This is a genomic window from Oxalicibacterium faecigallinarum (genome assembly GCF_014635705.1).
Classification (GTDB): domain Bacteria; phylum Pseudomonadota; class Gammaproteobacteria; order Burkholderiales; family Burkholderiaceae_D; genus Oxalicibacterium; species Oxalicibacterium faecigallinarum.
This window is the reverse complement of the sequence record NZ_BMDI01000001.1, coordinates 401,451-448,451: the sequence shown is the minus strand read 5'-3', so window position 1 is coordinate 448,451 and position 47,001 is coordinate 401,451. Positions and strand designations below refer to the sequence as shown.

At 54.3% G+C, this 47,001-nt stretch carries 49 protein-coding genes and 2 tRNA genes (1 of these 51 cut by a window edge); 6 read left to right on the top strand and 45 right to left on the bottom strand.

The features are described from left to right. The 7 genes from IEV29_RS02210 to yaaA all read right to left on the bottom strand — a co-directional run. The coding region (locus IEV29_RS02210) for a beta strand repeat-containing protein (protein WP_373868068.1) at nt 1-4,445 on the bottom strand (4,445 nt) is incomplete at its 3' end. A 63-nt stretch (nt 4,446-4,508) separates the two neighbouring features. Continuing rightward, entirely contained in the window at nt 4,509-6,275 is a 1,767-nt protein-coding gene (locus tag IEV29_RS02205) for a peptidase domain-containing ABC transporter (RefSeq protein WP_188379633.1), read from the bottom strand. A 9-nt stretch (nt 6,276-6,284) separates the two neighbouring features. Beyond that, on the bottom strand, nt 6,285-7,946 hold the full coding sequence (locus IEV29_RS02200) for a biopolymer transporter ExbB (RefSeq protein ID WP_188379632.1): 1,662 nt from the start codon (nt 7,944-7,946) through the stop codon (nt 6,285-6,287). Nucleotides 7,947-8,032: 86 nt separating this feature from the next. Continuing rightward, a complete protein-coding gene (locus tag IEV29_RS02195) occupies nt 8,033-9,403 on the bottom strand; it encodes an HlyD family type I secretion periplasmic adaptor subunit (protein ID WP_188379631.1) in 1,371 nt (456 codons plus the stop codon). Beyond that, complete coding sequence (locus IEV29_RS02190; RefSeq protein WP_188379630.1) at nt 9,400-10,170, bottom strand: OmpA family protein; 771 nt, start codon at nt 10,168-10,170, stop codon at nt 9,400-9,402. The genes IEV29_RS02195 and IEV29_RS02190 overlap by 4 nt, the downstream gene beginning before the upstream one ends. A gap of 13 nt (nt 10,171-10,183) precedes the next feature. Next, on the bottom strand, nt 10,184-11,809 hold the full coding sequence (locus IEV29_RS02185) for a TolC family protein (RefSeq protein WP_188379629.1): 1,626 nt from the start codon (nt 11,807-11,809) through the stop codon (nt 10,184-10,186). A gap of 433 nt (nt 11,810-12,242) precedes the next feature. Further along, nucleotides 12,243-13,019 carry a peroxide stress protein YaaA gene (yaaA, locus tag IEV29_RS02180; RefSeq protein ID WP_188379628.1) on the bottom strand — a complete coding sequence of 259 codons (777 nt, stop codon included), beginning with the start codon at nt 13,017-13,019 and terminating at the stop codon, nt 12,243-12,245. A 30-nt stretch (nt 13,020-13,049) separates the two neighbouring features. Here yaaA and IEV29_RS02175 point away from each other — a divergent pair, with 30 nt between their 5' ends. From IEV29_RS02175 to IEV29_RS02160, 4 genes are all read left to right on the top strand, one after another. Beyond that, a complete protein-coding gene (locus tag IEV29_RS02175; RefSeq protein WP_188379627.1) occupies nt 13,050-13,523 on the top strand; it encodes a putative toxin-antitoxin system toxin component, PIN family in 474 nt (157 codons plus the stop codon). A gap of 117 nt (nt 13,524-13,640) precedes the next feature. Continuing rightward, nucleotides 13,641-14,420, top strand: a complete 780-nt coding sequence (locus tag IEV29_RS02170) for an oxepin-CoA hydrolase, alternative type (RefSeq protein ID WP_188379626.1) — start codon at nt 13,641-13,643, stop codon at nt 14,418-14,420. Next, complete coding sequence (locus IEV29_RS02165) at nt 14,417-15,115, top strand: histidine phosphatase family protein (RefSeq protein ID WP_229726172.1); 699 nt, start codon at nt 14,417-14,419, stop codon at nt 15,113-15,115. The genes IEV29_RS02170 and IEV29_RS02165 overlap by 4 nt, the downstream gene beginning before the upstream one ends. Nucleotides 15,116-15,206: 91 nt before the next feature. Then, nucleotides 15,207-15,899, top strand: coding sequence for a glutathione binding-like protein (locus tag IEV29_RS02160; protein ID WP_188379625.1), 693 nt, complete (start codon nt 15,207-15,209; stop codon nt 15,897-15,899). An 82-nt stretch (nt 15,900-15,981) separates the two neighbouring features. On the opposite strand, the gene IEV29_RS02155 is transcribed toward IEV29_RS02160, so the two are convergent. The 6 genes from IEV29_RS02155 to IEV29_RS02130 all read right to left on the bottom strand — a co-directional run bounded on the left by IEV29_RS02155 (nt 15,982) and on the right by IEV29_RS02130 (nt 19,889). Beyond that, a complete protein-coding gene (locus IEV29_RS02155) occupies nt 15,982-16,416 on the bottom strand; it encodes a DUF1178 family protein (RefSeq protein WP_188379624.1) in 435 nt (144 codons plus the stop codon). Nucleotides 16,417-16,421: 5 nt separating this feature from the next. Beyond that, a tRNA-Leu gene (locus IEV29_RS02150) sits at nt 16,422-16,508 on the bottom strand. Nucleotides 16,509-16,562: 54 nt separating this feature from the next. Then, nucleotides 16,563-16,636: transfer RNA gene (locus tag IEV29_RS02145), tRNA-Cys, on the bottom strand. A gap of 747 nt (nt 16,637-17,383) precedes the next feature. Beyond that, nucleotides 17,384-18,121 (bottom strand): hypothetical protein, encoded by a 738-nt coding sequence (locus IEV29_RS02140; RefSeq protein ID WP_188379623.1) that lies wholly within the window; start codon nt 18,119-18,121, stop codon nt 17,384-17,386. 35 nt (nt 18,122-18,156) lie between these two features. Next, nucleotides 18,157-19,425, bottom strand: coding sequence for a Y-family DNA polymerase (locus IEV29_RS02135; RefSeq protein WP_188379622.1), 1,269 nt, complete (start codon nt 19,423-19,425; stop codon nt 18,157-18,159). 2 nt (nt 19,426-19,427) lie between these two features. Further along, nucleotides 19,428-19,889: a LexA family protein gene (locus tag IEV29_RS02130; protein ID WP_188379621.1), complete on the bottom strand. Its 462-nt coding sequence runs from the start codon at nt 19,887-19,889 to the stop codon at nt 19,428-19,430. A gap of 111 nt (nt 19,890-20,000) precedes the next feature. Between IEV29_RS02130 and IEV29_RS02125 the strand changes: the two genes are divergently transcribed. After that, a complete protein-coding gene (locus IEV29_RS02125) occupies nt 20,001-20,672 on the top strand; it encodes an SOS response-associated peptidase (protein WP_229726170.1) in 672 nt (223 codons plus the stop codon). A 589-nt stretch (nt 20,673-21,261) separates the two neighbouring features. Here IEV29_RS02125 and IEV29_RS02120 read toward each other — a convergent pair. The 27 genes from IEV29_RS02120 to IEV29_RS01990 form a co-directional block, all read right to left on the bottom strand. Then, on the bottom strand, nt 21,262-21,519 hold the full coding sequence (locus tag IEV29_RS02120) for a hypothetical protein (RefSeq protein WP_188379619.1): 258 nt from the start codon (nt 21,517-21,519) through the stop codon (nt 21,262-21,264). An 88-nt stretch (nt 21,520-21,607) separates the two neighbouring features. Beyond that, a complete protein-coding gene (locus IEV29_RS02115) occupies nt 21,608-22,117 on the bottom strand; it encodes a hypothetical protein (RefSeq protein ID WP_188379618.1) in 510 nt (169 codons plus the stop codon). Then, on the bottom strand, nt 22,114-22,554 hold the full coding sequence (locus IEV29_RS02110; RefSeq protein WP_188379617.1) for a D-Ala-D-Ala carboxypeptidase family metallohydrolase: 441 nt from the start codon (nt 22,552-22,554) through the stop codon (nt 22,114-22,116). The genes IEV29_RS02115 and IEV29_RS02110 overlap by 4 nt, the downstream gene beginning before the upstream one ends. Continuing rightward, complete coding sequence (locus IEV29_RS02105; RefSeq protein WP_229726168.1) at nt 22,551-22,823, bottom strand: hypothetical protein; 273 nt, start codon at nt 22,821-22,823, stop codon at nt 22,551-22,553. Before IEV29_RS02105 ends, IEV29_RS02110 begins: the two co-directional genes overlap by 4 nt. Continuing rightward, the gene (locus IEV29_RS02100) at nt 22,820-23,191 is read right to left on the bottom strand and encodes a hypothetical protein (protein ID WP_188379615.1); all 372 of its coding nucleotides are present in this window, start codon (nt 23,189-23,191) and stop codon (nt 22,820-22,822) included. Before IEV29_RS02100 ends, IEV29_RS02105 begins: the two co-directional genes overlap by 4 nt. Nucleotides 23,192-23,248: 57 nt before the next feature. Then, complete coding sequence (locus IEV29_RS02095; RefSeq protein WP_188379614.1) at nt 23,249-23,902, bottom strand: DUF4376 domain-containing protein; 654 nt, start codon at nt 23,900-23,902, stop codon at nt 23,249-23,251. A 9-nt stretch (nt 23,903-23,911) separates the two neighbouring features. Next, nucleotides 23,912-24,871: a phage tail protein gene (locus IEV29_RS02090; protein WP_229726166.1), complete on the bottom strand. Its 960-nt coding sequence runs from the start codon at nt 24,869-24,871 to the stop codon at nt 23,912-23,914. Nucleotides 24,872-24,873: 2 nt separating this feature from the next. After that, on the bottom strand, nt 24,874-27,906 hold the full coding sequence (locus IEV29_RS02085; RefSeq protein ID WP_188379613.1) for a phage tail protein: 3,033 nt from the start codon (nt 27,904-27,906) through the stop codon (nt 24,874-24,876). Then, nucleotides 27,882-28,247, bottom strand: coding sequence for a DUF6950 family protein (locus IEV29_RS02080; protein ID WP_188379612.1), 366 nt, complete (start codon nt 28,245-28,247; stop codon nt 27,882-27,884). The genes IEV29_RS02085 and IEV29_RS02080 overlap by 25 nt, the downstream gene beginning before the upstream one ends. Before the next feature lie 25 nt (nt 28,248-28,272). Next, on the bottom strand, nt 28,273-28,848 hold the full coding sequence (locus IEV29_RS02075) for a hypothetical protein (RefSeq protein ID WP_188379611.1): 576 nt from the start codon (nt 28,846-28,848) through the stop codon (nt 28,273-28,275). After that, on the bottom strand, nt 28,845-29,456 hold the full coding sequence (locus IEV29_RS02070) for a hypothetical protein (protein WP_188379610.1): 612 nt from the start codon (nt 29,454-29,456) through the stop codon (nt 28,845-28,847). The genes IEV29_RS02075 and IEV29_RS02070 overlap by 4 nt, the downstream gene beginning before the upstream one ends. Further along, entirely contained in the window at nt 29,453-31,720 is a 2,268-nt protein-coding gene (locus IEV29_RS02065; RefSeq protein ID WP_188379609.1) for a phage tail length tape measure family protein, read from the bottom strand. The genes IEV29_RS02070 and IEV29_RS02065 overlap by 4 nt, the downstream gene beginning before the upstream one ends. 2 nt (nt 31,721-31,722) lie before the next feature. After that, on the bottom strand, nt 31,723-31,977 hold the full coding sequence (locus IEV29_RS02060; RefSeq protein ID WP_188379608.1) for a phage tail assembly protein T: 255 nt from the start codon (nt 31,975-31,977) through the stop codon (nt 31,723-31,725). Nucleotides 31,978-32,021: 44 nt separating this feature from the next. Then, entirely contained in the window at nt 32,022-32,375 is a 354-nt protein-coding gene (locus IEV29_RS02055; protein ID WP_188379607.1) for a hypothetical protein, read from the bottom strand. 9 nt (nt 32,376-32,384) lie between these two features. Then, entirely contained in the window at nt 32,385-33,038 is a 654-nt protein-coding gene (locus IEV29_RS02050; RefSeq protein ID WP_188379606.1) for a phage tail tube protein, read from the bottom strand. A gap of 62 nt (nt 33,039-33,100) precedes the next feature. After that, nucleotides 33,101-33,493, bottom strand: a complete 393-nt coding sequence (gp17, locus tag IEV29_RS02045; RefSeq protein WP_188379605.1) for a tail completion protein gp17 — start codon at nt 33,491-33,493, stop codon at nt 33,101-33,103. Next, nucleotides 33,490-34,005: an HK97-gp10 family putative phage morphogenesis protein gene (locus tag IEV29_RS02040; RefSeq protein WP_188379604.1), complete on the bottom strand. Its 516-nt coding sequence runs from the start codon at nt 34,003-34,005 to the stop codon at nt 33,490-33,492. Before IEV29_RS02040 ends, gp17 begins: the two co-directional genes overlap by 4 nt. Continuing rightward, nucleotides 33,998-34,336, bottom strand: a complete 339-nt coding sequence (locus IEV29_RS02035; RefSeq protein ID WP_188379603.1) for a phage head closure protein — start codon at nt 34,334-34,336, stop codon at nt 33,998-34,000. The genes IEV29_RS02040 and IEV29_RS02035 overlap by 8 nt, the downstream gene beginning before the upstream one ends. Further along, entirely contained in the window at nt 34,336-34,680 is a 345-nt protein-coding gene (locus IEV29_RS02030) for a head-tail connector protein (protein ID WP_188379602.1), read from the bottom strand. The genes IEV29_RS02035 and IEV29_RS02030 overlap by 1 nt, the downstream gene beginning before the upstream one ends. Before the next feature lie 9 nt (nt 34,681-34,689). After that, complete coding sequence (locus IEV29_RS02025) at nt 34,690-35,121, bottom strand: hypothetical protein (protein WP_188379601.1); 432 nt, start codon at nt 35,119-35,121, stop codon at nt 34,690-34,692. A 42-nt stretch (nt 35,122-35,163) separates the two neighbouring features. Beyond that, complete coding sequence (locus tag IEV29_RS02020) at nt 35,164-36,504, bottom strand: phage major capsid protein (protein WP_188379600.1); 1,341 nt, start codon at nt 36,502-36,504, stop codon at nt 35,164-35,166. A gap of 65 nt (nt 36,505-36,569) precedes the next feature. Beyond that, complete coding sequence (locus tag IEV29_RS02015; RefSeq protein WP_188379599.1) at nt 36,570-37,241, bottom strand: HK97 family phage prohead protease; 672 nt, start codon at nt 37,239-37,241, stop codon at nt 36,570-36,572. 9 nt (nt 37,242-37,250) lie between these two features. Beyond that, the gene (locus tag IEV29_RS02010) at nt 37,251-38,486 is read right to left on the bottom strand and encodes a phage portal protein (RefSeq protein WP_188379598.1); all 1,236 of its coding nucleotides are present in this window, start codon (nt 38,484-38,486) and stop codon (nt 37,251-37,253) included. A gap of 2 nt (nt 38,487-38,488) precedes the next feature. Continuing rightward, a complete protein-coding gene (locus IEV29_RS02005; protein ID WP_188379597.1) occupies nt 38,489-40,189 on the bottom strand; it encodes a terminase large subunit in 1,701 nt (566 codons plus the stop codon). Then, nucleotides 40,190-40,729, bottom strand: a complete 540-nt coding sequence (locus IEV29_RS02000; protein WP_188379596.1) for a phage terminase small subunit P27 family — start codon at nt 40,727-40,729, stop codon at nt 40,190-40,192. It abuts the gene before it with no gap. Between the two features lie 63 nt (nt 40,730-40,792). Then, nucleotides 40,793-41,203, bottom strand: a complete 411-nt coding sequence (locus tag IEV29_RS01995) for an HNH endonuclease (RefSeq protein WP_229726165.1) — start codon at nt 41,201-41,203, stop codon at nt 40,793-40,795. Between the two features lie 9 nt (nt 41,204-41,212). Continuing rightward, nucleotides 41,213-41,431: a hypothetical protein gene (locus IEV29_RS01990; RefSeq protein ID WP_188379594.1), complete on the bottom strand. Its 219-nt coding sequence runs from the start codon at nt 41,429-41,431 to the stop codon at nt 41,213-41,215. Nucleotides 41,432-41,637: 206 nt separating this feature from the next. On the opposite strand from IEV29_RS01990, the gene IEV29_RS01985 reads away from it, so the two are divergent. Then, nucleotides 41,638-42,009 (top strand): hypothetical protein, encoded by a 372-nt coding sequence (locus tag IEV29_RS01985; RefSeq protein WP_188379593.1) that lies wholly within the window; start codon nt 41,638-41,640, stop codon nt 42,007-42,009. An 87-nt stretch (nt 42,010-42,096) separates the two neighbouring features. Here the strand turns inward: IEV29_RS01985 and IEV29_RS01980 are convergent, their stop codons facing one another. From IEV29_RS01980 to IEV29_RS01960, 5 genes are all read right to left on the bottom strand, one after another. Next, on the bottom strand, nt 42,097-42,894 hold the full coding sequence (locus tag IEV29_RS01980) for a hypothetical protein (protein ID WP_188379592.1): 798 nt from the start codon (nt 42,892-42,894) through the stop codon (nt 42,097-42,099). A 35-nt stretch (nt 42,895-42,929) separates the two neighbouring features. Continuing rightward, a complete protein-coding gene (locus IEV29_RS01975; RefSeq protein ID WP_188379591.1) occupies nt 42,930-43,259 on the bottom strand; it encodes a hypothetical protein in 330 nt (109 codons plus the stop codon). A 269-nt stretch (nt 43,260-43,528) separates the two neighbouring features. Continuing rightward, complete coding sequence (locus IEV29_RS01970) at nt 43,529-46,333, bottom strand: DUF5906 domain-containing protein (protein WP_188381150.1); 2,805 nt, start codon at nt 46,331-46,333, stop codon at nt 43,529-43,531. After that, nucleotides 46,333-46,806: a phage regulatory CII family protein gene (locus IEV29_RS01965; protein ID WP_188379590.1), complete on the bottom strand. Its 474-nt coding sequence runs from the start codon at nt 46,804-46,806 to the stop codon at nt 46,333-46,335. The genes IEV29_RS01970 and IEV29_RS01965 overlap by 1 nt, the downstream gene beginning before the upstream one ends. Nucleotides 46,807-46,992: 186 nt before the next feature. Next, nucleotides 46,993-47,001, bottom strand: the 3' end of a protein-coding gene (locus tag IEV29_RS01960; protein WP_229726164.1) for a hypothetical protein. Its footprint extends 279 nt past the window's final position; 9 of the gene's 288 nt are visible here — the last part of the coding sequence; the start codon falls outside the window, past its right edge; its stop codon occupies nt 46,993-46,995.

The following is a 47,001-nucleotide window of genomic DNA, read 5'->3' as shown; positions in this document are numbered from 1 at the left end:
GTGCCACCGCCACCATCAAACGCGTTGACTTGTGCATTGGCGATGAATACGTCGTTGTAATTACTACCGATGACGTTATTGATTGCGTTGTACTGATCGCCTTGCGCGTAACCACCGCTACCGCGTGATGCAGCCACACCTTCATAAGTACTATCTGCAAGGTTGACTATCACGCCCGTATCCGATGCTGCATAGCTGACCGTATCGCTGCCACCGCCGCCCGTGAAGATATTGGCGACAGAACCGGCAATGAAGGTGTCGTTATAGGACGTACCGATCACGTTCTGAATATCACTGTAGGTATCACCCACTGCCCAGCTGCCGGCAGTACCGCTACCTTGTTGCGTGTCCAGATTGACCGTCACACCGATACTGTTGTTGGCGGCTGCGTAGCTGACGGTGTTGTTGCCTGCGCCACCAACAAAATTGTTCTCGGCTGCGCTCGCGACAAACGTATCGTTACCCGTTCCACCCGTGGCATCCTGAATATTGATGTACGTATCGCCTGCCGCCGTACCACCCAAGCCAGTACCCGCCGCCAGGTTGATCGTCAGATCAGCCGTGTCTGTTGCATAACTAACGCGATTACGTCCAGCGCCACCATCAAAGTGGTTGGCATCATTACTGCCGACGAACGTGTCATTACCCGCACCACCGGTCGCATCCTGAATTCTGATGTAGGTATCACCTTCGGCATTGCCACCGAATCCGTTGCCATTCAACAGATCGATTGTCAGATCTGCCGTGTCATTCTGGTAGCTGACGCGATTACGGCCAGCGCCACCATCGAAATCATTTTCCTCCGCGCTCGCGATAAAGATATCGTCGCCCGAGCCACCCGTTACATCCTGAATACGAACATACGTGTCACCCTGCGCATTACCGCCCAGACCGGTGCCATCGGCAAGATTGATCGTCAGGTTTTGTGTATCGCTGGCATAGCTGACACGATTACGGCCTGCACCGCCATCCAGATCATTGATCTCTGCATTCGCAATAAACAAATCATCATGCGCGCTGCCGATCACGTTCTGGATTGCCGTGTACTGATCGCCTTGCGCGTAACCGCCAGCGCCCGAACCTGTGATCAGGTCAACCGTTACGCCTTCATCCGATGCCGCATAACTGACTGTATTGCGTCCCAATCCGCCATCAAACACGTTGACCAGATCGCTGGCGACAAAGGTATCGTCGTAAGCCGTGCCGATCACGTTCTGGATACCATCGTAGGTATCACCGTCGGCAAATCCGTTCGTGCCCTGTCCTGCATTCAAGTCAACCGTGACGCCGATTCCGTCATTGGCCCGTGCATAACTGACTGTGTCGATACCGCCATTTCCGGTAAAGGCATTTGCTTCATTATTTGCGATGAACAAATCATTCTGCGCACTGCCAATCACATTTTGAATATGAACGTAGGTATCGTTGGCAGCATAGCCACCCGAACCGGTACCCATTACCAAATCAACCGTCACTCCGGCAGTAGAGGCTGCGTAACTCACGGTGTTGCTACCTGCGCCACCGTCAAATCGATTCGACGCATTACTCGCGACAAAGGTGTCGTCACCCGAACCGCCGGTTGCGTCCTGGATGTTTACAAAGACATCACCCGCAGCAAGGCTTCCCGCACCAGAACCAAGACCATTCGCAAGATCAACCGTTACCCCAACCGTATCATTGGCATAGCTGACACGATTGCGTCCGCCTGAGCCACCGTCGAAACGATTGGCATCGGCACTCGCCACAAAGGTGTCGTCGAATGCCGTACCCGTTACGTTCTGGATGTTGATGAACTGATCGCCCTGCGCAAAACCGCCGCTTGTACCCACACCGTTGCCATGAAACAAATCCACGACAACGCCACCGGTGGTCGAATAACTATAGTCGACTGTATTTGATCCGCCGCTACCACCGTTGAAAACGTTGGCTACATCATTGGCGTAAAAAAGATCGTTACCGCTGCCGCCAATCACGTTCTCGATGTTGGCAAGGCGATCACCGTCCGCAAGGCTACCGGTGCCGGAACCTTCTCCTGTCACCAGGTTGACGACAACGCCGACCGTATCTGCGGCGTATGTAACCGTATCGACACCACCTAAACCGTCAAAGTTATCGGCACGATCGCTGGCGATGAACAAGTCCATGTACGCCGTGCCGTAGAACTTGTCGATGTTGGTATAGCTGTTGGAGTAAGTAGGCAAACCACCACTCGTTCCGGTCACCAGGCCACCCAGATTACGCTGCGCATCGATGGTGACAGACGTGAGGAAGCGGTCATAGCTGACACTATCGACGCCACCGCTACCGCCATGAAAGCTTCTGCTCGTCGTATCAGCGACAAAAGAATCATCGTGTGCGCTACCGATGACATTTTGAATATTGTGGTACGTATCGCCAACAGCATTACTGCCAATGCCAGAACCTGTACCTTGATAAAAATCTACCGTAACGCCAGCGGCAGAACCAGCGTAACTGACGGTGTCATTACCACCACCACCTTCAAAATGATTGGCTTCCGCGTTGCCTACAAATACATCGTCGTAGGCACTCCCGGTCACATTCTGGATATTGACGTACCGATCGCCAGCAGCGTCTCCGCCAAAACCTTCACCCGTCAACAAATTGACGGTGACGCCAGTCGTCCCCGTCCCCGGCGACGAGGCATAGGACACTGTATTCGTGCCACCACTGCCACCGTCAAAAAGATTGGCGACGCCACTCGCCAGGAAAGTATCGCTATGACTGGAGCCGACAACATTCTCGATATTTGAAAACGTCAGATTTTGTGCATAGCCGCCTGTACCTGACCCCGATTTCAGATTGATGGTGACGCCAGCTGTCGATGCCGAGAAATCGATGGTGTCACTCCCATTGCCACCATCAATTGATTTGGTCGTTGCACCGACGATGAATGTATCGTCATGCGCACTACCAATCGCACTATGCATGTTGACCAGCGTATCCTGGCCGCCAAAACCATCCAGCGCCGTACCCGCATTCAAGTCAACCAGCACGCCGGAAGTCGATGTCTTGTACCCGACCGTATTCACATTGGTCAATGCCGTGTTCAAACCGCCATGCAGCACATCATTACCTGCCCCACCTTCAAAATAGGTGTTGCCGAAACCGCCGTAGATCGTATCGTTGCCCGTTCCACCATAAAGAAAATCATTGGCGTTTGTACCGTACATGGTGACGCCAGCGTTATCACCCGCATGTACGATATGGGACAGACCTTGCGCAGGCAGCACGAAGACGCTTTCGCCAGTGACAGGGTTGGCATACGTCAGATCATTAGCGGTGGTCGCGTCCTTGAGCACAACCTGACGAACACTGGTGACCGTCTGCACACCTTCCGTCGTAATCACGTTGAGAGTGAACACCAGTGTGAAATTCTGATGAATCGGCGCGCCAGGATTTGGCTCCTTTGTGTTGTATTCCAACTCCAGCGGATACTGCTTCGTATTGGGCGATACGTTGATCTGGTAATTATTGTTCCCCAGCGCGGTCGCCCCAACAATTTTCATATCGTTCGGCACACCAGTCACGACCAGCGACTGCACATTGCCGTCACCGCTGATCTGGACATCCAGCACCTTGGAGAAAGTGCCACTCGGCGTTGTACTGCCCGGGGCGACCCCTTTGCCATTGGCATAAATCGTTGTGATTGCATTGCTCGCATTGATGATCTGCGGTGCAATCTGCGCAGCATTTGACGGATTGATCGACGAATTGAGTTCGCTGCTGCCGCCACTACCGAACAAGGTGGTACCGATGGTGGTTGTCACAGTCGTATTGACCAGGCGTACATCCATCGCGGGCTCATTCGGACCGATGACATATTCTTGCGGCGCCTTGCCTGGCCGCTCTGGCGGCAAGTCAGCGATGTAGCGAATCGGCGGTAGTTTCGGCGCCTCGCCCTGCAAATTCGAAGTGAAATCATTCACAGGTTGCGCATTGTTCTGTACCACGCTGGCCAATTGTGCCAATGCCTGACTGATTGCGGTCAGCGTTGCATTCGCAGCCTGCGCCTGACTGGCAAGATCATGCGCTGTTTCCAGATCGCGTGGCCCGCGCCGTTTTTCATCAGCCACATCGCGATTGGTGGATTCCGAGTTCAGTACTTGCGGGTGATCGAATTTTTGCAGTTCAATCTTGCCTACTTGCTCCAGCAGGCGTGCTGCCGTATCCGGGCCATTACTGAAGTTTACGCGTACGTCGCCATCGAGTGCACCGAGTGCACCACCGGCCAGTACCAATCGCGTTCCGTCCGCCAGAACCAGCACCATATCCACATCGATGATCTGAATCTTGGCAACATCGCCCTTGCTGATCTTCAGTTGGAAGTTGCCATCCTGATCGGGCGTGACCACTCTGATCGGCGTACCGTTTTTATCGGTAGCAATCTGGGTAGCGCTTACTTTGGAAACCGGAGCAGTGGCCATCGGAGATCCCTTCTTCCTTGCGGCGACCTAGGTCACCGATTAATTACGTCTTCAATTGCGGCGTTACTTCAGAACCTGTTCTCTTGGCCCATCCGTCACAATTTTTCCGTCTTCTATCACGATAATGCGATCCATCTTGCGCAAGAGAACCGGACTATGTGTCGCAACAACCAGCGTGCGCTTTTCTGCAAAGTTCATCAGGCGCTCAACGATGCGCGCCTCGGTAATCTGATCGATCCCGGTCGTTGGTTCATCCAGCAACATCACATTCGGCACGCACGCGACGGCACGTGCCAACGCAATCATCTGTCGTTGACCACCCGACAGATTGCCCGGGGCAGTCACAATCTGATCGAGACGCAGTTGACCACCAACAATCAGCTCATCCAGGCAAGACACTGCAAGTGCTGCCTGATAAACGTTGGTACTGATCATGTCCTGCGCAAAGATATTTGCAGCCAATGTCCCATCAAATAAAAAGGGCTCCTGCGGCTTGTAGGCGATGGCATGCATGCGTACGGCATCCGGATAAGCACCGAGCGCAATGCCGTCATACAAAACCTGTCCGGTATCCGCGCTATATACACCGGCAAGGCAGCGCAACAAGGTCGATTTTCCCGAACCCGAGCGTCCGACTATGCCCACTTTCTCGCCCGGATTGATGGCAAACGAGAGTTGCTTGAGCATCGGCGGCTCGCCTGGCCGCACGCTATATGCCAACTTGGCAACCTGAATACGCCCCTCGATTTGCTGACGCTCCACTTTGCCAAAGGCTTCGTCCTTGTGAATGCTTTCAAAAAACAGATCTTCAAAAGCGGCACGCGCCTGCTTGAACGCGTCCAGACGTGTCATCACCGTCGATACCGAGGACAACATGGATGCAGCGCGTGAAGCCAGCATGGAAGCCGCAATCAGTGCCCCCACCGTCAAGGCACCGTCTTCGACCAGATACACACCGACCACCATTACGCCGATCGTGATCACCGAGTAACTGATGTTGGAAATCGTATAACTGACGGATGCCCAGAAACGTCCTTTCGACTGGGCAATCGCAGATTGTTCGGCATCGCTTGCAAACAGCGTTAACACACGCTGCCTGAGCGCGGAAGTCCTGAGTGTCTCGATACCGAAAACCAGTCCCGCCAGCTTGTCTATCTTGCTTGCCCCGGTTGTCATCGAGATTCTGGCGTAATCCATCGACGGCACTTTGCACAGCCATTGCGCTAGTAGCAGAATCAGTCCGCCAACGATCACTACCCAGACGATACTGCCGCCGATAAGAGCAAGTGCGAGCAGATAAAGCAGCAGAAATGGAAAATCGATAATGATCAGCATGTAGTTGGACGACAGCAAATCGCGGGCACTTGCAATATCGCGATAGCGTGCCAGCACGACGCCGACCGGCCATGCCACACGCGCCGCCAGCAGCTTTTCGACAACGGCCTGATCAAACTCGACATCGAACCTGCCGGCCAGTTGTTCAACGTAATAGGTGCGGATAACCCGCAGCACAAATTCCAGTACGACAAACAGCAGCATGCCGATTGTCAGGGCCCATAACGTTTCCGGAATATGATTGCCGATTACCTTGTCGTAAATCAGACGCGAGTACAACGGCATCAGCAGACCGAACAGATTGATCAGAAAGCCCGCTACAACGATCTCGACCAGACGCTTGCCATACGCGCGCAGCATCGTGAGATACATGGGGTCACGCGTCACCTGGTCGATGGCTTCCCGCAAGCCGCCCTTGCCTGTCGTGGTCGAGGCAGCGGCTGCCGCCTCAACGGGTGGCAACGCACTGGATGGCATGTCGGGAATCTGGCTCATGACCGTCTTTTAACGTGCCGTCTTGCTTGCGATTTCGCGCATGGCTTCGCGCAATTCCAGACGCAGATCGCGAATCATGGTCTGACGACCGTTACGCATCTCTTCGATGATGGTTTGCGACAGCACGTTCTGACGCATCAGAGCCTCATTGATACCGGACAGGGCCTGCGGGATTGCATCAAGACCCTTGATGCGTTCATTCTGCGTTGCCATGTGCTTGGCCAAATCGATCTGCAACTGACGCGCCGCCAGTGCATCACGCGTGATGTTGCTGGAATTCTCACCGATGACGGTACCCAGCTGTCCGATACGCGTTGCAACCGTCGAATGAATCTCTGCCTGATGCTGAATGGCATTGAGCTCATCCGACATGCGGTTGGAAATCTGCGATAGCAGCGCCGGCAACTGTGCAATATGTTGTGCCGAACGCTCATAAGCGGAAGCCAGTTCCGATTGCTGCGTCTGCAACGAGTTCAGGGAATTCGAGATCGAGCTTTGACCGGTCTGCATCGTATTGACGATCTGCGGCAGAACATCCAGACTGCGCAAGGCGATATCACCATTGATGTTCAGACGCTCGTTCAGCAGTGAGAGGCTTTGCGTGATGTCTTGTGTCGATGCGAGCTTCTGATTGATCAACTGCCCAACGGTACGAATTTCTTCCAGCGTTTGCTGACCAACCTCATGCATACGCGGGCCAAACGCCACCAGATTGCGCGTTGCTTTCGATTCATCAATGCTTTCCTGGAACAAGCGGCCGATGCCCGCCAGACGTTCGTTCATGGCTTCCAGCTTCATGCCTGCCTGCAGCGAGGCATCCGAACTGTTACGCGATGTCAGTACCGATTCGCGTTGCAATACCATCAGATCGTGCAGGAATTCGGCAAGAAAGGATTCCGAGATGCCCTGACGTTGCGAGGCACCAGGGCCCGATGCCTCATGCACAACGTGTTCGACCATCTCGCTGATGCAACCGCGTGCGGTTACCACCAGCTTTTTCCCGGCCCCACGCAGGCAGACCAGTGTCAGACCCAGTGCCAGCGAGCCGATCAGACCGAACATGGAGGCACTGAATGCCGTACCCATACTAGCCAGCGGCTTGTTCAAATCGGCGACAAGATGCGCAAAGGACGCGTCCATGTTTTCACCCTGACTGGCAAGGCCGAAACCATTGATCAGCTCGGCGGTGCTGACCAGTGTTTCCAGCAGGCCGATAAACGTGCCCAACAGGCCGAGCGCAATCATGAAGCCGGTCAAGTACTGTGGAAACTCCATGCGTGCGTCCAGATGCGCATGCAGATCGGAAAGGGAGCGTTCGATCGTCTCCTGTTCGATACGGGAGGTCAGACGCCCTTTTGTATTCGCGACGCTGACCAGCACCTTGGCAATCTCCGACCCCTCGAATACCGGATCCTTGACCAGCACATCCAGCTCTTCGCCGTCATTGCTGCGTTTATAAAACAGCATCAGTTTGTCGTATTCCCAGTTGACCTTGTACAGGTCATACATGATCAGACCCACGCCAAATACCGCTACGCCGATGATGAACAGATTGAGTACCGGATTGATATAGACGGCATGCAGGACGAATTCCCTGAAAAGAATGCCGCCTGCAAGCAGGAACAGCGAAGGAATCACCGCAAGAAAATAGTATTTGCGCAATGTTTTCATGATGCCGTTAGGTCCGATCTGATGATTGAGTATTGAATACCGTTACCAATGCAATTTCCATGCGAAGAGCCAGCCACGCCTGCATATCAAGGCTCTCTTAATGCGGTTTGTGAAAAACGGTTGAGCGGCGACATGATGTACTGCCATACCGTCCGTCGACCCACGACGATATCGGCGGTGGCCGTCATGCCGGGCAGAAGTGGCGTACCTCTTACTGCATCGTTATGTTCTGCCGCCTTGCGCGCCACTTCGATCTTAACGCGATATTTGCGGTCGCCTTTGTCCTCGGGCACGGTATCGGCGCTAATCTCGGTCACCTTGCCTTCCATGGAGCCAAAAACGCCATAATCGTAGGCAGTGACCTTGACGCGTGCAGGACGACCAATCGCCAGCTCGGCACGGTCTGTGGGGCTGATGCTTGCCTCCACCACGACCTTGTCATCCAGTGGTGTCATTTCGAGAATGGGATCACCCGGTTTAACCACGCCACCAACCGTTGTCACAAAAATCCGGTTGATGACACCATCCATGGGTGCGCGTAGCTCAGATCGCAGGACGCGATCATTACGCGATTTCATGTCCTCAGACAGACGCGCCAGTTCGGTCTCTGCCAGCGTCAGATCGGCATGTGCTTCGGCACGAAAGCGTGACACACCATCGCCGACCTTCGCCTGTGCTTCAGAAATCGCTGCGCGCAAACGCGGAATCATGGCATTGGTTGCACTCAAACGGCTACGCGCATCCTGTACACGTGCCTGTGACTGGATATCTTCCAGCTGCGATGCCGCACTCTTGAGATACATCGCATGCACCAGTTGATATTGTTGCTGAGCCAGTGCAAGTTCTTCGGTCAGACTCTTCTGGCGACTCGTCGTTTCCGACAACTCTGCCTGTCGCTGTGCAGCCTGCTCACGCAGGATACTGAGCTCGCCGTTGAGTTTGGTTTGTCTTGCCTGGAAAGTCGCCAACTCACTTTGCACGACCTGAGAGTCCATAGCCATATCTGCCGGCATGGCAACCTTGTTGGCGCCAGTCGATTCTGCCGTCAGTCGCGCCACGCGTGCGCGTAGCCCCTGCAATTTGACCTGCCCTTCGCCCTGATTGGCACTGGCCTGCACATCACGAATGGTTACCAGAACCTGATCCTTGCGCACCGTCGTTCCTTCCCGCGCCAGAATATCTGCCACGATACCGCCTTCGAGATGCTGCACGATCTGATTGTGCTCCGATGGCACTATTCGTCCCTGACCACGTACCACCATATCAATAGGTGCCAGCCAGGACCAAATCACCAGCAGCAATGTTGTCGCCGATACCAGCAGCACAAACAGCTTGGGACGCGGCATCTCGCGCTGCGCCGCCAGACCACGATCAATCAACGGCACCGCGCGGCGTACGGCAACCGTCGCACGCTGCAACAGCGTTGGCTTGGTTGCGTCTGGCGTCAGCTCGTTCATTTTGCTTTTGCCGCATACTGGATCAGGACCGTGGCATCACCATTGGCACTTTCTGCACCAGGCACCACCCTGCTGACGACGCTGGTAGGTGAAACACCGACATCGATCAGGTAATTACGTACGGCCATGGCTCGGTAATACGCGCGACGCCGTCCTTCTGTATAAGAAACCGTACCGATGACGCCAGTCACCACAATCTTTCCCTGGCCATTCTTGATGCGGTCTGTCCAGCGCTTGATATTGGCATCCAGTTTGCGCCTTGCATCATCCCCCAGCTCGACACCATCACGATCAAACAACAAGTTCAATGCATCGGCACGTGCATCCAGCGTGATACCCGGCAATACATCGACCACTGCCGCCGGCTTGTCTTTTTCGACCTGGATGGCTTTGGCAAGCGCAGGCTCGTCGCTGCGCGTGCTGCCGGCCGGCGTGTAATTGCTGGCTGCCAGTTGCGACTTCAGTGCAGCGACCTGCATTTTCAGATCGGCAATTTCCTTTGCCTGATCCTGCTTCTGAATCGGAGAAAGCTCTTTGCTGCTTTCCTCTTTCTTCCCCACGAGGCGCGGATTGCTCGACGGCGGCATGACCTCTTGCTGCTGTTCTTTCTGCTCCAGAAATTTCACTGCTCTGAACTGGGTCAATTTCTGCGAGTAGTAAAACAAGGTGACAACAAAGACCACGACCACGAATATCATCACGAGGACGACGTTCGACAATGCATCCACAAAGCCGGGCCAGAAATTCTGTTCTCTTCCGCCTTCCATCACGCACTCGCTTTCATCGCACAGTTTCCTCTTCGAAGAATGCCGAGGCACGACCGGTATTTCTCAATATCTGGTAGCTGATATCCGCCTGCAGAAACAACAACTGCACCAGATCAACCTGCGACATGTAGGCCTGCTGATAGGCGTCCAGCACATCGAGCAACTGTTTGCTGCCGGTCGTCAGCTGATCAAGAAAAATGTCAGCGACGCCCGCATTGGTCTCGTACGCCATGCGCGCGACGCCGATGCGCTTTTTCACGGCATCGAGCGTGCGGTAATTAATCTCGATCTGTTCCTTCAACTTACGCTCGACGTCCGATGCCGTATTCGACTTGTCAACGAATCGCGTGCCGACTTCCTTCTGGTAGTAATAGTCCGAACCACCGTTGAGCAGATTCATGTTCATCACCAGCATGTAGCGACGATCGGTAGTCAAGACTTCACCGCCACCGGCATTGCTGGTGCGCAGTTGAGTGACTTCGAAAGAGAAGGTGGGAGAAAAACGCGAACGGGCTGCCTTCAACTCCTGATTGGCAGCCGCAGCCTCTTCTCGTGCAGCTCGCACCGCCGGGTTGGTTTCAAAGATCCGTTCCATCGCTGCTCTGGAAGACGCCGGCACCAAAGGCATCATCTTGTGCGGGATATTGAGCTGCTGCGCACGTACACCTGTCAGCTGCGTCAGCGTCACCAGCGCGCTTTCCAGTGCGCCCTCGGCTTCGATGACAGCAGACTTTGCGGAAAGCGCACGACCACGCACACGCTCGAAGTCAACCCGACTTGCCCCACCGCCCTGCATGCGTTTGTTCATGTATTCCTGCAGGCCTGACATGCGTTCCGCATACTTGTTGGCGAACGTGACTGCCGCGTAAGCACGCATCAGATCGTAATAGGCTTTGACAGCCTGGTAGTACAAGGCTTCGCGCGCGTCCTCGCGACGCAGGTCGGCAGCATCGGCGAGCGACGCCGTTCTGCGGTAATCGAAGTAGGAACCCGGATTGAACAACGGCTGGCGCAGAATCACGCTGGTATCCCAACGGGTATGCGTATCGCTCGTCGCGGCACGCCCCGTATTCTGATCAATGAACGATGCAGGGGCGGAATATTCGCGCCCGCGTTGACCTCGCAAATCAAGCGATGGGCCCAATTGTCCCAACGATGCATTCCTCGCATAGAGCGCGCCTTCGGCACGTGCTGTCGTTGCGGCGTAGCTGTAACTGTTCTGCAGTGTTCGTGCAAGAACCTCTTCCAATGAGACGAAGGCTTGTACGGGACCATCGGCAAACGCCAATGTATCCGGCAAGGTAATTGCACTTCCGGCGAAGACGGCATCTGCTTCACGCAGCATGCGCAAAATCTCGTCATCCTCCTTGGCTGGTGGATTCCTGCCATTTTTGGATGCGACTGCCGCGTTGGCAGACAACGAGGGTGAAGACATCAGCATCTGTCCTCCATCCGCTTGCGTGGCCGGAACTGGAGAAGAAAGTGCAGCCAGCTTAGTCTGTGCGTTCATGTGCTCGCGCGCCAACCGCAATTGCATCGGTTGTTCGGCTGGAGAGCTCATGGTTGCCGCGGCAATGGCTGGTACGGAAGCCAGCATGGCAAGACAACCCAACACTCTCGACGTAATAAAGCTGATCATGAAGCGTCCACGCATGTTCCTTGCATCGTTTCATCTGGCAATTGACGTGCGCCTGACAAATAAAAGGCAATGCTGAAATGCCAAAGAGAAATAAATAACCAAGAGAGATTTTCCGAGGGGAATTATAAGTGCCGAGAGGCAATTCCCAGAGACTTTGCCCAGCATTCTAGTTGCGGCTTCACAACTGTTAAATGAAGGCAAGTTGGCGAGTGACGAATAAAACGGCATTTAAAGCGCCGTTTTATTTCTTCATGGAAATTATTTTTTTATTGCTTGTGAAATGACAAGACGGGAGAACGTTATCCCATGCGGGTTTTGAAATAATTACGCAAATTGTTTTTAAACACGCAACGACAGCTAAAACAGATTGCAAACAATTGTTTCTTTAAGAAAAAATTCTCGCACTTCTTCTGTTTTTTTCATCAAAAAAGATTCAGTCTTCCAATTTCCGTTTGAATATCCAGGTCTGCCCATCTGATCCCGCCGCATCAAATGCATATCCTTCCACATCAAAGTGCTTGAGTTTTTGAGGATGAACAATTTGTTTTTGCGCTGCATAACGCGCCATCAGACCACGTGCTCGTTTTGCATGAAAGGAAATGATCTTGTATTTGCCCGATTTCCAGTCCATGAAGACAGGCGTGATGACCGGCACATCCAGCAAGCCCGGTTTGACCACCTTGAAGTATTCTTCTGACGCCAGATTAATCAAGGCAGAAGCCTTGCTCTCCGCTATTTGTTTATTCAGGGCCGACGTCACCTCATCGCCCCAGAATGCATACAGATCCTTGCCGGCAGGATTGGCGAGGCGCGTTCCCATCTCGAGTCGATAGGGTTGCATCAGATCCAGAGGTCGCAAGAGACCATAAAGACCGGATAGAATGCGAACGTGTGATTGCGCATACTGCAGTTGCGTGTCGTTCATGCTTGCCGCATCCAGCCCTTCATACACATCACCGTTAAATGCCAGCACTGCCTGCTTGGCATTTTTTTTCGTAAAGCGTGTCGACCATTCGGCATAGCGATTGACGTTCAGCGTCGCCAGTTGATCCGAAATTTTCATCAGGCTGCCAATCTGACTCGGCGAGTGCTGCCTCAGAATGTCGATCAATTCTGCAGAACGCTTGATGAAATCAGGCTTGGTGCTGACGTCGGTGTGTGCTGGCGTGTCGTAATCGAGCGTCTTGGCAGGCGATAAAACTATGAGCATTTCTGTTTCCGGACAAGGGTAAAGCTGGCAATGATACCGAAGCGCATCGTGATCGACACCAATGTGTGTCTTGATCTGTTTGTTTTCCAAGACCCGCGATGGGCCCGACTACGCGCCCGGATGGAACATCGCGAACTGGAAGTCGTCACGCGTGAAGACTGCAGGCAAGAGTGGTTGTTCGTGCTGCACTACGCACATTTGAAGCTGGATGAGACACGACGGGCCAGCGTTACAAAAATGTTTGATGCACTCATTCAATGTCATCCGATCCCGCTTCCCGATCCTGATGTGCATAAACTCCCCGTTTGCAAAGACAAGGACGACCAGAAGTTTCTGGAGTGCGCGCGCGACAGCAAAGCCGCTGTCCTGATCACCAAAGATAAGGCTTTGCTCAAACTCGCCCGCAAAACCCGGCGCGAAGGCCTGTTCGAGATCATGACGCCCGAAACATGGATGGCGACGTACGAAAATCCATTGGCTGAATCATCTGTCACGACAAACTGAGCAAGCAGGTCGCACGCGACATCATGCAGAAGATGGGAATCTTTCTGCGGCAATCCCTGTCAATCGAGAAACCATCCTGTATATTCTCTCGCACCCATTCTTCTCCTTCATGACACCATGACCGCTGAAATCCAGGCTTCACGTCACAATGCCACGTTAATTCTCACGCTCTCCAATCCGGGTGCCAAGAACGCGCTGCATCCGGATATGTTCGCCGCTGCCATTGAAGTGCTCTCCACGGCTGAGCGTGATGACTCGATCCGCGCCGTGGTGCTGACCGGTGCCGACGATTTCTTTTGTGCCGGCGGCAATCTGAATCGCTTGCTGGAACATCGCAAAATGGATCCACTGAAGCAGACAGAAGGCGTCGATCTATTGCGGGGCTGGATCGAGGCAATCCGCGACTGCCCCAAGCCAGTCATTGCTGCAGTGGAAGGAGCCGCCGCCGGTGCCGGCTTTTCCCTCGCTCTTGCCTGCGATCTGATTGTCGCAGGCAAGACATCACGATTCGCCATGTCCTACGTCAAAGTCGGTTTGACGCCGGACGGCGGTGGCTCGTGGTTTCTGTCGCAGGCCTTGCCGCGTCAACTGGCAACCGAACTGATGATCGAAGGCAAACCAATTGCGGCAGAACGTTTGCACAACCTCGGGCTGATCAATCGTCTTGTCGCTGATGGCAGCACACTGACGAAAGCGCTGGAATGGGCGGATGAACTGGCAGGCCTATCGGACAACGCGATGGATCGCATCAAACTGCTGGTCCGTGAAGCTGCCGACAACTCGTTATCGCGTCACTTTGAAGCGGAGCGACGTCACTTTGTCGAAGCACTCAACCATCCACACGCAGAAGAAGGCATTCATGCCTTTATTGAAAAACGAACTCCGCACTACAAATGACACAACGACGACGCGTTTACCTGATGCGTCACGGCAGCGTGACGTATTTTGACGAGAACGGTATCCCTTACTCACCGGATGAAGTGCCGTTGAACGAAACCGGTCGTGATCAAACGACTGCTGCCGGGCGCAGTTTTGCCGCACAAAACATTCTGTTTGACCGCGTTATCACCTCCAATCTGCCGCGCACGGTTGAATCGGCTACGCGTGTGCTGACCGAAACCGGGCAGAAAATCGAGATCGAGCAATGGCCCGAGCTAACCGAGGTGCGCGGTCATTCGCTGGAGGCGATTCTCGATGATGATCTGGAAGATGCCTTCACCAGCGCCTTTTCCTGCATGGCGGGCGAACATTGCCGTTTTCTTGGCGGCGAGAGTGTGGGCGAATTGATGGATCGCATTCATCCGCAAGTCGATCGCCTGCGTGCCGATCCATCTTGGGATACCGTTTTGCTGGTGCTGCACGGCGGCGTCAATCGTGCCCTGCTTTCTTATGCCATTACCGGACAGCGGCATTTTCTCGGCAATCTGGAACAATCGCCCGGCTGCATCAATGTGCTCGATGTTGGACACAAGCGAAACGACTGGCTGATCCACACCATCAATCATGCTCCGTTGTTACCGCTGCATACGCATACACGTCTGACCACCATGGAAGAAGTGCTGCATCACTACAAACGCTCACGCGGACTTTGAACTCTCCGACGCGTTTCGTGGCGCGCCCTGCAGAACAGGCCGACTTTCTGCATAATCCTGCCATTCGCTTGTTCTGCCATCTGGAGAAAACATGATCGACCTTTACTCAACAGCAACCCCCAATGGTCACAAAGTGCACGTCATGCTGGAAGAATGCGGGCTTGACTATCGCCAACACCATATCGATATCGGTGCCGGTGACCAGTTCAAACCGGACTTCTTGAAGATCTCGCCAAATAACAAGATTCCCGCAATCGTCGATAGCGATGGTCCGGATGGCAAACCGATGTCGTTATTTGAATCCGGCGCCATTCTGGTTTATCTGGCCAGCATGGTCGGCAAATTTCTCGGCACCACCGACCGCGAAAAATTCGAAACCCTGCAATGGGTGATGTTTCAGATGGGCGGCGTAGGCCCGATGCTGGGACAAGCGCATCACTTCCGCATGTATGCACCGGAAAAAATCGAGTACGCCATCGATCGCTACACCAACGAAGCCAAGCGACTGTATAGCGTGATTGATCGTCGCCTGGCCGAAAGCCAGTACCTCGCAGGCAATAGCTATACCATCGCAGACATTGCTACTTTCCCTTGGCTGCGTTCATGGGAAAAGCAAGGCATCACCTTGTCGGATTATCCGAACCTGCAACGCTGGTTCGAAGAAATCGCCGAGCGTCCGGCAGTCAAAAAAGGCACCACCTTGTTTGTCGATGCACGCAACACCGTCATCGATGACAAGGCGCGTGAAGTGCTTTATGGTGCTACCCAGTACGCCAAACGGTGATCGCACTACTTGTTGCAGCGCCAACAAAAAACGGCAGCCTTTTGATCGGCTGCCGTTTTTGCTGAAAAGTACCCAAATACGGCTACTGCAAAGTTTGCTTCACCACATCTGCTACAGGTAGTGAAAAGACATCGATTCCCTCATCGGCCAATGCCATTCTTTCTGCTGCGGTCGTGATCCCCCGAATGCCGCGCTCTTCACTCTCGTTGTAATGAATACGACGCGCCTCTTCAGCAAAGGCGTCACCGACATCTTCCGTATTGGCAATGATGGCACGTGCCGCACTCAGTAGCTCATCCTGCAATTTTTCCTGCAAGCGACGGTTTTCGGACGATGTAGCCTTCGTCGCGCCGGACAGGTTGAGACGAGGCGAAGAAGGCAAGCGATTGACTTGCTGATTGCCGCACATTGGACAATCGATCAGGTGCCGTTCATTCTGCGACAAGAAATCCTCCTCGGAGGCAAACCAGCCTTCGAAGCGATGATCCTGCGCACATTGAAGATCGTAGACTTTCATGAGAGTGGTGCCCCGAGCCGGAATCGAACCGGCACGCCCTTTCGAGCGAGAGATTTTAAGTCTCTTGTGTCTACCAATTTCACCATCAGGGCATGCCGTAAGTATAAACAGCATAAAAAAAGCGCCATGGGCGCTTTTCAGAAACTTGGAGGCGGAGGCCGGAATCGAACCGGCGTAGACGGCTTTGCAGGCCGCTGCATAACCACTTTGCTACCCCGCCATAGGGTGCGTTGTGATTTCGATTTTCTGAAACACACCAACGACTTGCAACTTCCTCATGAACAAAAAAGGAAGCATCAGCTTCCTCTTGGAAATCCTGAACATGAAGACGTGGAATTCTTCGTCGCCGGCAAACTTTCGCTTGCCAAGCAAGTTTGCGATTATGACCGAAGTGCAGCCACTTGGCAATATACCCCCTCAATTCAATCTCGATAGAGTCTGAGCGGTAGATCTCTTTTAAGCAAACGTAGCTGCAGCCATCTGGAAGAGGCGCGGTGATTCTTCACACCTAGTCTGTCAAGTCGATGGCAACAGACCCTTCATCACTGGCACCACGAAAGGAAAAAGCCCGTTGCGTGGGGAAAACAGATGCAGCAGTTACGCCTTTGCATTGCCATCCGATTGCGCCTTGTGTTCTGACACCCGATCAGGATAGGCAGTTTTGATGGCCATACGCCAAGCAATGTGTCGGAACATTACGCGACACCGACCGCAGATAGGTAATGCAGGGAAAACCGTTACGCAAAAAGAAAAACGGGCCAGCGCTTGTGGCACTGACCCGTTTCTTTACTGCTTGTTTTGGTGCGGCTGGCAGGAATCGAACCCACGACCCCTTGGTTCGTAGCTTGCCTGTTGATTCTAAGTGATTGATTTTAAACAGTACTGAAGAGCGTTCGCCACCTATTCATGCCCTGTTATGCACAGTAAATCCGTATCGACTCACCCAAAAGTCACCCAGAGATTACTATCACTTTAAGGACTTATCTTTTGATATCCATTCAGCGGTCTCCGGCTGGATAACTTTAAAAATCGATGCATGCCCTTCTTGAATTTGCATCAAAATCAGCTTATCGCCCGCGGCCAAAAGTCTCCAAACACCATCTTCATCTTTAATTTTGACATTTGCCAGCGCGCTTCTCTCTAAAGACGAATCCCTTTTTGCTGTGTACTGTGCTTGCGGTAACGCACTCATGACGATACCGAAATAGAGCCACGCCACCATCAAACCAAGATGCTTTTCATTCCACTCAAGACCATCGTCCCTAATTCTTCTCACTAAGGCAGCGAAGCTCATCCCCACGCCCATTGTGAATATGCACCTCGAAAATAGAACAAGCCCACCAATCAATATTTCGTGGGATATCAAGTCCTGAGTGTGAAGTGTGGCAGTACCTAGAACAAATCCTAAACCCATGCATGCTTGGGCAAAAACCTGCAATTTTTGCTCTGAATAATCGCTTCTAATCAAAATTATCAATGCGACGTAGCTTGTCGTTGCTAGCATCGCAATATTTAGCAATCCAGCAGTCATTAACATGCCTGGCGAATATAGCTGCACCGCCCATGATGCTCCTAGCTGAGCATAGTAAATTGTCACCTCATGCCAACCAGCCGCTATAAGCAGTGCGGACAAACCTAGAACCACAGCCCCGGCTTTCGTAAGCGAGTTTATTGCTAATACCGCAGCTTTATATGAAGCAGACATGCACACTCCTAGTTTTTTTGCGCACAATAACACCTCTAATTTACTGTCGGCAATTCGCTCCAATCCGTCGTGTATCTCGGCGTCTTACTCTCAAACTTGGCCGACCAGCGATGCTGGATGCCTGACGATCCCATGAACAGCGTATTGCGGCCGAACTGGCCATTGAGCGCGTCCAATGTCTGCATCAGCTTTGCCGATCGCGGGTCTTCTTCTTTGAATAGCAATTGCTGCCGCACCGCTGCCGGCTGCAGCTCCATCAGGATCACGCCTGCCTTTTTGTACTGAAAGCCTGGTCGATAGATCTGCTTCAGGCCAAACGTGGCTGCAGCGATCAGGCGGCGGGTGTCGTTGGTTGCCTCGGTAAGCGGGACCGTCATGCTGGCGTTGTATTGTTTGTGATCCTCGCGGAATCGGTTGGTCTCGACAAACACGTGTACCAGGTTGCACACGCTGTCTTGGCCACGCAGCTTTTCTGCAGCACTGGTCATGTATGTAGATACCGATTCGCGCAGCTCGTTGAAGGTGGTGACCATCTGGCCGAATGATCGGGAAGATACAATCTGTTTGCGTGGCGGCGTGACCTCTTCCAGTGCCAGGCACGAGACGCCCTGCAGCTCATTAACGGTGCGCTCCATCACCACGCCGAAGCGCTCGCGCAGGCGCTTCGGATCGGCGTTACGCAGATCCTGCACGGTCTCGATGCCGAGGTCGATCAGTTGCACGCACAGACGTCTGCCAATACCCCACACCTCAGCCACATCCAGCTTGGAGAAGTAGCGATCAATGTCCGCCAAGGACATGGCCGTCAGATCGCAGACGCCGTCGAATTCCGGATTTTTCTTTGCCAGATGATTAGCCAGCTTGGCCAGCGTCTTGGATGGCGCCATACCCACACAAACCGGCAGGCCGGTCCACTGCAACACCCTGCCCCTGATCTGCTGGCCAAGGTCGGTAAAGCACGGATACACACTGGTCAGGCCGTCCAGCTGCAGGAAGCTCTCATCGATGGAATACACCTCAACGTTGGGCACATAGCTTTTGAGGATTTGCATCACACGGTCGGACATGTCGCCGTACAGCGTGTAATTGGATGACAGCGCGACGATGCCGTGCTTCTTGGCCAGGTCGGCCATCTGAAACCACGGCGCACCCATCTTGACGCCCAGCGCCTTGACCTCGTTGGATCTGGCCACCGCGCAACCGTCGTTATTCGACAGCACCACGACCGGGCGCCCGACCAGCTTGGGATCGAACACCCGCTCGCAGCTCACGTAGAAGTTATTGACGTCCACCAGGGCAAACATGATCAGGCCTGCAATTTGCGTACGATTGAGGTGACCACGCCCCAGATCACCAGCTCCTGCCCGTCAGAGAACTCAATCGGTTTGAAGTCAGGATTGGCCGGTCGCAACTCCACTACGCCAGCGCGACGGTACAACTTCTTGACGGTGAAGTCCCCATCAACAGTCGCCACGACAATATGTCCATGCCTGGGGCCAATCGAGCGATCCACCACCAAAATATCATCCTCCTCAATTCCAGCATCACGCATTGACCAACCGGCAACACGAAAATAGAAAGTCGCAGTTTTATTGCGGACCAAATGCTCCGTTAGATCCAAAAACTGCTCGATATAGTCCTGTGCTGGCGATGGAAATCCAGCCGGCAGTCGGCAAATGGAAAATGGCAGTGGCAGCTTGAGCGGATTATGCGCCGCTGGAATCAGCTTAAACGGCAGTGTGCCTGTGGGTGTGATAATTTTCGTCATGATTTATACTGTATGTGCATACAGTATATGCAGACGCCTAACCGATTGGCAATTAAATCTGCCTTGTATTGCAATTCATGCAATCATTGCAGCAACAGTAAAAGGACCGCCATGTGCGTCAACTACAAAGCACCTACCCCGACCGAGATGATCGAGACGTTCAGCGCGCCGGTCTTTGAACAGACGGAATGGAAGGAAGAAGTCTGGCAGGATTATCTGGCACCGATCATCACTGGCAACGGCGACTCACGTACCGGCATGCTGGCCAGCTATGGCATGGTGCCGCAAAAACGGATTCCGGAAGGCGTGCGCAAATTCAGCACCATGAATGCCAGGGCCGAAACCGTTGGCCAGAAGCGCAGTTTTTCGCGCGCATGGAAAGATGGCCAGCGCTGCCTGGTGCCGCTACGCCACTTTTACGAACCCAATTGGGAAACCGGCAAGGCCGTGCGCTGGAAGATCGGCATGGCCGACGGCTCGCTGTTTGCCGTGGCCGGTATCTGGAAGAACTGGATGGATGGTGATGAGATCGCGGCGCGATCCTTCACGCAGCTGACCGTCAATTCGGACGATCACCCTTTGATGCGACGCTTTCACCGACCAGGTGACGAGAAGCGATCGCTGATCATCGTGCCACGCGATCACTGGGATGACTGGCTAGGATGCAGGGATACGGAAGAGGCGCGGACGTTTTTTAGAACGTATCCGGCTGAGTTGATGGCGGCAGAGCCAGCGCCACAAGCGCCACGCAAGAAGCAGGCAACGAGCGATTCCTTGTTCTGAATTTCAACACAGCATATGAGCCGATCTATAACTGTTGCGAATTTCAGACAAAATATTTTCAGCTATACCGCATGCGGGTTACAGCCTCATCGACAATTTCGCGCTTAAGCAAATGACATAAAAAACGCAGAAATACCGGCCACTAAAAAACGCGATTTCTAGAAATCTTTACAATGGAAACACGTTGCCAAGTGGACACAGCTTGAGACAACCATGCGTAGAAAGAATAAAGACCCCGGTGGGCGGGGTCTTTGGTATCTACACCGACCAACCCATGCGAGGAAAGTGGCTTCGATGCATTAAGCATAACGTACAGTTTTGTAATCAAGCAAACGCTAATTGCAAATGCACGCACAAATGCAACGGAGCGCCTTTCCAGAAAGGCAATTGTGAAGATCTACTTTTTCACAAAAAGCTTCAAGCTGGCGCTATGCGTCAGCGAGAAGGTCGCCATCAGAAGCTTGCACATTACCTTGATTACTGGCGCTCTTGCCAGCGAGGTAATGAGCAAACTTCTGTAAGCGTCAAGCGGGGTCGTAAGATCCCGCCCTTACTTAATTTTCACCACTCGACAAGGCGTCAGTAATTATTACCAGCCACCCTGATGCGCCATAGAGATGTCGCATACGTTACGTGGCGCATGCCCAACCCACTCCCCACCATCGTAGCAAAGCGGGAAATACACCCACTTCTCACCCCACGCAGTGAATGCAGCGCCCTCAGGATCGCCGTGCACACTGTCAAATTCTTTTTTCAGCGCCTCTTCATCTAGCGTGCAAGATCGCTTATCAAAGTCCTCTCCATCGCGGACCATAGCTTCCTTCAGCATTTCATACCAAGATGCCATTTTTAAACTCCATTTCAAAACTACTCAAAGCCACAACTTCACAAGCCAAGAGAATTGCAGCCATATAAATCACGATTAACCATGCACATCACTTTAGCATCCCAGAGCGAACCAACTCCCACTGTTCCTGCAGCTTGTTCAACTGCGCGGCGTTGGGGATGCAGACTTCTGCATAGTTTCGCTTGGCGATGTCGAGCTCGGCTGCGCATGTGGAATCAGCTGCCGGGCGGGCTGCGCCAGTTCCGGACTCATCGCCGGCATCTGCATGCATCCGCTGGGCGTCGTTGAGCACGCTACCAACAGCGGCAGGAACAGTGCAATCATTGGCCATCGTAATTTTGGGTAGTGCATTTGCCCTCGCAATCTGTCTCTTTAGTTGGTCGATGTAATCCGACGTGGATTGGTTGATCTCGGCCTGCAAAGCACGCTCACCATCCAGCGCCCGCTCGATCGCCAGCCGTTGCTTCTTTTCCCATCCAGCCCGCTCGACTTTCATACCCAGCCAGATCAGGCCAAGCGCACCGGCGATGATCACGACGGCTTTGAGAACGCCGAGGTACGGATCGATGAAGGTGCGGAAACCGCCACCGGCACTCATGCGATCCCCGGCATGTAACCGGTTCCGCTGCGCTTCGTGAACAATTGTTCGCGAGGGGACTTTTCGGATAAGCCAATATGCACCCAGCCACCGCGATCTGGATATTCCAGGATCAGCTGGTCAAAAATGATGCGGCTGTCTCTGATCTTTCTCGCCAGCACAGTCGGGGTGATACCAGGGCAATTGATGTCGGCAGCCAGACCCAGAACATGTGCGCTGGTGCGACTACCACCAATTGCCGCATTCAATTCTGGCGAGCGGTACCCACTCGACACGACGATCGGCATGCCGAACAACGCACGCACCTCTTCCAGAACGGCTGCTACGCGTTTTAGGTTCGCCAACGCTGTTGGTGATGGCGTGTTGTCGATACCTCTACGTGCGGCCTCCTGCGATATCGTCAACTCGGCCAATGTGAAGTGTTTACTCAGATTCATCGCGGCACATCTCCTTTTCTACGCTGGCGGCATCGCTTATCAAACAAAACGAACATGGCCAGACCGGACAACAAAAAAGCCTCCAGAATCGATGGAGGCCGGTAACCGTAAAAAGGGCTGACCAGATAGGCCAATGCCCCGATCGTGACGGCAAGCCACCCCAGCCGGAATGGCAAAGGCGTGCAGCGCGACATGCGGTTGATGGCGAAGAACACGCCGTGAACGAGGATGACGAGTGCCGCCACCATGGAAACGATTAGCGTCATCAAGATTGACCTCCCGTGCGATTGCTCCTTGACGTGATCCAGTTAAGACCCAGCGGTATCAGTACCTGCGAACAGATACCCAAGCCACCGGCCGACGCCACGCGCATGGTCTCGCCAAGCTCGCGCGTCCAGGGCAAGTAAGTGAAGGCACATTGCGCGACCAGCTGCGCAAAGAAGCCGGCAAGCAAGGTAGAGCTGAGCAACGACCCCACTACCCGCGCCACCGTCAGCGATCCGGGCAGGTAAGACAACGCCACCAGCCCGCCCGCAAAGCCAGCCAGCAGCGTGTCAAAGGGCATGCCAATCAGCGTTCCGGAGAACGTGATCGCGGTGCCGGCAATTGCGGCACCGGTCAAATTTGGCTCAGCCATGGATTCCCCAAAAAGAAAAAGGCACCCGAAGGTGCCTTGTGTGTATGCGAAGTCGCTCTACCAGACGATTGCGGCAATCTCCGCTTCGGTGGTGGCATCCGCCAATGTCGCCTTGAGCGATTGCGCGTGTGCAAAGTTGGCCGATCCACGCGCTGTCATGGCGGCGTACATCGCACGAAAATCGTTGACCGAATTCATCGGCACCAGTGCGGTCTGGCCGGCCAAGTCTTTCGCCTTCCAGAAGCCGGGGAAGTCAGCCGGGAAAGTGCCAAACAATGCGATGTGACCGGCCACACCATCGATATTCATACGGTCGATCTGGTCACAACCAATCAGATAGCTGCCGTATTCAAAGTGAGACATGTTGGCAACAGCCCACTTCTGATCGATCTGGACCAGCTTGTTTTGCTTAATGACATGGAAAGGCGGCGACATGCCCCACCCTGCTTGCAGATCGCCAAGGTAGTCACATTCAGCAGGCAGTCCAGTCGCCTGGTCATAAATGGTTTGTCCACGGTGGTCAGGCACGTAAGTGCGTTCGGTGCCGTTCCATACGTCGGCAAATCCAGCACGCGGCGCCAGTGGCAGCACATCAGTCGAATGAGTAGGAACGATGAATTTCCCTGGATTCATCGGGCAAGCCTGCGCCCGATATTCACCCTTGTGTTCGCCCGTTACCTCATCAAACAAATAGACTGTTTTAACTTCCATCATCACCCCTTAAAATTTGACGCACTTGAGGACGCGCTGGCCTGCAGGCAAGTTCGCGGAACCGCCGTTGGAAAGCATTTGAGAAGCGCCGCTAGGGACTGGGTTTCCGCCGCCTGCCGCCCCACCCGAACCTGTGCCAACGTACCCAGTAACCCCTGACGAACCTTCGTGTATGTGGGTTAAGTTCTGCCCCACTGTGTTGGTGCCAACATTGCCATTCGCTTGAACCCCAACCTGACCAACGGGAAACCAAGGGATGTTGAACGTCGTACTTCCGTCACCCGCCCCCCACGTCGTACCGATAGCAGTCCATAAGGCGGCGTAAGTCGTGCGCGATACCGTTGTGGGCGCGGTAGGACATATCAGAGAACCAGCAGGCGCAGTCGTACCAGCGTGGTCGAAGATCGCGCCAACGGGTAGAGCATTGATATCAGTATTTGCATCAAGCACAGCCACACCATCGCTGAATAGTTCTTTCTGCTTACCCTGCGTGACAGTGACGCCCGCACCCGCGACAGTTTTAACGGTAAGTGAGAAGGCACCTGTTGTGGAGTTCTCTACAATCTGACGCCATCCAGCAGTCGGAACGATGATATTCCCGTTGGCCGTTCTCGCCCCCGTCAAAATCAAAATGCCTGTCCCGCACTCAGTTGCCGTCAACGTAATGTCACCAGTGCCAGCTACTGATAGTGTGGTTACGCCGTTAAATACACGATCAGCAAACTCCGTGGTCGCAAGCCGCGTGCTCTTGTTTCCTGCAGACTGCGTTGACGCTACCGGATTACCAAGCAGCATGGCGTCTGTTTCAGACGGCACACCCAATGCTGATCGCGCATCGGCTGCATTGCCGGTAAGACCTAGGAGGCCGGTAACGAAATCCCAAAGCCGCCCCATGCCGATCCGCATGGTCGCGTTTGAAGGATTCGGGTAGGCATCCGAGATTTCATTTCTTTCTGGTGGCGCTGGCATCTTCAATACCCTTTCACAATGACATCTGCCGTGGCGCCCGAAACCGGGACGTGCGCGGCGTTGTAGGCCCGCAGAACGGGCGCAAGGTTGGTGGATTTGTCGGCCTCGATCGTGACAGCGCCGCTGGCGTTGGCTTGCAGCGTGGGCGTCACGGTCTTGATCGACCGAAAGTTTTTCGTATAGGGAACAACGGTACCGGCGGCATCAATCAACACGTCTTCCAGATACTCGACCAGGTCGGGCGCGTCGATCGTCACCGTCAGCTCGGTAATCCGGGCCTGCGTTGAGCCAGCGCCGAGCGTTACTCGCCACTGATACACGTCGTTTGCGGCAAGGATCTGCCCCGGCCATGGTTGCCAGACACCCGGTCCGCCGTAGAACGGTTCTTCATCAGGGCCATAGGCAGAATCCGAATCCGCACCGTAAGCCGATCCGGGACCGGCCAACCGATACTCGATGAACAAGTCGATGCCTTGATACTCGATCTCCAGCGTCATGATCGAACCGGCAAGCACCGATGCCACCGATACTTCTTCCGTGGTGTAGCGCAACTGCGCATAGGACGACAGCGCGTAAGCTGGCTCGTTATCCGGGCCGTAGGCAGACTGGTTGTCCGACCCGTAGAACGAGTCGGTTTCCAGCGCAACCAGATCGCCAGCTTCCAGCACGGCACCTTGCAACTCGCCCGGAAAGCCGTCGCCGTGGAAATCGAACACTTCCACGACGTTGGCGATGACTGGGTCACCCAGATTGGTGACAATGTTGGCCGTGGCCATGGACTCGTTGCCGGACGTATCCAGACACTTGCCCATGATGGTCACGACGCCATTAGGCCGGGTCACCAGCTCAAACGGCATCTCTGTAATCACCCCTTCATGCAATGGCGCGGCGCTGTTCCAATCGAGATTGTTGCCGTAGTGCGATCGGAAGATGTACCCCTTCAGATCCAGCTCACGGTTTGGCGCCCAGCTGAGCACGCTGCCGGTGATGGACAGGTTCTGCATATTCGCTGGCGGCGCGGTTTTGCCGACCACCTGGTGCAGAGCTGCATAGGTCCAGTCGGATTTGACGTTGAGCGTGCTGTTGACCGCCCGTCCGCGCACCTTGTAGAAACTACCGTCCTCCGCTGGCGACACATAGACCTCGGTATCGCTACCACTGACGGCCACCTTGTTCCAGACATCCGCACCGACCAGTTGCCATTCCACCTCGATCTGACCGTTACGCACCACCGATGGGGTCGTTGCAACTGGCCATGTGACCAAGATGCGCGAAATGATCGTGCCATCCTTGGCGATCAGGTGTTCACTTCCGGACTGACAAGACAGGCTTGCAAGCGGCGAGATATCGAAAGGATTCGGCAGATTGGTGTTTGGCTGTGCAGACGTCTGCACGGCATCTGCCTCATCCCAGATCGATGGATCATCGACTTTCAAGCTCAGCTCGACCATGGATGATGGCGAGAAGCGTTTGTCGGTAACGCGAAAAACCTTGTCCTGCCAGCCAAACAGCGGGCTTGTCATCGTAATGCGTTGCCCAACGCGAAGCCGCCATGTCTTCAGCGAAAACTCCGCCTTGAACATGTAGGCATTGCGCTGATCTTCAGTGAAGATCCGGCACAAGTTGTGTGCGCGTTGCAATGCATCTGTGAACGGCATCGGTATGTCCGTCCACAACTCTCGGCCATCGGCCTCAACAAATGCTGCGTTCTGGTACGGCGCAAAGTCCGTTGCGACGTAACCGGTCTCCACACCGGTGTACTGTCCACGCACCCCGTTATACAGATCCGCATCTGAGATGCCCGGTGTGAGCGCAAAAGCGCCAACGATGTCATCCTGAAACAGCGCCATTACCGGCGCCGAGTATTTGCCTGCGTAAATGCCCCATGTGGTCGCCACAATGCCACCTGCCATTGCCTGCGCCATGCGTTCGAGCGTTTCGCTCTGATTCATGTCGGACGTGACAGTGCCATTGAAGGTGTAACGCGGGCCAATGGTAATTGCATCGTCGCAATCGTTTGCTGCGGCGATGTAATCGGCCATGGGCAGATCTGCCGCATCCACGCCGCAAATGTCGCTCAGCAAGTAATCGTAGATCACCTCGGCGGGATTCTGACTCCAGACCGTTTCACCAGTGCGGAAGTTGAGCAGCTTTTTTCCGCGCAACAGGATTTCCAGCTGCGGAAGCCCATTTTGAAACTCCGGCTGATTGAGGTTGAGCGTGACCACGCTATACGTCAATCCACGTAACACCGATGTTGCTGGCCATTTAGATGGCAACGTGGCATGCAGATGCGCGTCAACAGGATCGTCCGGCGTGCCAAGGTGCGTACGCACTCGGACCATGGATGTCACCTGTCGATACTGATAATTCAGTTGAACGACCTTGCCGCCTGGGTTGCTGAACGTCACAACGCTTCCAACAACGCTAACTGCAATCGTCGCCCAGCCCTGCTGACCAGACTCAAAATCGAAGGTTGTTTCGATCAAACCGGTCACCGTTCCGGTAACAGGTGTGTAGGTCAAGACGATTGACGAAGCCGTCGTTTGCTGGGTGTGCGTCCCTGTCGCAACAGACACGTACTTCCCAGTCGTGACATCGCCATTCGCATCCAGCGGGCCCAAGGCCTCACCATTGACGTAGAACTCTTCGACCCCGTCACACTCATGTGCGGCGTGCACAATGATCACGTGCTGATATTCATCACGGCTGCCGCTGGTTAGAATGCCCGCCAGATCACCACCAACGCGTGCACGGCCATACACGAAGGTATACGGGGAATCCGTCGCCATCCTGTTGAGTGTGCGGTCCTGCAGGCCTGCATTATAGGCATCGCGCTGCGCGGCAGCTGCCGCACGCTGGCGGCGCTCAGCCTTTTTTTGCTGCGCCATACCGTAGACCATCGTCCCGACAAACAGGATGATCTGTCCATACGTCACGCCGGCAAAAGCAACGGTACCGAGAAACGCTGTTACCGGCTCTGCTTGTGCGCCAACCGGCAACAGCAATATCAGGAGTGCAATGACCAGGCGCATTCCGCTTCCGTTCTTTTAATAAATTCCAGGCCGTGATGATTCGGGCCTACCAAATGCGCCCCACTGACGATGCAAAGACAGCGCCGATACAAGGCAATGTCGCCATCGCGTGCCAGGTTTACATGCACCCTCGCGAGCCGGGCATCCATCAATGCCTGCATGCCCCCCATGCGGCGCACCATACGCATTGCTGCTCGCGCATCACGCCAAGGCGATACGCCCGCCAGATGATCCGTGCCAGTTGCAAGCAATGCCCACCGTGCGGCAAACAACACGCAGTCGTGCTCGCCCCACTTGAATGGCGTGCACAAGTGCGCCTTGATGTAGTCGGCAAGGGACATAAAAAAAGCGCCCGAAGGCGCCTGGCTAGATCTGCTGGAATCGTCGCGACAACCAGACAACCGGATTGGAAATCATGTCGTTCTGGTAATCGAGACCTGTGTCGGTTGGATACTTCTTCTTTTGCTGGGCGGCATTGAGTCGTATCGATGGCTGTCGCTTGAGACCATACGCACTGGTTTCGCACTTCAGTACGATCTGCCCTTCATCACCATCGATGCCCAGACTCATCATGTCCATGATGCCGCGCCAGCAAACTTGCGGCTCATCGATCAGACGATACTGGTCGTCAAGCGGGCACATCCACATGGTTGCAGCTCGGCCTCGATACTCTTCAACCGCGCCGGCCGCCAATGCAAGCAGCGAGGTATCCGCGACATTGAGCGTGAAATTGAGTGACTTGGTGGTCATGCCGTCACTTTCTTCCACCTCACTGACTTTGCTGATCGCCCCCAAACCGGACCATTGATGACCGTCCCAGTCAAAGTTGGCATTAAAGTTGGTGACACGGACCGGCGCCGATGCAAAGTCAAACAACGCAAAATACGCCGGCACCACGAGTGGCTTCTCCAGCGCGGCCTGCTGTTCGGTTGTCACAGTCATGGACGCCAATCCTCAAGCAAATTTAATGACCAAGGCTGTCCGAATTTGGGAATGAAGTTGATGCCAGTAGACAACTCTCGCTGTCTAAATAATGCGGTTGGCTTATCCCAGACTACTGCAGATCCAACATTGAAATCATTACGCAAAGGCGTCGCCAGCTGCACTGTGATGATGCCCGCTGCATCAGCAATAGCATCCGCGTCCAGGCGCAACACCTGCTGCGTCAGATTAGCTCCGACACCGATATAGTCGCCTGCAAGCAAGGTACGGTTTGCCTGCGCAGCACCGGCATCTAGAGTCAGTGCAGTTGCGCCACGCGAAGCCAGTACAGCCACTTCAGGCGAGCCGCGAAGCGTGCCACGCGGCACCGGCTGCAACAAGTGATACAAAGCCAACTGGTGCCGAAAACCACCAAGAGATTCAATGAAGCGCTGAATTTCCAGCGACTTGATGTGCTTTTGGTGAATGCCAGTCAGACTGACTTCCCATCGCGGCGAACCGGTTTCCAGTGCTTGCGAACCAAATGCACCTTTGAAAGCGATCGCTTGCGGCATGAGTGTCCAGTTGAACGACGCAACGCCATATCGTGGCCAGTTTCTTACGCTCATGTGATAACTCGCGCTCTTTGTAACTCTTCCACCAGCTCGGCTTTTGTTTGCTGTGATTGACGCTGCATATCCTGCATGATGGCTGCACGATCGCTGCGGCTGTCGATCTGGTAAACCGGCGAGAAGACAATCGATGGTGATGCGTTGCCACCACCTATGAAGTTGCGGTTTTCGTTGGCCGTCAGGATGCGCTCGCCTTTGTGGATCTTGGCGACCATATCTCGCGGGACGTTATCGATACCCACAGAAAAAGAAGGCATGTAGCCTGAAAGTGCCGGGTTAGAGGCACTCCAGTCCACAAAACCATTGGCACCGGCACCGGGATTGGCAGCAGCAGAACTTCCTCCGCTTAACAAGCCAACACCGAATTTCAGCAAGCTCCCGAACACGCCACCGCCTGCACTTCCGGCGCCACCCATCAAAGCCTGTGTCAGGTTCGCCGCCATCGCATCAGCCACCATCCGCATCACCATCGACTTAAACGCATCGCCAACGCTGTCAAAGTTTCCTTGCATGATGTTGTAAAACTGATCACCCATGTTCCGCTGTACATTTTCTCGGAAGTTGTCCCAAACCTTCATGGCTTCAGCAGCCTGTTTTTCCTGTTCTGCGATAAATGCTCGTGTCTGCACACTCGCCTTGTCCATGCCAGCCGATGCAGTCAGATCGTCAATCGCTTTCTTCGTTGCCGCATCAGAACCACCCATTGCCTGCACATCGCGGATCTTGCGCCGTAGCTCCAGTTCGATACGCAGGTTGTCCATTGCCACCTGCTTCTCTTCATTGGATTTGCCAATCAGACTCAGCTCGGCCTGCAGCAGCAGGTTACTATCCTCAATGGACTGTGCGTAGTCCTGCGTTTTCTTGACGATGTTGTCGTCAGCATCGCGGATTTCTTTCAAGCGCTTTTCATTGTCGATCTGCTCAGCCACGACCAGAATCTGGCGTTGCTGTGCAGCGGTGACCTTGCCAAGACGACCAGACTGGATCTCGGCCAATGCCGTCTCTGCTGTAGTCAGGTCGCGTGCCGTGATCGCCTGTTTTTGCAGACTCTCAAGATAGCGTTGCGCTTCCGTGACCTTGGCCTTTTCACCTTCAATTGCCGGCAATGCGCGCTTTGGCGCTTGCACAGAGACCGTTGGTAATATCCCCGAATCCGGCGCCGCAGTTGCTGGCAGCATGCCCCGCAGGCGCGACAGTTCTTTATCAACAAATGCGGCTTCGGCACGCAGATTGGCGAGTCGCTTATCACGACCAGAATCAGTCGCCTTGGAGGCCAGTTCGATCGAAGTTGCGGCGTTACGCGCCCGCACTTCCAGCGACTTGATCTGATCATTGATTGGATCGGCAGAACCATGAATACCGCGTGCCAGCGATTCGCCTAGATGCTTGCCGAATCCCAAAAATGCGTTTGTTCCTGTGACTGCCCATCCAACCAGTGTGGCCATAGCCTGTGTTGCGGTGGCAAAGGCTTCTTTGGTTTCTGACGAACCCAAGGTCTTGGTCAGATTTTCAATCGCATCACGCGCAGAATTGACATTGCCACCCTCACCTGTCATCAGGCTGTCAAATTCGTTTTTGAGCCCTGCCAGTGCACCACCCAACGTGTCGCGCGCTTCCCTTGCGGCGCCACCATAAGACGTTTCCAGCGCCTTCAGAACGATCGCCTGCGCCTCGGCCGTACGGCCAGTTTTTTCCAACGCTTCAACCAGCTTCTTTTCTTCTTCCGTGAAGCGGAAGCCTTGTTTGCTCAAGGCCGTAAGCCCCTGCGAAGGAACATCCAACGCCTTGCCAACCATCTCGGCAGCAGAGGTGACATCCATGCCCATACGTGACGCCATGTCGATCGCCGCCTGCATCGCAGCTGGAAACTGCTCGCCAACCACGCCAGTATAGGAAAGCAGGCGTGTTTGCGCCTGCGTGATATCACCATCGCTGAAGATGCTGTTTTGCGATAACGCGACCGCCATTGCATTCAGCTTTTCCTCACCGTACCCCGCAGCCTCGCCAGTTGACCGTAGCACAGCACGTAGCTGAGCTGCTTCGTTCTGGGCATCAACCGTTTCACGGATGAACTTGCTGATCGTCACACCAGCAGTGATGCCCATAAAGCCAGCCCGGATGGCTGTAGCTGCCGAGCTGACTTCTCGTTCGATCTTTTTCATCGAACGTGCTGCTTCACGTTCCGATCTGGTCAGGCCGCTCACAAATTCAGCAGCATCCAAGCCGAGCGAAACCGCAATTGCGCCGATACCGTTAGACATAGCTACCCTTTGTTACGCGGCTTGAAGTCAAAGTGCGCCAGCACTTCATCCTCATCCAGCTCGATCTCTTCAACAGGATCAAACAGAAAATCCATCACACTGACATCGGTATTGCTATGCACCTGCGCCAGCACGCTGCAGATCTGGGCCAGATACATTTCCTGCCGACGCTGCGGCAGCATGCGCTTTACCGCATATGCCTGGTACAGAACAAATTCACGCTCAGGCAAAATGGCTGCCAGCTGGTGTGCCGGCACGCCAAATTCGAAGGCCAGGTCAATCAGAAACTCCTGACGACCTGTCAGACGTTTTTTGCTTCAGCAAGCCCTTCTTCACCTTCGCCATTCGCCTGCCGCTTGGCATTCATGATGCGCTGTAGAACAGACCACTCCTGTTGGGCAATGTGGGCCACGTGCTCGGGATTGTCGCCATCCAGCAGACGATTGCCATCCGCATCGCACAGGACACGGCAGGTGCTACGTGCAATCTTGGTCTTTTCATCCTTGTCGACAACAGCGGTTTGCGCCTCGACTTCGGCAACCGTCAGCGGGCGCACGTATACCACGCCACCCCACTCTGGCATGGGAACTTTGATCGGAGGCAGGCTGGCAGCGGCCCTCAAGCCTGCAATGAGTTGGTCGGTATTGAGATCCATTGTTTTCCCTTACTGCAAATCGATACGCGCACCGGTGTTACGGATGGTGGCCGTGGCCGTCCACAATGTGCCGTTGCCAGAAGTCTCGCTGGTCTGCTGGACATAGCCCAGCTGAATCATGTGACCTCCATTTTTCGGCAGTTTGACGACCACGCCAGTCACATCACTGGATCGATAGGCATCTTCCAACTTGCCTTGCACTGCAGTGCGCGGCGCAAAGTTATAGCCCAGCTGCGTGGTGCCAAAGTCCGGCAGATCGACTTCAAATTCCTTGGCCTTACTGCAGATCGTGGTTGCATCCATCTCGCCAGACGTACCGCCCGTGCGGGTGTACTGCGTCAGTTCACAGAAGTTGGATACCACGCCAGGCACAGCGGTACCGGCACCAGCGAACACACCATACTCGGTCGCATCCACATCTGCGAGCGTGATGGAGTTTTCCGTTACCGCCTCGATGACAACGACGGTTTCGTTTAGCTCTTCCATGCCCTCGATATCTTTGAGGTGAAGAATGCCGCCGATTTCCAGCCCGTGATCCGCAATAGTCAGCACGGCTGGATTCGTATTGGTGATCTCGGTGATTTCAAGCTCGCCTGCCTCATCGAAACCGAGCAGTACTGCAATCTTAGAACCGGCGAATTTAAAGCGCTTGCCTCCGGACATGATGTTTCCTTTCAGATAAAGAAAAAGCGCCCGGAGGCGCCTGGTTGTAAAGCCTAAAAGTTTTATTCAGATGACCCGTAGATAACCCAGTCACCCATCGCACGATATGTCTTTGTTTCCAAGTCGCGCGACATATCTGGCGGCGCCTGCAACAAGGCAGGCGGATCAATCTTTTTCATGGCAGCACGCACCTTGTCCCAGATCACGCGCCGCTCTTTCGGCGTTTTTGATACCACGTCGATCTGGACGCGGATATCGTCGGTGTCTTCATCGCCATCACCACTGATGTCTGCATGGACTTCCCCAGGCATAAGCGTGAAGCGCACAGCAGGCCATTTCGGCTCACCTTTCTCCGGCTGCGGAAAATCATCCTGATATACCGCAGCCTCGCCATCTGGCAGCGCCAGTTCATCAATGGCAGACAAAGCTGTCGTGATTTTGGCTTCAACGCTCATTTTGGCTTCTTCGCATTCTTCTTCACCGCGCTGTCTATGCGTTTCTTCAGCGTGTTCTTGATCACTGCTACCGCCGGTGCCTTGCCTTGGTTGAAGGCTGGCCGCATGAACGGTTGAGCTGGCGTCTTTACGGTGCCAAATTCCTGCAGGATGCCAATGCGGTTTGCGTAACCATGCTCAAACTTGCCACGGATCGCCACGACGGTCTCAGCTGTCATCTTGGATCTCGGCACACGCTTGGTGACAATGTTCTTAGCAATATTGCGCGGCTGGACGATCTTTACGTTTGCCGCCCGCTTTTTACCTTTGCGGCTGCTGCGGTTGTAGGTTTCGTCCACAACGTCATACGCTTGCGGCGCGACCGGTGCCTTGCTCTGCGCCAGATTGCGGATGATCTTTGCGCCTTCCTGCACAGCGGCGCGGCAGATCCGCAGTTTGATATCGTTCTCCAAGCCTTTCATGGCTTCGCCCAGTTCACGCAGTCCACGTACCTTGATCGTTGTTTTAACCATCATTTACCCCAGCTTCACAGGTCAGCTCGATCACTTCATCTGCGGATTCCAGATTGGCAATGCGCTTGATGTCGTAGACCTTCTCGCCATGAAGGACACGCCAGGTTTCGGAAATCTCAGCGGTCACGCTGGAGTAACGGAGCGTAATGCGCGCCTCAGTGCTGGCAATGGTCTGGTTTGATCGGTTGGCCTCACGCCCACTAATCGGAACAATCTCCGCCCAGCGTTTGCCGCCCACATCAACCCACGACTGCGTGAAGCCACCGTCATCACCTTTGACGCGATGCGGCATCTGCAGCTGGACCCGCTTGTTAAGTTTGCCGGCTCTCATCAGACCCCCATCTGGACACGATAAGGTTGCAGCAATGCCTGTGCACCACGCGGCAGGGACGCGACAATTGTGCCGATCACCGTATCCTCGCGGTTGGCATATAGGTCACCCAAGATCAACAGCACGGCATTCTTCATGGATGGCGTCATCACGATGGGTAACTCACCGGCGTTACCAGCGATCACGGCAGCCTGCAGAGCATCCGCATCCTTGAAGACTCGACGATTCAGAAACTGCTCTGCAGCATCCTCTGCGCCGTCGAGATACATCTGGATCAGGTCGCCATCATCGCCATCGTCAACGCGAAGATGATTTTTTGCGATTTCGATATCGATGATGGACATGTGATTCCCTTACTTGGATTTCTGTTTGACCTTGGCTGCTTCATCTGCCAGACGTTGCTTCTCGGCTTCGATTGCCTTGGCTGCTTCATCTGCCAGACGTTGCTTCTCGGCTTCGATTGCCTTGGCTGCTTCATCTGCCAGACGTTGCTTCTCGGCTTCGACTGCCTTGTTTGCCTCATCTGCCAGACGGGCTTTCTCAGCTTCGAGCGACTTGGCCGCCTCATCTGCCAGACGCTGCTTCTCAGCTTCGAGATCGATCACCACAGCAGTGACAGTTTCTTCAATCTGTGCAGACGTCTGCACATCGACATATTCGGCAGCCTTGGCTTCTTCAACCAGGTGTTTTGCAAACGCTGCATCGAACGAGCGTTCATCCCCTGTAGAAAATGAACCAACACCAGTAACCGCAGTGCCAAGGAATCGGACTTTGACTTGTTCCATTGATTTCTCCAAGTTGCGGGCCAGCGGACTGGCCCGCGTGGGTTATGCCAGTACCAAGTCGCCGTAGCGTGTGGCGATAGGTTTCTCGACGGTCAGTGCCAGACGGCGCATTGCGCGGATCGTGACGAGGCCCAGCTGGAAGTTGTTTTCATCCGAGTCGGACAAATCAATGACCACGCCTTCGCGGTCATGCTTGGTCGCTGCCTGTTTGATACCACCGACCCAGACCTTGCCTGCTGCAAGTGCGTTGCTAGCAACGACCGGCAAGCCGAACAACGCTGGCGGCACCGAAGAACCAGGATCGCCCAAGATGTAACGACCCTGCGCATCTTTCGCCAGACGCAACGTCCACCAGTCTGCGATATTCAGCAGCACACAGTCAGCGGCATAGTCAGAAGCAGCCACGTCCCCAATCATCTTGCCGATCAGATCAAACTTATTGTTCGTCAGATCTAATGCCTCCATGCTGGCCAAGGTGTAGCCGTGAGCGGTGAAGTTGCCGGCCTTGGTCAAGCCAGACAGATTTGGCGAAGTACCGTTTCCAGCGATCAGCTGATTCTCCACTCGCAGGTTGACGCCGTAGATCATGCGGCGATTGATGTAGGCTGCCAACGCCGCATTGTCTTGCGCCAGTTGACGCGTGATCTTGATGAAGTGCGCAACGTTCGATACCGGCATCGTTTCAGGTGTGAACGTGATGCTGGATTGGTTGATTTGCGTGCCTTCTGCCGCTTCAGCCGCATTGTTCGTGAATACGTTTTCCTTGACGTAGTCAATCGACGAACTGCTAGTTGGGAGTGTCACCAGCAAATCTTCGATCGTAAAGACGCGGAATGCACCCTCCACAACACCAGGACGGCGCTCGGAGAACGTATTGGCAACAGCATTCGTTACCGTGTTCTTGACTTCAAATGCAGCGCGACCTTCGCCAGTTTTGGTTTGAAACTTTTTGTATTCTTCAGATTTGGTGAAGGTCTCACCAATGCTGTCTTCTGCTGGTGGCTCATCCGCAGGTTTATCTGCTTTCTGCTCAAGCTTGAGCAAACGATCTGCGAGCTCACGCTGCTCAGTGCCAATGGTGTCGAGCGCCGTCTTGGTATCAGAGGTGACCTTACCGATGGTCTTCATTTCCTCCTCAGCCTTCTGCGACATGGTCGTCAGCTTCTTCTCGACATTGTCGAGCGCCTGCATGATCTGTTCGCTTTTGATCTCACCGACAACGCCGAATGCCGATAGGCCGGCCATCGCCATTGAGTTGTCCATCATGTAGGTTTTAACATCGACGCCCACGCATTGCAGGAACAAGCCGATAACTGCCAGCGAGAGCAGGATGATGACGTGCAGTGGCACGTGCTGTTGAATGTAATTCCAGGAGCGCTTCATGATTGCCTTTCGATAATAGAAAATAAAAAAGCCGCCCGAAGGCGGCCATCTTGCGGAACGTGCGTTTATGTACCAAGCTGCTCAAGTCGCTTGAGTATCTGGGCCATCTTCTCGCCGTCATCGTCTGGGGTAGCATCCCGCGTACCGAACACGACTTTGGCGCGGGCAGTCAACGCTTGCGCTGCCCCCTTGCTGAAACTTCCTACATCCCGCAAGAAGTATTCAAAATCACGAATTGTTTTCACCGCTTCCAGATCATCATCGAACGACTTGACGCTGGCCATATCGATCGATGCGAACTTGTCAGCAGGGAATGTGACAATCGATGTTTCTCGCAGACGATCCACTTTACGGATCACGCGGCCACCAGTTGCTTCGTCGTAGTCACCTTTTGTCAGGCTGAAACCGATCGACAGCGAATCCAGCGTGCCATGCTTGAGCGCTGCTCGGACTTCCTCGCCCTGACGATTGCCGGGCGTGAACTCGCCAGTCAGCAGCAGGCCGTAATCATCTTCCTCGGCCTTGAGCCACTTGCCGATCGGCACATCAAACGAGCGATGGTTGAAGAACATTTTGGGCAAGCCATTCTTTTGCAGAGTCTCGGCATAAGCACCTTTGACGATAGTGTCGCCATAGGAGTCGACACGATTGAATGCTGAGGCATAGCCAGTAAAGGTGCGATCATCTGCCTGCAGCTTGAACTGCACATCGGCCAGTGCCAGCGATTTGTGTTCCATGTTTATCCCCTATTGAGCGATGTCGGATATTGCAGCGCCACCACGTTGCGGCGTTTTGCCCAGCATGTGCAGTGGTGCGAGGTTGCTTTGCGCGGTGAGTTCGTCCGTACCAGCCATGTGCGGCAAGCCTTCCAGCTGACGAATCTCGGCGCGAGTCATGATGCCGTTCTGTGAATACTTGGCATGGATCTCGGCACGATCCTTCGGATTCGCCCGCAGCAGCGCATCCATGCTGAACTCAACCTTGTATCGCGCACGCTGACGCGATGTCAGCACGCGCTTCTGTACGGCCTGCTCTATATTGATCGTGAGTGGCCGCAACGACAGCGTGTAGAAACCGTTCACAATCTGCTCGATCCCCGAGCCCCATGCCGTCACATTGCTGTGATGGATCAACACTGGTGGCACGTCGTACCAGCGGCAGATTGTCTCGACAGCGTATTGCCGCGTCTGCAGCAACTGGATCTGCTCAGGCGAGAGCGAGATCTGCTCGTACTCCATCCCAGCTTCCAGCACGTGCAGGCGATGCATCGGCCCTTCTGTCATTTGCTCGAAGTTGCGACGTACAGCATCACGTTGATCAGGCTTCAAAACCTTATCAATCATCAGCACACCACTTGGCTTGCCGCCATTGGCAAACATGCGCGAAGCTGCTTCCTGCGCTTTACTGACTTCATCCAGACCGGCCCGCATGAACTCCAGCTTGTCCAGGCCAGTGGTTCCGTTGCCCAGATTTTTGATATGCAGAACATTGTCTGCAGCCAGGACAGCCACATCATTGCCAAAGCGATACTCATAAACCATGTCGCCTGACGGCAGCACTACAGACTTCACCTGGCTCGAAGGCATTGGCCACAGCGCAAGCGGCTCATCAGCGGAGTCGCGCTGGATGCGCGCATAGGCATTGCCGCGCAGATCATGGTTCATAACCATCGCACGCCAAAACTCGAACGGCGTCATACGCGCATTTGGCGAGTCGTGCAGCAGTTGGTAAAGCCGTGCATTACGCGCCAGCTTCTTTTCACCCGCCATCGCCTCATAAACAAAGAATGGCAAGCTGGCGATTGCGCTGGCGCGACGATCGATACACGCCCACACCGTATCGATCTGCAGCGCACCATCCTCACCGACTGATCGCGTATCAGGAATCAGCACCGTCGTTGGCGGGCGTGCTTGGTCACCCTCCCTCTCAGCTATGGCCCCGCCACCGAACCACGTGCGGACGCTCGTAAGAAAATTTGCCATAGTCAGGAATGAATCGGAGAGTTAATAAAATCGTCCAGAGCGCCGTCAGTCACCGGCTCCAGGTTCACTGCACGATTCAGACACATCAGCAGCGCCACCGCGCCGTCGATCTTGTTCTCTTCACGCTCTTTGCGCGGGAAGATGTTTTCCTTCGCGTCGCGATGGCAGACCACGTTACTGATCATCCAGGTCAACACCGGATCACCATCATGGTGGAAGCGGCCCTGCAGCACCAATGCCTCCAGCCACTTCATTGGCTCGCTAAAGTTCTTGACGGTCGAGCCGACCTCGATCATCGGCAGACCAGCCTCGACCATGCGCTGGCTAAACTGCGTCGCCTGGAACGGATCGTATGGCGCTTCCGTTATGTTGAAACGCACCGCGTCATCCAACAGATCCTGCTCGATCACACCAAAGTCTGTGACGTTGCCAGGCGTAGCTACCAACAGATCCTGTCGGGCCCAGCCCGAGTACTGCGCGTTTCCAGCCTTCTCGATCGCTTCCTCATTGAGGAAGTAACGACCAAAGCCGTAGTAGTGCGTGACACCATCAATGTCTCGCGTGAACAGCCGCATCTTTGCTGCGATGTCGATCTTGCTGGCCAAGTCATGCGAGACGATGCAGTCCTCGCCTTCAAAGTCATCGATGCTCAGCGTCGGATCGCCGCAGGCATCCCATGCCCGCATGTTCATCCAGGCGCTGTCAGCATTGACCCAGACGTTAAGCCGCTTGGTCAGGAAGTTGGCCACAGCTGACGGCATCGACAGCGCCTTGCGGCAGGCCATCTCCATGTCATCCATGAAGACGGAAACATTCAAATTCGGGTTCGCCTTGATCCAGACCAGCGGATCCGCCCAATCGTCACCCTCATCCAGCGTGAAGATGATGCCGAAGAACGTCTCATCCACCACTGATCCATTCAGGATCTTGGTTACGTGAATCCGTTGCTCGTAGCAAATGCCGCTGCGATTCGTTCCTGCCGTCGTGATCATCCACAGCAGCGACTGGTCACGCGAGCCGGTTGCGGAATCGATAACGTCAAACACAGCACGCGTCTTGTGCGCGTGCAGCTCATCGATGATGCCGCCATGCACATTGAGACCGTCGAGCGTCGAGCCTTCTGCAGACAGCGGAAGAAACTTAGACGACTCATCCTCGATGTGCATCTGGTGCTGCAGGACATCAATGCCGAGCACCGCACACATCTCAGGCTCGCGCAGCGCCATTGCCCGCGCATCGTCAAACACGATCTTTGCTTGGTCACGCGTGGTGGCGGCGCTGTAGACCTCGGCGCCAGCCTCACCGTCAGCGCCGAACAGGTAGAGCGCGATGCCAGAACTTTTGGTGGACTTGGCGTTCTTGCGTGCTACCTCTTCATAAGCACGACGGAAGCGACGCATGCCGGTATCGACATGCAACCAGCCAAACACCGTCGTCAGGATGAAGCACTGCCACGGCTCTAGCTTGATACGCTGACGCTCCCGCGCCCACTTGCCTTTTGTGTGCGGCAGCTTCTCAACGAATTTACAGATGCGGTTTGCCGCATCGTCATCGAATCGATACGGGAAAGCGACCTCAACAATCGGGTTGCGCTTCAGATCCCGCTGCTGCCGCTCACAGGCTAGCTTGACCCACTTGCACGCGACGATCCTTCCTCCCAGAACATCCTCGATGTACTGGTTGGAGATCGCGACGTAACTCATTTATCTTCTTCCGAAGTCTCCCCATCCCCCTTGGTCGTTTCCTTCCATTCCAGGGAGCTGTGGTTGATTGCTGGACGGTGTGATTCGCGCTCGTTGCGACGGCGACATGCCAAAGTGGCCGGCGTACTTGGCGACCTGCTCGGCGTGGCCACGGATCATGCTGACGATCGCGGCCTGCTGGCGGTAGCCTTTAGGCGTCCAGTCATAGCAACAGAATTCGACGGCATCGTTGTACTCCATCCCCTCGGCTACCTTCAGGTCGATTTTTTTTGCGAGCGCTGTCTCCAGCTCGACCATCCGCCCCCAGTTCTGGCAATACAGCGCCAGGATAGATCGATCCATCTTGGCAATCAGTCCTTCCTCGACGAGCAGGGGCGTGATGCGCTTCCATTCTTTCTTGGCCGTGGCACTCAGGTGGCGTGGCGCGTCAGGTACTTGGATGAGCGGCTGGACACCATCCGCCAGATTTTTCGAGCGAGGTTTGCCTCCGCGAAGCGCGAGAACGTTTGGCGGGAGTGGCTGAGGTCCACGATTACCCATGATTGGCTCCTAATACCCCCCCTCCAAAACTTGCACGCACAAAAATCGACCTACACTGCCGGTCTACAGGGCAAAGGGATCAGACTTTTGACCCGCCCCTCCCTTGCTTATCGATGCGTTACCGAAACCGCCGTCTTCCGTCGCGGTCTTCCGGTCGTGACAGGTTTTGCACAGCGCTTGCCAGTTGCCTTTGGAATCCCAGAACAGAGTCGAGTCGCCACGATGGGGGATGATGTGATCGACTACGGTTGATTGAACGACTAAGCCTTGCTCTGCACAACGCACGCAAAGCGGATGACTTTGCAGATAAGTCTCACGTGCCTTCTGCCAGCGTCGGTTATACCCACGAGAGCTTGCACTACCTCGATGCTGATCAATCTGCTGGTAGGACAGCTTGGCGTGCGGTTCACAGTAGCCAGGCGCATCCAGCAGCTTGGAGCAACCCGCATGGCGACATACAGACTTGCCACGCATCGCCATCTGTTAGCACCAATGCTCTTCAGATGAAGGCGATACAACCTTCAAGGTCAAACCAGCACAGAGAACCATTGTCTTTACGCCATCCGGTACAGCCTTGGCCATATAAGACTGAATGCGCTCGACGTCTTCTGGTCTAAGCATTCGCTGAGACTCGACAACAAGTATGTCTGTTGGCTTCAGCTCCAGCTTTGCTACTTTCAATTCAAGATCGCTGTCGGTCATAAGTTCACCTCACAGGACACAAATAAAAAAGCCACCAATCCGCTAAGACTGGTGGCAACGCTCATCGCCATTATGAGGAGGACGACGGACAGGACACGGTGCGTGCAGACGTCTGCACATGTTGGTGGTCGGATATAGCGCCGACCTCGCCATCTAATATTTTATGTTGCCTGAGTTACAATCCGGCAATCTTATAAGGAGCCCTCATGAACTGGTGGTCATTTGCTATCGCAGTAGGATCAATGTTCGCTGTATCAATCCGATACACGATTAAATATCCGAGGTTCTTTCAGTCCATTCAAAATCACTTGATGATAACTTCGGCATTCATTGGCGCGATCCTGCTTGGCGTCACTATTGGAGCCAGCTTGGTATCTCAGGTATGCAATGAATATCTTGGTAAGTTAGTTGAAGCAGAAACAATCGATTTTTCCATCTATCTTGATATCAGTCGCTCAATTCGGCCAGTCACTGATATGTGCTCATTAGCATCCGTAGTATTCGCACCTGTAATGGGGTTGCTCTTGTACATCTGCCACTGGGTAGCAAACAAGCGGATTGAGAACGAAGAAAAATAACAAAAAAGCCCTTCCGATCAACGGTAAGGGCTTAGGTCGTAACTGCTTCGAGAATAGCGAAAATATACTTGCACTGTCCCAACATCGTCAAGCGGTTTTTTCAAACACCTCGACAATACCTTGTTCCTCGAAGTAAGGACGCAGTCGATCCTGCGCTATCAGCTCCAATCGATAGAGTCGATCCTTAATGGCTGGCGCGATGCGAGCATAGGTAGACTTGCTACTGCCAAAAGTTTTTTCCAGATCTCGGTAGCTAATCGCTGTCTTCACATGATTCGCGTAGATTTTGGCAACAATCATATCCAGCGCCATCACGTTGATCGTCGGGAACGATCCGGCCAACCATTCCGACAAGCCCTTTATCGCATCGACGCGACCAGTGGAATAACTAACCGCAGGACAGCACTTCAGCTTATCCAATTGTCGCTGTGCCTCTTCCAGCTCTTCCTGCTGACGACGTGCATGCATAGGTATGCGAACTGAATCAAGCGCGTGCTGGCAGAATTTGACGTATTGCTGTGCCGAGCGCTGCCTTTCAGTCGTCTTGCTGCCGGTTGATACCATCTGCATGTACTTGGCATGGATTACCCACTTCTCTTGCGCCATCAACTTTGAATCCACAGCCGAGACGATCAAGGCACATTGCGCTCGTACATCGTCAGCTGACAGACCAGCAAAGTTCACCGTGCCTGTTGCTTCTCCTCGCAGCTGATTAAGCCACTCGGTCTGTTGAGCGGACAGATCGATGTCGCTCATCATGCGAACCAGCGCCTTACGTAGCGGGCTGTCCTGACGCGCATCCGACGCCATGATCAAGTACGCCACATGCAGCGCTTGCCCGACGCTGGTGAAGATCGCTGTTGGCTGGTTTGTTTGGTTTGTCATGCTGTTTTCTTCCCTAGGTTACTCAATGTCTGTCTTCAGTCGATCGGCAAGCCACGGCGCTGCATCGCCAGATCGTTTGCTTTCTTTTGCTCGGCGGCGAACATCACCTGCACGTCGTCATGTGTTGCACCAGCTGGCACGTCAAACGTGAACGACCGCCCAAACTTGTCCCAGCCCACAATGCTTTTTGGCACTGGCTGACGCGAGCCGACCTCTTGCCCGTTCTCTTTCGCCCAAAATGCTCCTTGCCCACGCATGCCGCCCTTGATCGACTCGTTTATCGACTCAACTCCAAACGCAGCACGCATCTTGTCGATGAAGGCCGCAGTCTCTGGCATGGCTTCGCGCATATCTTGTTTTTTCATAAACTGTCCACACTCTTAAACAACTCTTCATCATCAAAAGCCTTATGCCTATTAGCTTTGTGAATAGTTCGAATAGTTGAAGGGTTAAAAAACAAAGTCGGTACAAAACACACATGGGGAAACATCAATTCACAAACACGTACATGCATGCACTCGCGCGCGCGCCCGCACACATGGGGCAAAAATGAACTCTTCAACTATTCGAACTGTTCACAAAGCCGCATGGATAAACGGTCTTGACGTGTTAATAGTTCGGCGCTGTTGAAGGGTTAACTGTTAACACTCTCCTGCTGCCCATGCACATCTGTCGCCAAATCCATCGGCTGGTCATGCACATGTCGGTACTGCTTCAAACATTTTTCAAACAAGCTGGAAGCTTGCTCAGCCCAATCTTTTCGACTCGACCCTTCCGGCATATCACCGACGAGGTACACGGTTCTTTGCTTGCACACCGTGCCCAGGTCAAACTTGATCACCGCCCGCGACAGTTGCCCAAAGCCTGTCCGTTCAATCATTCGACCGAACAGTGTTTGTGTGGGAGGGAATTTCTCGCCATTGAGGTGGCACCAGCGCAAGAAGCCCGTATAAAGCTGCTGCGCCGAGCAGGTCATGTAAGGAAGGGGAAGGAAACCAAGGCTCCATTCCCGATAGAACTTCTCAGACGGTGTCAGACCAAGGCCGATCAGCTTGACCTTCGCTTCTGTGTTGAGTGGCTTGGTGTGCTCGTTAAAGTCACCCAGATCGAGCTTCAACAGGAAGTCCAGAAACGACTCTGCACCGCCAGCCGCGATCTCGTCAGCTACATCCTTGTAGAACTCAGGCGGCTTGTTTGGCGGCGTCCAGATGACCAGGTAACGCCGATCAGTCTTATCCAGCGCAAGCGGCTGCAGTTCGTTCGACAAAAACACAAAGTTCATGTGATTTGCCTCGGAGCGCTCCGTCATGTTCTTTGGGTTGATCATGATCGTCTCGCCGGTGATCATGTGCTTGAGCTTGCCCTTCAACTGGCGCAGCTCGTTGCGCGTCACAACCTCATCAGCAACGAAGTACAGCTTTCTCGACGCCCACTCGTTGAACTGCGATTCGATCTGCGCATTGCCGATCACACCACCATACTCGCCGTAGATCCGCTTAATGACGTTCTCAAAAAACAGGTTCTTACCGGAACCCTCATCGCCATGCACGATGATCGAGGTGCGCATCTTTGCGCCCTTGTTCTGCAGCGGATACGCCAGCCAGTTAAGCACCCACTCGAACACATCCTCATTGCCACCACATAGGTGATCGAGCAGAAGCAGAATGTTCTGATGCTTACCAGGCTTCGGCATCATGTCAAAGCCGTGATACAGATTGACGGACGTTTCCGGATCACACGTCATCGTCGGATCAAACACGACGCGATCCTTGTTGACCATCTTGCGCGACCCGTTGCCGAGCCAGAATTTGACCGCATCGTTACCGTGCGCAAGACGCATGTGCGCGACGCGCAAAATCATCCTGTTGTCGTTATCCCATGCGTCCTCGGTGCCGTAGATCAGCACATAGTTTTCGAGCAGGTAATCGACCTTCTCCCAGAACTCTTTCGGGTAGACCTTCTTGGGCGGCTTCTTGCCGCCCGCCCCGCCCCCAGCCTCCGCGGGCGCCGCCGCCGGTGCTTCTTCCCCATATTCAGGCTGGGGCGGCTTGGTGTTATCGACTGCCAGGTGCAAACCACCCGCTGGCGCTGCAGCATCGCTTTCTGGAAGATCGCCGCAGGCATCATCAATGGGGAATGGGGGAAGTTCCGGCACATCATCAGCCGGCTGATCGAGGCACGACACGATGTGCAACAGCATGCCCGCCAGCTGGTCGCGCACCGCATCAAGCCCTTGCTCACAGTGCAGATCATTCCAGTCGGTCAGCTTGCGCTGGCCACGATCCACAAAGGCAGGTTTCCACACGTATGCATTGCCCACCACCTTGGCCACAGCACTGGCCTTGGCCATGCCTGCGTTCTCAAGCGTGTAGGTTTTATTGACGCGGCCGCACGACACTTCGGCCTTGATGTAGTTGATACCGTTGGCATCCTCATACCAACTGGCCACGACACGCACCTGCTCGCCAGCATCATTCAGTAGCTTGGTCTCACTACCATCGGTAGCGACAGTAAGCACCCTACTTGCGCCCTTCTCCAAGATTGCGATCAGCTGCTTATCAACCTCATCATCATCCTCAAAGTCGGACTGATACAGTGGCCACAACTCACCATCGATTTGCAAGGTCGCGGCGATTTTAAAGTCCTTGACCAAACGCTTGGCCAGACGCTTGCACAGCATCCAGTCATCGTCAGCCAGGAACAGGAAAGGCACATCAGGAAAGTCGCGCCGCAAGGCCGTCGCCACCGGCAACAGATTGCCAGCATCAAACGCCACCATCGCGGGATATTGGTCATCGGTTGCCATGCGTACGCTACGGCATGTCGCATAGCCCTCACCGATCATCAACAAGGCAGAATCAGGCTTGAGCTTACCGAGCAGACAGGCCGCGCCCACCTTCTCCATACCCTTGTTGAATGTCTTGCTGCCGTCAGCCTTGATCTTCTGCACGCCGACCAGCTTGCTACCGTTCAGCGCGTAACGCTTCATCGGCACCAGCAACACACCATCATCAGCAAAACGCACCGCTTCTGGCGTGACCTGCTTGCGGATTAGATAGTCGGATTGGCCGGTCTCGGCTGCATCCTTCCATTGATTGGCAGCGCGGCCAGCAGCTTTCTTGGCGTCATCCTGCCGCTTGGCTTCCAGCGCGATGGCCTGTTCTTCCTGCCGTTTGCGGATGTCGGCCAGATCCTCCTCCGACACTTCACCCTCAGCCAACGTGACACTAATCGCGCCGTTGTCATCACCGCGCCAGACACCAAACGCGCCGTAGTACGCAGAGCCGCCATCCTTCAGCGTGCGCTCTTGTAGCTTGTACCAGGCTTTCTTCTTCGGGCCGAATCGATGCACTGCACCGTCGGCCTCAATCTTGTTGTTTGCAGGGAGAGGCATGCCTTGAGCGATCATCGCGTCAAGGATCTGATCCAGTGTTGCCATTACTTGTCGGCCTTCACAGTGACCTTTGCACGGATACGCTCACGCAGCTCAGTCAACGCACCGATCGCGTGCGAAAACTCTCTGTCGATCTCATCCCATTCCTTGCCGCAGATTTTGCCGTCGGCCATTGCTTCGGAAACAGCGGACGTCAGGTGACCAAATTCCACCACCGATTTGCAGATCGACTGCACCAGGCAATCTGTCTCTTGCTCGGATAGTGGCGGCAGCGATATCGCCACCATGCCGTGGCGCCATGTCAACGCCTGCAAGGCTTGGAGAGCATTCGGCACACGTGCCTCAACCAGATGATCAGTGATCTCGGAAACCTGTTCAAACGACACATGATGTGTATCGCACCCCGGTCGCAGCTTGCTATACAGGACGGCTGCGCTGATTCCCATACGCTTGGCCAGTGCTTCAACACCACCTGGATAATTACGCGCCGCCTTGTATAAGGCGTCGTGCTGATTCATGTCCGAATACTCTTGCGTCACGCTAAAACTCCCCTTCGATTAACGATGTAAACCACCGCCATCGTTCTTATGATTCGTGCATGAAAAACAAAACAACTCTCGACAACCTGCGCACTCAACTGCTTGAGCTGGCGCTGACATCCTCTCGCCCACTACAAACGCGCAAGTTCAAATCACTCGCGAAAGCTACGGAGC

Excerpts from the sequence above, each read along its gene's own strand:
- gp17 (WP_188379605.1), bottom strand. The coding sequence starts at position 33,493 with ATGAGCGTTGAAGCCAAAATCACGACAGCTTTGTCTGCCATTGATGAA.
- IEV29_RS02125 (WP_229726170.1), top strand. The coding sequence starts at position 20,001 with ATGTGCGTCAACTACAAAGCACCTACCCCGACCGAGATGATCGAGACG.
- IEV29_RS02115 (WP_188379618.1), bottom strand. The coding sequence starts at position 22,117 with ATGAGTGCCGGTGGCGGTTTCCGCACCTTCATCGATCCGTACCTCGGC.
- IEV29_RS01965 (WP_188379590.1), bottom strand. The coding sequence starts at position 46,806 with ATGAATCAGCACGACGCCTTATACAAGGCGGCGCGTAATTATCCAGGT.
- IEV29_RS02195 (WP_188379631.1), bottom strand. The coding sequence starts at position 9,403 with ATGAACGAGCTGACGCCAGACGCAACCAAGCCAACGCTGTTGCAGCGT.
- IEV29_RS01985 (WP_188379593.1), top strand. The coding sequence starts at position 41,638 with ATGAACTGGTGGTCATTTGCTATCGCAGTAGGATCAATGTTCGCTGTA.
- IEV29_RS02135 (WP_188379622.1), bottom strand. The coding sequence starts at position 19,425 with ATGTTTGCCCTGGTGGACGTCAATAACTTCTACGTGAGCTGCGAGCGG.
- IEV29_RS02160 (WP_188379625.1), top strand. The coding sequence starts at position 15,207 with ATGATCGACCTTTACTCAACAGCAACCCCCAATGGTCACAAAGTGCAC.
- IEV29_RS02130 (WP_188379621.1), bottom strand. The coding sequence starts at position 19,889 with ATGACGAAAATTATCACACCCACAGGCACACTGCCGTTTAAGCTGATT.
- IEV29_RS02185 (WP_188379629.1), bottom strand. The coding sequence starts at position 11,809 with ATGATCAGCTTTATTACGTCGAGAGTGTTGGGTTGTCTTGCCATGCTG.
- IEV29_RS02075 (WP_188379611.1), bottom strand. The coding sequence starts at position 28,848 with ATGACTGTGACAACCGAACAGCAGGCCGCGCTGGAGAAGCCACTCGTG.
- IEV29_RS02080 (WP_188379612.1), bottom strand. The coding sequence starts at position 28,247 with ATGTCCCTTGCCGACTACATCAAGGCGCACTTGTGCACGCCATTCAAG.
- IEV29_RS02190 (WP_188379630.1), bottom strand. The coding sequence starts at position 10,170 with ATGGAAGGCGGAAGAGAACAGAATTTCTGGCCCGGCTTTGTGGATGCA.
- IEV29_RS02120 (WP_188379619.1), bottom strand. The coding sequence starts at position 21,519 with ATGGCATCTTGGTATGAAATGCTGAAGGAAGCTATGGTCCGCGATGGA.
- IEV29_RS02000 (WP_188379596.1), bottom strand. The coding sequence starts at position 40,729 with ATGGGTAATCGTGGACCTCAGCCACTCCCGCCAAACGTTCTCGCGCTT.
- IEV29_RS02065 (WP_188379609.1), bottom strand. The coding sequence starts at position 31,720 with ATGTCTAACGGTATCGGCGCAATTGCGGTTTCGCTCGGCTTGGATGCT.
- IEV29_RS02205 (WP_188379633.1), bottom strand. The coding sequence starts at position 6,275 with ATGAGCCAGATTCCCGACATGCCATCCAGTGCGTTGCCACCCGTTGAG.
- IEV29_RS02030 (WP_188379602.1), bottom strand. The coding sequence starts at position 34,680 with ATGTCCATCATCGATATCGAAATCGCAAAAAATCATCTTCGCGTTGAC.
- IEV29_RS02055 (WP_188379607.1), bottom strand. The coding sequence starts at position 32,375 with ATGGATCTCAATACCGACCAACTCATTGCAGGCTTGAGGGCCGCTGCC.
- IEV29_RS02170 (WP_188379626.1), top strand. The coding sequence starts at position 13,641 with ATGACCGCTGAAATCCAGGCTTCACGTCACAATGCCACGTTAATTCTC.
- IEV29_RS02010 (WP_188379598.1), bottom strand. The coding sequence starts at position 38,486 with ATGGCAAATTTTCTTACGAGCGTCCGCACGTGGTTCGGTGGCGGGGCC.
- IEV29_RS02035 (WP_188379603.1), bottom strand. The coding sequence starts at position 34,336 with ATGAGAGCCGGCAAACTTAACAAGCGGGTCCAGCTGCAGATGCCGCAT.
- IEV29_RS02015 (WP_188379599.1), bottom strand. The coding sequence starts at position 37,241 with ATGGAACACAAATCGCTGGCACTGGCCGATGTGCAGTTCAAGCTGCAG.
- IEV29_RS02165 (WP_229726172.1), top strand. The coding sequence starts at position 14,417 with ATGACACAACGACGACGCGTTTACCTGATGCGTCACGGCAGCGTGACG.
- IEV29_RS02020 (WP_188379600.1), bottom strand. The coding sequence starts at position 36,504 with ATGAAGCGCTCCTGGAATTACATTCAACAGCACGTGCCACTGCACGTC.
- IEV29_RS02155 (WP_188379624.1), bottom strand. The coding sequence starts at position 16,416 with ATGAAAGTCTACGATCTTCAATGTGCGCAGGATCATCGCTTCGAAGGC.
- IEV29_RS02050 (WP_188379606.1), bottom strand. The coding sequence starts at position 33,038 with ATGTCCGGAGGCAAGCGCTTTAAATTCGCCGGTTCTAAGATTGCAGTA.
- IEV29_RS02110 (WP_188379617.1), bottom strand. The coding sequence starts at position 22,554 with ATGAATCTGAGTAAACACTTCACATTGGCCGAGTTGACGATATCGCAG.
- IEV29_RS02005 (WP_188379597.1), bottom strand. The coding sequence starts at position 40,189 with ATGAGTTACGTCGCGATCTCCAACCAGTACATCGAGGATGTTCTGGGA.
- IEV29_RS02070 (WP_188379610.1), bottom strand. The coding sequence starts at position 29,456 with ATGAGCGTAAGAAACTGGCCACGATATGGCGTTGCGTCGTTCAACTGG.
- IEV29_RS01995 (WP_229726165.1), bottom strand. The coding sequence starts at position 41,203 with ATGCGTGGCAAGTCTGTATGTCGCCATGCGGGTTGCTCCAAGCTGCTG.
- IEV29_RS02025 (WP_188379601.1), bottom strand. The coding sequence starts at position 35,121 with ATGGAACAAGTCAAAGTCCGATTCCTTGGCACTGCGGTTACTGGTGTT.
- IEV29_RS02085 (WP_188379613.1), bottom strand. The coding sequence starts at position 27,906 with ATGCGCCTGGTCATTGCACTCCTGATATTGCTGTTGCCGGTTGGCGCA.
- IEV29_RS02040 (WP_188379604.1), bottom strand. The coding sequence starts at position 34,005 with ATGGTTAAAACAACGATCAAGGTACGTGGACTGCGTGAACTGGGCGAA.
- IEV29_RS01970 (WP_188381150.1), bottom strand. The coding sequence starts at position 46,333 with ATGGCAACACTGGATCAGATCCTTGACGCGATGATCGCTCAAGGCATG.
- IEV29_RS02175 (WP_188379627.1), top strand. The coding sequence starts at position 13,050 with ATGATACCGAAGCGCATCGTGATCGACACCAATGTGTGTCTTGATCTG.
- IEV29_RS02090 (WP_229726166.1), bottom strand. The coding sequence starts at position 24,871 with ATGCCAGCGCCACCAGAAAGAAATGAAATCTCGGATGCCTACCCGAAT.
- yaaA (WP_188379628.1), bottom strand. The coding sequence starts at position 13,019 with ATGCTCATAGTTTTATCGCCTGCCAAGACGCTCGATTACGACACGCCA.
- IEV29_RS02140 (WP_188379623.1), bottom strand. The coding sequence starts at position 18,121 with ATGTCTGCTTCATATAAAGCTGCGGTATTAGCAATAAACTCGCTTACG.
- IEV29_RS01990 (WP_188379594.1), bottom strand. The coding sequence starts at position 41,431 with ATGACCGACAGCGATCTTGAATTGAAAGTAGCAAAGCTGGAGCTGAAG.
- IEV29_RS01975 (WP_188379591.1), bottom strand. The coding sequence starts at position 43,259 with ATGAAAAAACAAGATATGCGCGAAGCCATGCCAGAGACTGCGGCCTTC.
- IEV29_RS01980 (WP_188379592.1), bottom strand. The coding sequence starts at position 42,894 with ATGACAAACCAAACAAACCAGCCAACAGCGATCTTCACCAGCGTCGGG.
- IEV29_RS02200 (WP_188379632.1), bottom strand. The coding sequence starts at position 7,946 with ATGAAAACATTGCGCAAATACTATTTTCTTGCGGTGATTCCTTCGCTG.
- IEV29_RS02095 (WP_188379614.1), bottom strand. The coding sequence starts at position 23,902 with ATGGAAGTTAAAACAGTCTATTTGTTTGATGAGGTAACGGGCGAACAC.
- IEV29_RS02100 (WP_188379615.1), bottom strand. The coding sequence starts at position 23,191 with ATGGCTGAGCCAAATTTGACCGGTGCCGCAATTGCCGGCACCGCGATC.